This is a genomic window from Streptomyces sp. NPDC026589 (assembly GCF_040638385.1).
GTDB lineage: Bacteria > Actinomycetota > Actinomycetes > Streptomycetales > Streptomycetaceae > Streptomyces.
Window position 1 is genome coordinate 386,152 of record NZ_JBEZYG010000003.1, and the last position, 55,919, is coordinate 442,070.

Annotated in this window: 56 protein-coding genes (2 of these 56 only partly in view); 35 read left to right on the top strand and 21 right to left on the bottom strand. The window is 71.2% G+C overall.

The features are described 5' to 3' along the window. A protein-coding gene (gene holA / locus AB0F29_RS07645) for a DNA polymerase III subunit delta (RefSeq protein ID WP_361868490.1) crosses the window boundary here: on the top strand, positions 1 to 289 show its final stretch. Its footprint begins 698 nt before the window's first position; the window shows 289 of its 987 coding nt (coding positions 699-987); its start codon lies off the left edge, out of view; its stop codon occupies positions 287 to 289. A gap of 401 nt (positions 290 to 690) precedes the next feature. On the opposite strand, the gene rpsT is transcribed toward holA, so the two are convergent. Further along, entirely contained in the window at positions 691 to 957 is a 267-nt protein-coding gene (rpsT, locus tag AB0F29_RS07650; protein WP_018961227.1) for a 30S ribosomal protein S20, read from the bottom strand. Between the two features lie 216 nt (positions 958 to 1,173). On the opposite strand from rpsT, the gene lepA reads away from it, so the two are divergent. Further along, positions 1,174 to 3,048 carry a translation elongation factor 4 gene (lepA, locus tag AB0F29_RS07655; protein WP_026291097.1) on the top strand — a complete coding sequence of 625 codons (1,875 nt, stop codon included), beginning with the start codon at positions 1,174 to 1,176 and terminating at the stop codon, positions 3,046 to 3,048. 272 nt (positions 3,049 to 3,320) lie between these two features. Beyond that, on the top strand, positions 3,321 to 5,210 hold the full coding sequence (locus AB0F29_RS07660) for a long-chain fatty acid--CoA ligase (RefSeq protein ID WP_361868493.1): 1,890 nt from the start codon (positions 3,321 to 3,323) through the stop codon (positions 5,208 to 5,210). 233 nt (positions 5,211 to 5,443) lie between these two features. Here AB0F29_RS07660 and AB0F29_RS07665 read toward each other — a convergent pair whose 3' ends face one another. After that, a complete protein-coding gene (locus AB0F29_RS07665) occupies positions 5,444 to 6,646 on the bottom strand; it encodes an MFS transporter (protein WP_361868495.1) in 1,203 nt (400 codons plus the stop codon). A 204-nt stretch (positions 6,647 to 6,850) separates the two neighbouring features. Between AB0F29_RS07665 and AB0F29_RS07670 the strand changes: the two genes are divergently transcribed. The 3 genes from AB0F29_RS07670 to hemW all read left to right on the top strand — a co-directional run bounded on the left by AB0F29_RS07670 (position 6,851) and on the right by hemW (position 10,897). Next, positions 6,851 to 7,333 carry a VTT domain-containing protein gene (locus AB0F29_RS07670; protein ID WP_361868497.1) on the top strand — a complete coding sequence of 161 codons (483 nt, stop codon included), beginning with the start codon at positions 6,851 to 6,853 and terminating at the stop codon, positions 7,331 to 7,333. A 176-nt stretch (positions 7,334 to 7,509) separates the two neighbouring features. Then, positions 7,510 to 9,513 (top strand): ATP-binding SpoIIE family protein phosphatase, encoded by a 2,004-nt coding sequence (locus AB0F29_RS07675; RefSeq protein ID WP_361868500.1) that lies wholly within the window; start codon positions 7,510 to 7,512, stop codon positions 9,511 to 9,513. Between the two features lie 142 nt (positions 9,514 to 9,655). After that, positions 9,656 to 10,897, top strand: a complete 1,242-nt coding sequence (gene hemW / locus AB0F29_RS07680) for a radical SAM family heme chaperone HemW (RefSeq protein WP_361868502.1) — start codon at positions 9,656 to 9,658, stop codon at positions 10,895 to 10,897. Positions 10,898 to 10,912: 15 nt separating this feature from the next. Here the strand turns inward: hemW and AB0F29_RS07685 are convergent, their stop codons facing one another. The 3 genes from AB0F29_RS07685 to AB0F29_RS07695 all read right to left on the bottom strand — a co-directional run bounded on the left by AB0F29_RS07685 (position 10,913) and on the right by AB0F29_RS07695 (position 15,582). After that, the gene (locus tag AB0F29_RS07685; RefSeq protein ID WP_361868505.1) at positions 10,913 to 13,789 is read right to left on the bottom strand and encodes an ABC transporter substrate-binding protein; all 2,877 of its coding nucleotides are present in this window, start codon (positions 13,787 to 13,789) and stop codon (positions 10,913 to 10,915) included. Between the two features lie 160 nt (positions 13,790 to 13,949). Beyond that, a complete protein-coding gene (locus AB0F29_RS07690; RefSeq protein WP_018961219.1) occupies positions 13,950 to 14,768 on the bottom strand; it encodes a DUF3097 domain-containing protein in 819 nt (272 codons plus the stop codon). 34 nt (positions 14,769 to 14,802) lie between these two features. Continuing rightward, entirely contained in the window at positions 14,803 to 15,582 is a 780-nt protein-coding gene (locus AB0F29_RS07695) for an MBL fold metallo-hydrolase (protein WP_361868508.1), read from the bottom strand. A gap of 164 nt (positions 15,583 to 15,746) precedes the next feature. On the opposite strand from AB0F29_RS07695, the gene hrcA reads away from it, so the two are divergent. From hrcA to AB0F29_RS07730, 7 genes are all read left to right on the top strand, one after another. Then, positions 15,747 to 16,763 carry a heat-inducible transcriptional repressor HrcA gene (gene hrcA / locus AB0F29_RS07700; protein WP_361868511.1) on the top strand — a complete coding sequence of 339 codons (1,017 nt, stop codon included), beginning with the start codon at positions 15,747 to 15,749 and terminating at the stop codon, positions 16,761 to 16,763. Beyond that, positions 16,764 to 17,903 carry a molecular chaperone DnaJ gene (gene dnaJ, locus AB0F29_RS07705; protein WP_069754761.1) on the top strand — a complete coding sequence of 380 codons (1,140 nt, stop codon included), beginning with the start codon at positions 16,764 to 16,766 and terminating at the stop codon, positions 17,901 to 17,903. 132 nt (positions 17,904 to 18,035) lie between these two features. Then, complete coding sequence (locus AB0F29_RS07710) at positions 18,036 to 19,109, top strand: nitronate monooxygenase (protein ID WP_361868514.1); 1,074 nt, start codon at positions 18,036 to 18,038, stop codon at positions 19,107 to 19,109. Further along, complete coding sequence (locus AB0F29_RS07715; RefSeq protein ID WP_361868516.1) at positions 19,106 to 19,852, top strand: 16S rRNA (uracil(1498)-N(3))-methyltransferase; 747 nt, start codon at positions 19,106 to 19,108, stop codon at positions 19,850 to 19,852. The genes AB0F29_RS07710 and AB0F29_RS07715 overlap by 4 nt, the downstream gene beginning before the upstream one ends. A 115-nt stretch (positions 19,853 to 19,967) precedes the next feature. Next, positions 19,968 to 20,327 carry a histidine triad nucleotide-binding protein gene (locus tag AB0F29_RS07720; protein WP_361868519.1) on the top strand — a complete coding sequence of 120 codons (360 nt, stop codon included), beginning with the start codon at positions 19,968 to 19,970 and terminating at the stop codon, positions 20,325 to 20,327. A gap of 15 nt (positions 20,328 to 20,342) precedes the next feature. Then, the gene (locus tag AB0F29_RS07725; protein WP_361868522.1) at positions 20,343 to 21,257 is read left to right on the top strand and encodes a ribonuclease Z; all 915 of its coding nucleotides are present in this window, start codon (positions 20,343 to 20,345) and stop codon (positions 21,255 to 21,257) included. A gap of 63 nt (positions 21,258 to 21,320) precedes the next feature. After that, positions 21,321 to 22,313 (top strand): adenosine deaminase, encoded by a 993-nt coding sequence (locus AB0F29_RS07730; RefSeq protein WP_361868731.1) that lies wholly within the window; start codon positions 21,321 to 21,323, stop codon positions 22,311 to 22,313. On the opposite strand, the gene AB0F29_RS07735 is transcribed toward AB0F29_RS07730, so the two are convergent. Beyond that, positions 22,277 to 23,638: an MFS transporter gene (locus AB0F29_RS07735; protein WP_361868525.1), complete on the bottom strand. Its 1,362-nt coding sequence runs from the start codon at positions 23,636 to 23,638 to the stop codon at positions 22,277 to 22,279. The two genes, AB0F29_RS07730 and AB0F29_RS07735, sit on opposite strands and share 37 nt — an antisense overlap. A gap of 411 nt (positions 23,639 to 24,049) precedes the next feature. Here AB0F29_RS07735 and AB0F29_RS07740 point away from each other — a divergent pair, with 411 nt between their 5' ends. From AB0F29_RS07740 to era, 9 genes are all read left to right on the top strand, one after another. Further along, positions 24,050 to 25,309, top strand: a complete 1,260-nt coding sequence (locus AB0F29_RS07740) for a PfkB family carbohydrate kinase (RefSeq protein ID WP_361868527.1) — start codon at positions 24,050 to 24,052, stop codon at positions 25,307 to 25,309. Positions 25,310 to 25,451: 142 nt separating this feature from the next. Next, positions 25,452 to 27,590, top strand: a complete 2,139-nt coding sequence (locus AB0F29_RS07745; protein WP_361868530.1) for a PhoH family protein — start codon at positions 25,452 to 25,454, stop codon at positions 27,588 to 27,590. A 12-nt stretch (positions 27,591 to 27,602) separates the two neighbouring features. Continuing rightward, the gene (gene ybeY, locus AB0F29_RS07750) at positions 27,603 to 28,100 is read left to right on the top strand and encodes an rRNA maturation RNase YbeY (protein ID WP_003969265.1); all 498 of its coding nucleotides are present in this window, start codon (positions 27,603 to 27,605) and stop codon (positions 28,098 to 28,100) included. Continuing rightward, the gene (locus tag AB0F29_RS07755; protein WP_361868532.1) at positions 28,097 to 29,395 is read left to right on the top strand and encodes a hemolysin family protein; all 1,299 of its coding nucleotides are present in this window, start codon (positions 28,097 to 28,099) and stop codon (positions 29,393 to 29,395) included. The genes ybeY and AB0F29_RS07755 overlap by 4 nt, the downstream gene beginning before the upstream one ends. Then, positions 29,392 to 29,745, top strand: coding sequence for an MmcQ/YjbR family DNA-binding protein (locus AB0F29_RS07760; RefSeq protein WP_361868535.1), 354 nt, complete (start codon positions 29,392 to 29,394; stop codon positions 29,743 to 29,745). Before AB0F29_RS07755 ends, AB0F29_RS07760 begins: the two co-directional genes overlap by 4 nt. Positions 29,746 to 29,902: 157 nt before the next feature. After that, positions 29,903 to 30,256 (top strand): cytidine deaminase, encoded by a 354-nt coding sequence (locus tag AB0F29_RS07765; protein WP_018961205.1) that lies wholly within the window; start codon positions 29,903 to 29,905, stop codon positions 30,254 to 30,256. A 308-nt stretch (positions 30,257 to 30,564) separates the two neighbouring features. Then, positions 30,565 to 31,899 (top strand): beta-xylosidase, encoded by a 1,335-nt coding sequence (locus AB0F29_RS07770; RefSeq protein WP_361868539.1) that lies wholly within the window; start codon positions 30,565 to 30,567, stop codon positions 31,897 to 31,899. A gap of 167 nt (positions 31,900 to 32,066) precedes the next feature. Then, complete coding sequence (locus AB0F29_RS07775; RefSeq protein WP_361868542.1) at positions 32,067 to 33,011, top strand: DUF916 domain-containing protein; 945 nt, start codon at positions 32,067 to 32,069, stop codon at positions 33,009 to 33,011. A gap of 69 nt (positions 33,012 to 33,080) precedes the next feature. Beyond that, positions 33,081 to 34,046, top strand: a complete 966-nt coding sequence (gene era / locus AB0F29_RS07780; protein WP_032753421.1) for a GTPase Era — start codon at positions 33,081 to 33,083, stop codon at positions 34,044 to 34,046. Positions 34,047 to 34,097: 51 nt separating this feature from the next. Here the strand turns inward: era and AB0F29_RS07785 are convergent, their stop codons facing one another. Next, on the bottom strand, positions 34,098 to 34,364 hold the full coding sequence (locus tag AB0F29_RS07785; RefSeq protein ID WP_361868545.1) for a protealysin inhibitor emfourin: 267 nt from the start codon (positions 34,362 to 34,364) through the stop codon (positions 34,098 to 34,100). A 95-nt stretch (positions 34,365 to 34,459) separates the two neighbouring features. Further along, complete coding sequence (locus tag AB0F29_RS07790) at positions 34,460 to 35,536, bottom strand: M4 family metallopeptidase (RefSeq protein WP_361868547.1); 1,077 nt, start codon at positions 35,534 to 35,536, stop codon at positions 34,460 to 34,462. A gap of 289 nt (positions 35,537 to 35,825) precedes the next feature. Between AB0F29_RS07790 and leuA the strand changes: the two genes are divergently transcribed. From leuA to AB0F29_RS07810, 4 genes are all read left to right on the top strand, one after another. Next, positions 35,826 to 37,622, top strand: coding sequence for a 2-isopropylmalate synthase (gene leuA / locus AB0F29_RS07795; protein ID WP_361868550.1), 1,797 nt, complete (start codon positions 35,826 to 35,828; stop codon positions 37,620 to 37,622). 215 nt (positions 37,623 to 37,837) lie between these two features. Next, on the top strand, positions 37,838 to 38,542 hold the full coding sequence (locus tag AB0F29_RS07800) for a TerB family tellurite resistance protein (protein ID WP_361868552.1): 705 nt from the start codon (positions 37,838 to 37,840) through the stop codon (positions 38,540 to 38,542). A 67-nt stretch (positions 38,543 to 38,609) separates the two neighbouring features. Continuing rightward, a complete protein-coding gene (gene recO, locus AB0F29_RS07805; protein ID WP_265601715.1) occupies positions 38,610 to 39,356 on the top strand; it encodes a DNA repair protein RecO in 747 nt (248 codons plus the stop codon). Between the two features lie 123 nt (positions 39,357 to 39,479). Next, positions 39,480 to 40,325, top strand: a complete 846-nt coding sequence (locus AB0F29_RS07810) for an isoprenyl transferase (protein ID WP_361868555.1) — start codon at positions 39,480 to 39,482, stop codon at positions 40,323 to 40,325. 102 nt (positions 40,326 to 40,427) lie between these two features. Here AB0F29_RS07810 and AB0F29_RS07815 read toward each other — a convergent pair whose 3' ends face one another. From AB0F29_RS07815 to AB0F29_RS07830, 4 genes are all read right to left on the bottom strand, one after another. Continuing rightward, positions 40,428 to 40,862 (bottom strand): transcriptional repressor, encoded by a 435-nt coding sequence (locus AB0F29_RS07815; RefSeq protein ID WP_003969280.1) that lies wholly within the window; start codon positions 40,860 to 40,862, stop codon positions 40,428 to 40,430. Positions 40,863 to 40,981: 119 nt separating this feature from the next. Beyond that, the gene (locus AB0F29_RS07820; RefSeq protein WP_361868559.1) at positions 40,982 to 41,881 is read right to left on the bottom strand and encodes a metal ABC transporter permease; all 900 of its coding nucleotides are present in this window, start codon (positions 41,879 to 41,881) and stop codon (positions 40,982 to 40,984) included. After that, on the bottom strand, positions 41,881 to 42,687 hold the full coding sequence (locus AB0F29_RS07825; RefSeq protein ID WP_361868734.1) for a metal ABC transporter ATP-binding protein: 807 nt from the start codon (positions 42,685 to 42,687) through the stop codon (positions 41,881 to 41,883). The genes AB0F29_RS07820 and AB0F29_RS07825 overlap by 1 nt, the downstream gene beginning before the upstream one ends. A gap of 38 nt (positions 42,688 to 42,725) precedes the next feature. After that, positions 42,726 to 43,778: a zinc ABC transporter substrate-binding protein gene (locus tag AB0F29_RS07830; RefSeq protein ID WP_361868562.1), complete on the bottom strand. Its 1,053-nt coding sequence runs from the start codon at positions 43,776 to 43,778 to the stop codon at positions 42,726 to 42,728. A 188-nt stretch (positions 43,779 to 43,966) separates the two neighbouring features. On the opposite strand from AB0F29_RS07830, the gene AB0F29_RS07835 reads away from it, so the two are divergent. The 4 genes from AB0F29_RS07835 (at position 43,967) to AB0F29_RS07850 (ending at position 47,237) form a co-directional block, all read left to right on the top strand. Then, positions 43,967 to 45,349, top strand: coding sequence for a glycine--tRNA ligase (locus tag AB0F29_RS07835; RefSeq protein WP_018961192.1), 1,383 nt, complete (start codon positions 43,967 to 43,969; stop codon positions 45,347 to 45,349). Positions 45,350 to 45,449: 100 nt separating this feature from the next. Continuing rightward, positions 45,450 to 45,653: a hypothetical protein gene (locus tag AB0F29_RS07840; RefSeq protein ID WP_361868565.1), complete on the top strand. Its 204-nt coding sequence runs from the start codon at positions 45,450 to 45,452 to the stop codon at positions 45,651 to 45,653. Positions 45,654 to 45,878: 225 nt separating this feature from the next. Beyond that, entirely contained in the window at positions 45,879 to 46,100 is a 222-nt protein-coding gene (locus tag AB0F29_RS07845) for a DUF6243 family protein (protein ID WP_361868568.1), read from the top strand. A 255-nt stretch (positions 46,101 to 46,355) separates the two neighbouring features. Then, positions 46,356 to 47,237, top strand: coding sequence for an NAD(P)-binding domain-containing protein (locus AB0F29_RS07850; protein WP_361868571.1), 882 nt, complete (start codon positions 46,356 to 46,358; stop codon positions 47,235 to 47,237). A 21-nt stretch (positions 47,238 to 47,258) separates the two neighbouring features. Here AB0F29_RS07850 and AB0F29_RS07855 read toward each other — a convergent pair whose 3' ends face one another. Genes AB0F29_RS07855 through AB0F29_RS07875 form a run of 5 tightly spaced genes read right to left on the bottom strand, consistent with a single transcriptional unit; the run spans position 47,259 to position 48,946 of the window. Further along, positions 47,259 to 47,633: a hypothetical protein gene (locus tag AB0F29_RS07855; RefSeq protein WP_361868574.1), complete on the bottom strand. Its 375-nt coding sequence runs from the start codon at positions 47,631 to 47,633 to the stop codon at positions 47,259 to 47,261. Next, on the bottom strand, positions 47,630 to 48,040 hold the full coding sequence (locus AB0F29_RS07860; RefSeq protein WP_361868577.1) for a hypothetical protein: 411 nt from the start codon (positions 48,038 to 48,040) through the stop codon (positions 47,630 to 47,632). Before AB0F29_RS07860 ends, AB0F29_RS07855 begins: the two co-directional genes overlap by 4 nt. A 29-nt stretch (positions 48,041 to 48,069) precedes the next feature. Then, positions 48,070 to 48,450: a hypothetical protein gene (locus tag AB0F29_RS07865; RefSeq protein ID WP_361868580.1), complete on the bottom strand. Its 381-nt coding sequence runs from the start codon at positions 48,448 to 48,450 to the stop codon at positions 48,070 to 48,072. Continuing rightward, positions 48,447 to 48,695 carry a hypothetical protein gene (locus AB0F29_RS07870; protein WP_361868582.1) on the bottom strand — a complete coding sequence of 83 codons (249 nt, stop codon included), beginning with the start codon at positions 48,693 to 48,695 and terminating at the stop codon, positions 48,447 to 48,449. Before AB0F29_RS07870 ends, AB0F29_RS07865 begins: the two co-directional genes overlap by 4 nt. Next, positions 48,692 to 48,946: a hypothetical protein gene (locus AB0F29_RS07875; protein WP_361868584.1), complete on the bottom strand. Its 255-nt coding sequence runs from the start codon at positions 48,944 to 48,946 to the stop codon at positions 48,692 to 48,694. The genes AB0F29_RS07870 and AB0F29_RS07875 overlap by 4 nt, the downstream gene beginning before the upstream one ends. 284 nt (positions 48,947 to 49,230) lie before the next feature. On the opposite strand from AB0F29_RS07875, the gene AB0F29_RS07880 reads away from it, so the two are divergent. Next, complete coding sequence (locus tag AB0F29_RS07880) at positions 49,231 to 49,986, top strand: GntR family transcriptional regulator (protein ID WP_361868587.1); 756 nt, start codon at positions 49,231 to 49,233, stop codon at positions 49,984 to 49,986. Between the two features lie 73 nt (positions 49,987 to 50,059). After that, on the top strand, positions 50,060 to 50,269 hold the full coding sequence (locus AB0F29_RS07885; RefSeq protein ID WP_361868589.1) for a DUF397 domain-containing protein: 210 nt from the start codon (positions 50,060 to 50,062) through the stop codon (positions 50,267 to 50,269). A 68-nt stretch (positions 50,270 to 50,337) separates the two neighbouring features. On the opposite strand, the gene tgmC is transcribed toward AB0F29_RS07885, so the two are convergent. Genes tgmC through tgmA form a run of 3 tightly spaced genes read right to left on the bottom strand, consistent with a single transcriptional unit; the run spans position 50,338 to position 52,721 of the window. Continuing rightward, a complete protein-coding gene (gene tgmC / locus AB0F29_RS07890; protein WP_361868591.1) occupies positions 50,338 to 51,507 on the bottom strand; it encodes an ATP-grasp peptide maturase system methyltransferase in 1,170 nt (389 codons plus the stop codon). Continuing rightward, on the bottom strand, positions 51,504 to 52,463 hold the full coding sequence (tgmB, locus tag AB0F29_RS07895) for an ATP-grasp ribosomal peptide maturase (RefSeq protein WP_361868594.1): 960 nt from the start codon (positions 52,461 to 52,463) through the stop codon (positions 51,504 to 51,506). Before tgmB ends, tgmC begins: the two co-directional genes overlap by 4 nt. Before the next feature lie 3 nt (positions 52,464 to 52,466). Further along, complete coding sequence (gene tgmA / locus AB0F29_RS07900; protein ID WP_361868597.1) at positions 52,467 to 52,721, bottom strand: putative ATP-grasp-modified RiPP; 255 nt, start codon at positions 52,719 to 52,721, stop codon at positions 52,467 to 52,469. Between the two features lie 220 nt (positions 52,722 to 52,941). On the opposite strand from tgmA, the gene AB0F29_RS07905 reads away from it, so the two are divergent. Both AB0F29_RS07905 and AB0F29_RS07910 read left to right on the top strand, forming a co-directional pair. After that, positions 52,942 to 53,940 (top strand): XRE family transcriptional regulator, encoded by a 999-nt coding sequence (locus AB0F29_RS07905; protein ID WP_361868600.1) that lies wholly within the window; start codon positions 52,942 to 52,944, stop codon positions 53,938 to 53,940. Positions 53,941 to 53,960: 20 nt separating this feature from the next. After that, positions 53,961 to 54,542 carry an HD domain-containing protein gene (locus AB0F29_RS07910; protein ID WP_097867776.1) on the top strand — a complete coding sequence of 194 codons (582 nt, stop codon included), beginning with the start codon at positions 53,961 to 53,963 and terminating at the stop codon, positions 54,540 to 54,542. A 144-nt stretch (positions 54,543 to 54,686) separates the two neighbouring features. Here AB0F29_RS07910 and AB0F29_RS07915 read toward each other — a convergent pair whose 3' ends face one another. Continuing rightward, on the bottom strand, positions 54,687 to 55,553 hold the full coding sequence (locus AB0F29_RS07915) for a sigma-70 family RNA polymerase sigma factor (RefSeq protein ID WP_361868603.1): 867 nt from the start codon (positions 55,551 to 55,553) through the stop codon (positions 54,687 to 54,689). Between the two features lie 107 nt (positions 55,554 to 55,660). Here AB0F29_RS07915 and AB0F29_RS07920 point away from each other — a divergent pair, with 107 nt between their 5' ends. Continuing rightward, on the top strand, positions 55,661 to 55,919 hold the 5' portion of the coding sequence (locus AB0F29_RS07920) for a DoxX family protein (protein WP_361868606.1). The gene runs 95 nt beyond the window's last position; the window shows 259 of its 354 coding nt (coding positions 1-259); it begins with the start codon at positions 55,661 to 55,663; the stop codon falls past the right edge of the window.

Consider the following 55,919-nt stretch of genomic DNA (forward strand, 5'->3'; position numbering starts at 1 on the left):
GCCCGTCCTGATCACCAGTGCGTTGGCGCAGGGGGTACGGGCGATCGGGAAGCTGTCCTCGGCCCGGGGCGGCCGGCCGGCCGATCTGGCCCGGGAGCTGGGTATGCCGCCGTGGAAGATCGACCGGGTGCGGCAACAGATGCGGGGGTGGACGCCGGACGGGGTCGCTTCGGCCCTTCGGGCCGTGGCTGCGGCGGACGCGGGGGTGAAGGGCGGGGGGGACGACCCCGAGTACGCCCTGGAGAAGGCCGTCGTCGCTGTTGCGCGGGCCGCGCGGGCTGGGCGGTAGGCCTCTCGGGTTGGGGTGGGGGCGGTTCGCCGTGGGGTTCGCCGCGGTGTGCGGGGCCTTTGTAAGTACCGGTTCCGTCCTCAAGCGCCGGACGGGCTGGGTTTGCCTCGGCACCGTGCTGGGAGCGTGCGGGGCCTCGTGCGATCGCCGGTTCCGTCCTCAAGCGCCGGACGGGCTGGATGTGCCCCCGGGCGGGCACTGGATGTCGCCTCACGTGCGGAAGCCCCGGTCCTCGATCTGGGGAGATCGGGGGCCGGGGCTTCCGGGTAACACTCTGGTGTGCGCCGCACCCGCGTGGCGAACGCAGGTTCGGTGTGCGGCGCGGGGTGCCGGTCAGGGGCGGGAGAGAGGGCCCGTCTGGTCCGTCCCGGCGGTCACATCAGTGAGCTTCGGGAAGAAGCTCAGGCCTGCAGGGCGGCAACCTTGGACGCCAGCGCCGACTTCTTGTTGGCGGCGGCGTTCTTGTGGATGACACCCTTCGAGACAGCCTTGTCGAGCTGACGGGAAGCGTCGCGGACGGCCGTGGTGGCCTTCTCGACGTCACCGGCAACGGCGGCCTCGCGGGCCTTGCGGATCGCGGTCTTGAGCGACGACTTGACGGCCTTGTTGCGCAGGCGCGCCTTCTCGTTGGTCTTGTTCCGCTTGATCTGGGACTTGATGTTCGCCACGAATAGAGCCTTTTCAGGTTCGTTGGATCTTCCAGGTGAGCCGCGCCGCTCGTGAGAGCCACGAGGCACAGCTGTCCACGGTAGCAGTCACCCTCCGACCGGCCCAAACCGGTCGCTGTCCCGCAGGCGTGGGACGATGGAGCCTACGTATCGATCCGACCGACCCGACATCGACCCGAGACACGGCGTTCGGCGTCTCAAGAATCAGGACCCTGCGTGCCCGCGACTCCTTCCAACGTGCCCGAGCCGAGCCGTACCGACCCGGCGCTGATCCGCAATTTCTGCATCATCGCGCACATCGACCACGGCAAGTCGACCCTCGCCGACCGGATGCTTCAGCTGACCGGAGTGGTCGACCAGCGGCAGATGCGTGCTCAGTACCTCGACCGGATGGACATCGAGCGCGAGCGCGGCATCACCATCAAGTCCCAGGCGGTCCGGCTGCCCTGGGCCCCCAACACGGGTGAGGACACGGGCACCACCCACGTCCTCAACATGATCGACACCCCGGGCCACGTGGACTTCACCTACGAGGTCTCCCGTTCGCTCGCGGCCTGCGAGGGCACGGTGTTGCTGGTCGACGCCGCGCAGGGCATCGAGGCCCAGACGCTGGCCAACCTCTATCTCGCGATGGAGAACGACCTCACCATCGTCCCGGTGCTCAACAAGATCGACCTCCCGGCCGCCCAGCCGGAGAAGTTCTCCGAGGAGCTGGCCAACCTCATCGGCTGCCAGCCCGAGGACGTGCTCAAGGTCTCCGCGAAGACCGGCGTCGGCGTGGACGCGCTGCTCGACCGGGTCGTGCGCGACGTGCCGGCCCCGGTCGGCGTCGCGGACGCCCCCGCCCGCGCGATGATCTTCGACTCGGTCTACGACGCGTACCGCGGTGTCGTCACCTATGTCCGTGTCATCGACGGGCAGCTCAACAAGCGCGAGCGCATCCGGATGATGTCCACCGGCGCCACCCACGAGCTGCTGGAGATCGGGGTGTCGTCCCCGGAGATGACCCCGGCCGACGGCATTGGCGTGGGCGAGGTCGGCTACATCATCACCGGGGTGAAGGACGTCCGGCAGTCCAAGGTCGGTGACACGATCACCTCGCTGCACAACGGGGCGACCGAGGCGCTGGGCGGCTACAAGGAGCCCAAGCCGATGGTGTTCTCCGGGCTGTATCCGCTGGACGGCTCGGACTACCCGGACCTGCGCGAGGCGCTGGACAAGCTCCAGCTCAACGACGCCGCCCTGGTCTACGAGCCGGAGACCTCCGCCGCGCTCGGCTTCGGCTTCCGCGTCGGCTTCCTCGGCCTGCTCCACCTGGACGTGGTCCGGGAGCGGCTGGAGCGCGAGTTCGGCCTCGACCTGATCGCCACCGCCCCCAACGTGGTCTACCGCGTCGAGATGGAGGACGGCACCGAGCACGTCGTCACCAACCCGAGCGAGTTCCCCGAGGGCAAGATCGACAAGGTGCACGAGCCGGTCGTCCGCGCCACGGTGCTGGCCCCGAGCGAGTTCATCGGCGCGATCATGGAGCTGTGCCAGAACCGGCGCGGCACCCTGCTCGGCATGGACTACCTCTCCGAGGACCGGGTCGAGATCCGCTACACCCTGCCGCTCGCGGAGATCGTCTTCGACTTCTTCGACCAGCTGAAGTCCAAGACCCGGGGTTACGCCTCCCTCGACTACGAGCCCACCGGCGAGCAGTCGGCCCAGCTCGTCAAGGTCGACATCCTGCTGCACGGCGACAAGGTGGACGCGTTCTCCGCGGTCACCCACAAGGACAAGGCGTACGCGTACGGCGTACGGCTCGTCGCCAAGCTGCAGAAGCTCATCCCCCGGCAGAACTTCGAGGTGCCGATCCAGGCGGCCATCGGCGCCCGGGTCATCGCCCGGGAAACCGTCCGCGCCATCCGCAAGGACGTCCTCGCCAAGTGCTACGGCGGTGACATCTCCCGTAAGCGGAAGCTGCTGGAGAAGCAGAAGGAGGGCAAGAAGCGGATGAAGATGGTCGGCAACGTGGAGGTTCCGCAGGACGCCTTCATCTCCGTCCTGTCGACGGACGAGTCCGCGGGTGAGAGCAAGGGCAAGAAGTAGTCCGCTCTCCAAGGGCCCTCATGCCGCAGCAGTACCGGCGTGGGGGCCCTTTCGTTATGAAAGCCGCGGTCCGTTGCCTCTTACGTGGCGGACACGCGCGCTCTACTCTGATCACGACTCGATGGTTACTGGTCAGTTAAACAAGCCCGACCAAGCAGGTTGCGCAGAAGCACGGGAGCAGTAGGCAGTAGGCGGTGGGCAGGAGCACCACGGCAGCCAGCCGCCGTATCAAAGAAGCCGGTCGTAGCAATGCCGCAGGCCCGGAGGACGTCGTGAGCGACACACAGACCTTGATCGATAACCGGCCGCCCTCCGTGGCGGCCCTCTTCATCGACCGCGTGGCGGCGACCCCGGACGGGGAGGCGTACCGCTATCCGGTGCCGTCGGCCTCGGGCGCGGGTCCCGACGACTGGAAGTCGCTGAGCTGGGGCCAGGCCTCGGAGCGGGTCTACGCGATCGCCGCCGGGCTGATCGCCCTCGGCGTGCGGCCGGAGGAGCGGGTCGCCCTCTCCTCGGCCACCCGGGTGGAATGGATCCTCATCGACCTCGGGGTGATGTGCGCGGGCGCCGCGACGACCACCGTCTACCCGTCCACGAACGCCGAGGAGTCCGCCTTCATCCTGGCCGACTCCGAGAGCCGGATCCTCATCGCGGAGAACGCCGAGCAGCTGGCCAAGGCGCGGGAGAGCCGCGCGGACCTGCCGAACCTCGCCCACGTCGTGGTCATCGACCCGGCCGGCGTCGAGCCCGCCGATGACGACCCCGAGGGCTGGATCATCACCCTCGCCGAGCTGGAGGCCCAGGGCGACGAGCTCCTCGCCAAGACCCCGGACGCGGTCACCGAGCGGGTCGCCGCGATCACCGCCGACCAGCTCGCCACCCTCATCTACACCTCGGGCACCACCGGCCGCCCCAAGGGCGTACGGCTGCCGCACGACAACTGGTCGTACATGGCCAAGGCCACCGTCTCGACCGGGCTGATCAACGCCGACGACGTGCAGTACCTCTGGCTGCCGCTGGCTCACGTCTTCGGCAAGGTCCTCACCTCCGGCCAGATCGAGGTCGGCCACGTCACCGCCGTCGACGGCCGTATCGACAAGATCATCGAGAACCTGCCGGTCGTCCAGCCGACCTACATGGCCGCCGTGCCCCGGATCTTCGAGAAGGTCTACAACGGGGTCGCCTCCAAGGCCCGTGCGGGCGGCGGAGCCAAGTACAAGATCTTCCAGTGGGCCGCCGGAGTCGCCCGCGAGTACGCCAAGGTCTCCCAGGACAACTTCCGCCGCACCGGCAAGGCGTCCGTCCCCTTCGCGCTCGGCGCCAAGCACAAGGTCGCCGACGCCCTCGTCTTCTCCAAGATCCGTGAGGCCTTCGGCGGCCGGCTGCGCGCCTGCGTCTCCGGCTCCGCCGCCCTCGCCCCGGACATCGGCTACTTCTTCGCGGGCGCCGGCGTCCACATCCTGGAGGGCTACGGCCTCACCGAGACCAGCGCCGCCTCCTTCGTCAACCCGGGCGAGGCCTACCGCACCGGCACCGTCGGCAAGCCGCTCCCCGGCACCGAGGTGCGCATCGCCGAGGACGGCGAGATCCTGCTGCGCGGCCCCGGTGTCATGGAGGGCTACCACAACCTGCCCGACAAGACCGAAGAGGTCCTGGAGTCGGACGGCTGGATCCACACCGGGGACATCGGCGAGCTGTCGGTCGACGGCTACCTGCGCATCACCGACCGCAAGAAGGACCTGATCAAGACGTCCGGCGGCAAGTACGTCGCCCCGGCGGAGGTCGAGGGCCAGTTCAAGGCGGTCTGCCCCTTCGTCTCCAACATCCTGGTGCACGGCGCGGACCGTAACTTCTGCACCGCGCTCATCGCGCTCGACGGCCCCACCCTCCTGGGCTGGGCCGCCGAGAACGGCCTGGAGGGGAAGTCGTACGCGGAGGTCGTCGCCGCCCCGGGGACCGTCGAGCTGATCGACGGGTACGTCAAGCGCCTCAACGAGGGCCTCCAGCGCTGGCAGACCATCAAGAAGTTCCGCCTCCTGCCGCGCGACCTGGACGTCGAGCACGGCGAGCTGACCCCCAGCCTCAAGCTGAAGCGGCCGGTCGTCGAGCGGGAGTACCGGGGGCTCATCGACGAGATGTACGCGGGCTCGCGCGAGGCCTGAGCCACGCGGCCGGCGCGGGGCCCCGGCCCCGGACGGGCACTGGCGGGGCGGCCGGACACCTGAGGTGTCCGGCTTCCCCGTTCCGGCCGCCCGGCCTGGCAGGAGCGGTGCGTCGCGGACGTCGACGTGGGCGCCGCGCCGGTCGTTCGCCGCGGTGGTCGAGGCCAGCCGGACCTACTTCACTGGCGCCGGCCTCGCAGGTGCTCGTAGGCGCTCGCTGGTCCGCGCCGAGTTCAGCCGCGTCGGCCTCGCAGGACCCTGGCGAGCACCACCACCAGCAGCCCGGCGCAGGGGATCACCAGCAGGCCGGTGCGCAGGCTGGTCGCGTCGGCGACGTACCCGACGACCGGCGGGGACAGCAGGAAGCCCAGGCGCATGAGCCACGAGACGATCGTCAGACCCGATCCCGGTTTGAGGCCGGGCAGGGCGTCGGCTTCGTGCATCGCCGCGGGTACCAGCGTCGCCACCCCGAATCCGGCCAGGGCGAAGCCCAGGATGGTTCCGGGCAGCGTCGGCACCGCCAGGGCGAGTCCCATGCCGACCGTGGTGATCAGGCCGCCGGTCCGGGCCACGGCGCGCTGACCGAAGCGGTCGACGAGACGGTCCCCGATGATGCGCCCGATGAACTGGGCGCCCACCAGGGCGATGAAGCCCCAGGCGGCCAGTGCCGCGGAGGCGTGCAGGGAGTCCGTCAGGTAGAGGGCGGCCCAGGAGTTTCCCGCGTCCTCGACGAGCGCGCCGGCCGTGGCGATCAGAACGAGCGCTGCCAGCACGTACCCGACGCGCGAGGCGCCGGCCGCTCCCCCGGCGCTCCGCCGTTCCGGACCGGTCTCCGTCTCCTCCGGTTCGTTGTCCGGGCCGGGCAGGCAGAAGCGCCGTGCGGTCACGGCGGCGAGAACGAGGACGATCGCCGAGATCGTGAGGTGGACGCCGAGCGACAGGCCCAGCGACATCGCTCCGGCGGCCATCAGCCCTCCGGTGACGGCGCCGATGGACCAGATCGCGTGGAACGAGTTCAGGATGGAGCGCCCGTAGAGCCGCTGCACCCGTAGACCGTGCGCGTTCTGCGCGACATCCGTCAGTGCGTCCATGGCTCCGGCCAGGAACAAGGCGCCCGCGAACAGCGCGGGCGATGGGGCGAGGCCGGCGGCCAGGATCCCCATCGCCGTCAGCAGGGTGCCGACGACCGCGACCCGCGCCGAGCCCGCGCGGCGGATGAGCACCCCTGCCGCGAGGCCGGCCGCGATGGCGCCCGCCGGGAACGCGGCGACCGCCAGTCCGTAGGCGCCGTTGCCGATCGCCAGATCGTCCTTGATCTGCGGATACCTCGGCAGCAGGTTGGCGAACACGGCCCCGTTGGTGAAGAACAGGACGGCCACGGCGGTCCGCGCGTTCCGCCCGGCGCGGAGAGGACGTGCCTCGATGTCGACGGTCATGCGGAGGACCCTAACCTCGGAGCGTACGAACGTACACTCTTGCGGGCGATAAATCCCGACCGAGTGGTAAGTATTTCACCCGGACGACGGCGGCCACCGCCCCGCGTCCGCCGGGTGCGCGTTCGGTTAGGCTGGCCTTCCTTGGTGGGCCCGGGTGGTGACGGAGAACGCGGGCTTCGGGCCCGCGCGCGAGGTGGGGGCAGTGTGGAGAGGATCGCGCTCGCGGCCGGGGCCCTGTACGTCATCGTCCTGCTCCGCGCCGGAGGGACGTTCGCCGTCGGGTGGCTCGCCGGAGCCGGCGCCCGGCGCGGCAGGTTCGCGGGGCTGACCTCTTCGGCGAAGTTCCGGCGCGCCGAGCGCGCGATCCAGCGGTGGGGGGCGCCGGTGGTCGCTGTCTCCTTCCTGACCGTCGGGTTCCAGACCGCCGTCAACTTCCTCGCGGGCAGCATGCGCATGCCGTTGCCGCGCTACCTTCCCGCGCTGTTCGTGGGCGGAGCGGCCTGGGCGCTGATCTACGCGACCGCGGGGCTCGGCGTGCTGGAGGTCCTGGGGAGGCTCTTCGCCGAGCGGACGGTCCTCGGGGTGTCCGCCGTGGCGGCGCTCCTCCTCACGGTGTGCGGGGTGGTGGTGTACCGCAGAAGGAGGGCAGCCCCGTCCTCCGGCGACACCGTTGCCGACGCATCGTGAATCCGGCCGGCGAAGGGCTTCCATGGCCCCGATCCGGCTCTGGCCCTCGGGGTGGCGCGTTTCCGAAGCGTTGCGTTCGAATCCGCTCGATTTTCTGCCCACTTCGGTAACTCGGTGCTTATGGATGCGGCCGGTCTGTCACTCTGTCGGTGTCGTCGGACCGTAGGAGCCGCATCGTGGCGCCCATTCCCTTGCAGCGGGACATCGTGCAGCGTCCCGGCACCACCCGTGCCGGGCTCGCGCACGGCCCGCGCCTGGCCAGCCGCACCAGCCTGCCCGGCATACCGCTCGCCCCGTCCGCCGCCCGCCGGTTCGTGCGGGCCGCGCTCGCGGAGTGGACCGGGATCGGGGTCCCCGCGGCCGTGGGCTTCAGCGACCGGCTGGCCGACGACGCCGTGACCGTCACCAACGAGCTGGTCACCAACGCCGTGGTGCACGCCGGGACCACCGTCGACCTGGTGCTCAGACTGGAGGAGGAGGGCGACGACGAGCCGTCCGCCGCCCTCGTCCTTGAGGTCACCGACCACCACCCGGCCCGCCCGGTGAGCGGCGACGAGCCCGGCGCGGGACCCGGACCGGCCGGGGTGAGCCCCGGGGAGCTGCCCGATCCCGCGGAGTACGGCCGTGGCCTCCAGCTCGTCGCCACCCTCGCCGACTCCTGGGGCATCACCTACCGCACCGGCCTCAAGACCGTCTGGGCCCGCCTCCCGGTCGACGACTGGAGCGCCCCGCCCGCCCCGCCCGACGGGGAGGCCCTCAGGCGCGGTCTGCGCGCCGCCGAGATCCTCGCCCCCGCCGCGAGACGCACCGAGCGCGACGACGCGGTCTGGGACAGCCGAGGCGCTCCGGCCTTCCTCGCCGAGGCCTCCGACCTGCTCGCCGGGCAGCTTGACGAGGACCTGGTGGCCGCCATAGCCGGCCAGCTTCTGGTGCCCCGGCTGGCGGACTGGTGCGCGATCTGGCTGGAGGCCGAGGGCGGAGGACCGGCCGCCGAACCCCGGCTCGCCCGCGTCTGGCACAGCGACGAGACCGGCACCGAGCCCCTGCGCGCCGTCCTGGAGCGGGAGCCCCTGCGCCTCCCGGCAGGCGTCGGCTGCGGTCCCGTCTCCGTCCCCGTGCCCTGGCCCGCCCACCTCGTCGAGAGCGACCGGGAGGAGGTCGGGGAGGGCCGCGAGGACCGGCCGGCCGCTCCAGCGCCGCCCCCGCACCCCGGCGGCCGGGACGGGGCCGCGCTCGCCTTCCGCATCACCGCCGGTGGCCGGGCGCTCGGCACCGTCCTCGTCGGCCGCGAGGGCGTCGCCCAGGTGCCGGAGGCCGTCGGCTCGCTGATCGAGGACTTCGTCCGCCGCCTCGGCCTCGCCGTAGGCGCGGCCCGGGCCTACACCCGCCAGGCCACCATCAGCCGGATCCTCCAGCGCGGCCTGCTCCCCAGCAAGGTCGCCGAGATCCCCGGCGTCACCAGCGCCCTCGTCTACGAACCGAGCGACGACGGGGTGGTCGGCGGTGACTTCTACGACATCTTCGCGTGCCCCGGCGACCGCTGGTGCTTCGTCCTCGGCGACGTCCAGGGCAGCGGCCCCGAGGCCGCCGTCGTCACCGGCCTCGCCCGCCCCTGGCTGCGGCTGCTCTCCCGGGAGGGCTTCGGCGTCGGGGAGGTCCTGGACCGGCTGAACCGGCTGCTCCTCGACGACGCCATGGAGGCCGCCGAGGCCGCCGCCCTCATGGTCGCCGCCGCCGGGGGCCAGCAGCTCCACGACGGCACCCAGTCCCGGTTCCTCTCCCTGCTGTACGGGGAGGTCGTGCCGCTCCCCGACGGCGGGGTCCGCTGCACGGTTGCCAGCGCCGGGCACCCCCTGCCGCTGCTGCTGCGCCCCGACGGCTCCGTACGCCCGGCCGCCGAGCCCCAGGTGCTGCTCGGGGTCGTCGAGGACGTGGCGTACGAGAGCCAGGGCTTCGACCTCGCGCCCGGGGACACCCTGCTCTGCGTCACGGACGGGGTGACCGAGCGCCGGTCGGGCCCGCTGATGTTCGACGACGGGGACGGGCTGGCCCGGGTGCTGGCCGGGTGCGCCGGGCTGCCCGCCGAGGCGACGGCCGAGCGCATCCGGCGGGCCGTCCACGAGTTCGCCGAGCAGCCCCCGGACGACGACGTGGCCCTGCTGGTCCTGCACGCGCACTGACCCGCCCGCGGACTGGACGGGTCGGCACGCGCACTGACCTGCCCGCGGACTGACCGGGCCGGTGCGCGAGAAGCCACCCGGCCCGGGAAGCCACCCGGTCCGGGAAGCCACCCGGTCCGGGGAACCCCCGCGGCGAGCGACAATGGTCGGTATGCCTTCCGTACTGCCCGATGGTGAGCCCGTGCCCGACGACGGGGCGCTGCCCCGCCACGCCCTGGAAGGCGCAGCCGACCGCCCGCTCGGCTTCTACCTGCACGTCCCCTACTGCGCCACCCGCTGCGGCTACTGCGACTTCAACACCTACACCGCCACCGAGCTGCGCGGCTCCGGCGGGGCCCTGGCCTCCCGCGACAACTACGCCGCCCACCTGATCGAGGAGGTCCGCCAGGCCCGCAAGGTCCTCGGCGACGACCCCCGCCCCGTGCGCACGGTCTTCGTCGGCGGCGGCACGCCCACCCTGCTGCCCGCGGCGGACCTCGTGCGCATGCTGGCGGCGATCAGGGAGGAGTTCGGGCTCGCGGACGACGCGGAGATCACCACCGAGGCCAATCCGGAGTCCGTCGACCCGGCCTACCTCGCCGCGCTCCGCGAGGGCGGCTTCAACCGGGTCTCCTTCGGCATGCAGAGCGCCAAGCAGCACGTCCTGAAGATCCTGGACCGCACGCACACCCCCGGCCGCCCCGAGGCCTGTGTCGCCGAGGCCCGGGCGGCCGGCTTCGACCACGTCAACCTCGACCTGATCTACGGCACCCCCGGTGAGTCCGACGACGACTGGCGGGCCACCCTGGACGCCGCGATCGGCGCGGGCCCCGACCACGTCTCCGCGTACGCCCTGATCGTCGAGGAGGGCACCCAGCTCGCCCGCCGCATCCGGCGCGGCGAGATCCCGATGACCGACGACGACGCGCACGCCGACCGCTACCTCATCGCGGACGAGGCCTTCGCCGCCGCCGGCTTCGACTGGTACGAGGTCTCCAACTGGGCCACCACCGAGGCGGGCCGCTGCCTGCACAACGAGCTGTACTGGCGCGGCGCCGACTGGTGGGGCGCGGGCCCCGGCGCCCACAGCCACGTCGGCGGGGTCCGCTGGTGGAACGTGAAGCACCCCGGCGCGTACGCCCAGGCGCTCTCCGAGGGCCGCTCACCCGGCGCGGGCCGCGAGGTCCTCGGCCAGGAGGACCGCCGGGTCGAGCGCATCCTGCTGGAGCTCCGGCTGCGCGAGGGCTGCCCGCTCTCCCTCCTGAAACCCGACGGCCTCGCCGCCTCCCGCCGCGCCCTGACCGACGGGCTGCTGGACCCGGAGCCGTACGGGCAGGGCCGCGCGGTCCTCACCCTGCGCGGGCGGCTCCTGGCCGACGCCGTCGTCCGCGACCTCGTCGACTGAACCGGCCGGGCCGCCTCACGGCCGGCAGTCCTTGACCGTCAGCGGGGGCGCGACCCCGGCAGGCTTGCCGCAGACCACGGTCCGATCGGCGTTCGGCTTGGGACGGACCACCTTGACGATGTTGAGGCCGTGCACGTTGTCGGAGACCGAGGACCGCGTCCGGCTGAACGAGATCGTCCCCGTCGGCATGTTGTTGAGGTCCACCGTGTGCAGGGTCGCCCAGGTCTCCGCCGCGCTCCGGCGCTTGTCGCCGCGGGCCGCCGCGTCGTACAGGGCGGCCGTCGCGCTGTAGGAGATGACGGTCTGCCCGCTGGCGAACAGGCCGTCCTCGTACGCCGCACCCCCCGACGCCAGCGCGGTGACCTCCCCCTCGGGGTGCAGCGCCCGCAGCGTGCGGTACGCGTCCCCGTAGAAACCGAGGTTCTTTCCCCGGTCCAGCGGAGCGAGCGAGCTGTGGTAGAGCGTGACGTTGGCCGCGATGGACGTGCTGGCGTCGAACGTCCCCTTCGTCAGATCGTCCCCGGTGAACACCGTCATCCGACGGTCCGAGCACCCGGTGGTCACCGACAGGCCCCGCATCAGCGTCGGTACGTCCTCGACCCGCCCCGCGAAGTACAGCGCGTCGGGGACCCGCTCGGCCCGGCAGATGGTCGTCAGCGGGGCGTTCAGGCTCGCCCCGCCCGGCAGGTCGTACGGCACGTCCTTGCCCAGATCGAAGCCCGCGTCGTGCAGCATCTGCCGGCCCGCGTCCCGCTGCTCGGCGGTGTACCGGTCCAGGTCCCCGTTGCGGTCCTCGCGCGACAGCACGAGCGCGTGCGGACGGTCGAGGTCCTTCGCGATCTGCCGGGCGACCAGCCCCAGCGTGTGCGTCTGCTCCTCGTCCGTCGCCGCGAGGCCGAAGTAGTTGGGGAACTCCCGGGGCAGGTCGCTGCTGGAGTTCGTCGTGTTCACCACCGGCAGCCCGGCCTCGCGCAGCAGCTTCACCGCGTCGTCGCTCTCGTCGGTGTTGCGGCCGAGACCGACCACCCCGACCACCGTCGGATCCCGCCGGGCCACCTCGATGATCTTCCGCACGGCGGTGAGCTGCCGCAGCATGTCCTCGCCGCCGTTCGCGGTCAGCACCCGCAGCTTCACCGACCGGCGCACGGTCTTGTTCACCTCCCGCTGGTGGAGATAGACGCCGGTCAGCTCCTCCAGGCCCTTGCGGGTCTCCTCCCGCTCCTTCCCCGTGGCGGTGAGCGGACCGGCGTACACGACCGTCACGTACGTGTCGCCCGGTTCGATGTCGTCGTTCTCGTCCCGGATCGCCTGCTCGATCCGCTCGAAGGTGATGCCCTCCCCGGCCCCGTTCAGATCCAGGTCGTTGCCCCGCGCGAAGCGCACCTCGGGGGCGGTCGCCACCCCCACGCACTCCCGGTCGTCCCCCTTCCCGGCCCAGATCGCGTCCGTGTTCCGGTCGGTCAGCGGCCCGTGGCAGTACGTGTCGCGCCAGTGCCCGGCCCACAGGAACGCCCCCAGCAGACTGCCCACGACGAGCACGGCGATGCTCGCCCGCGACATCACCCACCACGCCCAGGTCCGCCGCACCCGGTGGGTGACGAGCTGCGCGTGCGCGTGCTCGTGGGTCAGCTTCTCGGTGGACAGCGGCAGCAGCAGCACCCACGCCAGGGTCGCCGCCGCCCCCGGCGACTGGCCCAGACTCAGATCGTCGACCCAGCGCTCGTAGCGGGCCCGCGCCCCGGACGAACCGGACGGCGCACCGGACCCCGGCCGCTCCGGGGGCAGCGGCGGCGTGTGCCGCATGATCTCGGGGGCCTGGAGCGAGGCGAGCAGCAGCAGCGGATCCACCTCGCTGCGCCGCGACCGTACGCTGTTGATCGCGTTGATCAGCAGGATGCCGCCGTTGTCCTGGGTCGCCCGGGGCAAGAACACCACCGGCGGGACCGTGCGCTTGCTGCGCCGCCAGTCCAGGGAGTGCGGGCGGTAGTTGTGCCGCAGATCCTCCAGCAGCGCCTGCACCCGCAGCTCCAGATGGAACTGGCGCGCGTACTCGTCGCCCGCCCCCGCGTCCGCCACCCGCTCCGCGACCGCCGCCGCCCGCGCCCGGATCACCCGCCACGAACCGCTCGGCGACAGCCACGACCAGCCGTCCGACGGATAGCCGGTGCTGGAGGCGGCCAGGGACGAGGTGGTGGCGAACCACCGGCTGGCCCGGCGCACCCACAGCAGCGGCGGCGCGGCCCGGCTCGCCAGGCCCACCACGGCGAGCCCGATCAGCGCGACGGCCGCCACCAGGGCCGTCAGCAGCCAGCCGATCTCCCCGAGCAACACGCTGAGCAGGGCGATGAAGAGCGCGCCGACGAACGTCTCGGGCCGCACCGACTGCCGCAGCGAGGCCCACCGGGTGCCCCCGCGCGGCCGGCCGGACCGCCAGCGCAGCCGGCTCAGCTGCTCCAGGATCCGTTCCTCGCGCACCTCGGAGGTGTTCCCGTCGGACTGCTCGACCACCGTCGCGGTGGCCTGCTCGATCGCCCCGAGCAGCCGGGAGCGGGGAAAGGAGAAGGTCTTGTACTGGGTGTTCTCGCGGGTCTCCCACGGCTTCTCGGAGAGCGTGCGCACCATGGCGAGCGCCGCCTCGTACGGGGTCGCCCCCTCGCCGTCCAGCAGCCGCACCGGCACCCGGCGCAACTCGTTGGCCCGGTGCACCTGATGCACGAGCTGCTCCACCCGCGCGTCGATCTCCGGCCCGGCCCCGGCGTCCGCCGCCTGGACCACCACGAGCGGCATCACCGGCCGGTTGACCCGGTACCGGTCGATCAGCTGCTGTATCAGATGGAAGACGGCCGAGGCCGCCTCGTTGTCCGCACTGTCCCGCCAGACCTCGCGCGCCATCGGTACCCGCCCTTCCCCCGTGAGCCCTTCGGCCCGTGAACCGCCTGCCCGTTCCTCCACCTCAATAACCGATGGTGCGTGTGGGACGCAGGCATTCATAGGGATCGGCACGAGATCCTCTGCGACAGTCCTGCAACAGGTCGGAATCAGGCTCCGGACATCAGTCCGGAAGGGTGACGAAGTCGATCAATTCCTCTACCCGGCCCAGCAGTTGGGGTTCAAGATCCTTGTAGCTGCGGACCTTGGACAGGATGTGCTGCCAGGCCGCCCCGGTGTTCTGGGGCCATCCCAGCGCCCGGCACACGCCCGTCTTCCAGTCCTGCCCCCTCGGCACCACCGGCCACGCGTCGATCCCCACGGAGGACGGCTTCACCGCCTCCCACACGTCGATGTACGGGTGCCCCACCACCAGCACATGGTCCCCGGTCACCCGCTCGGCGATCCGGGACTCCTTGGAGCCGGGCACCAGGTGATCCACCAGCACCCCCAGCCGGGCGTCCGGCCCCGGAGCGAACTCCCCGACGATCGCCGGCAGGTCGTCCACCCCCTCCAGGTACTCCACGACCACGCCCTCGATGCGCAGGTCGTCACCCCACACCCGCTCCACCAGCTCCGCGTCGTGCCGGCCCTCCACATAGATCCGCCCGGCCCGCGCCACCCGGGCCCGCGCCCCGGGCACCGCCACCGAACCGGAGGCCGTACGGGTGGGACGCACCGGGCCGCCCGGGCCCGGGCGCACCAGCGTGACGACCCTGCCCTCCAGCAGGAAGCCGCGCGGCTCCATCGGGAACACCCGGTGCTTGCCGAAGCGGTCCTCCAGGGTCACCGTCGGCCCCTGGGCCGTCTTCTCGCAGCGGATCACCGCCCCGCAGAAGCCGGTGGAGACCTCCTCCACGACCAGATCGGGCTCGGCGGGCACCTCGGGCACGGGGGCGGACCTCTTCCACGGCGGGGTCAGGTCCGGCTGGTAGCTGCGCATGGCACGACGATATTCGCCGTACCCGCGTCAGGGCTCATCCCACGTCGAGTCCGGCGTTGACGTCCACGCCGGGTCCCGCGTCGAGGTCCACGTCGAAGCGCTCCGCCAGCGACGCCCGCTGCGCCCGCACGAACGCCGCGTCCACCACCGCCCCGTGCCCCGGCACGTACAGCGCACCCTCGCCGCCCAGCGCCAGCAGCCGCTCCAGCGCGGCCGGCCAGAGCGAGGTGATCGCGTCCCGGCCCGCCTGCGGCTCGCCCGATTCCTCGACCAGATCACCGCAGAACACCACCGGAGGCTCACCGCCCGTGCCCGGCACCAGCGCCGCGAGGTCATGGCCGCTGTGCCCGGGGCCCACGTTCGCCAGCAGCACCTGACGGCCGCCGCCCAGGTCCAGCGTCCAGTCGCCGCACACCTCGTGGTGCGGGACCACCAGCGTGTCCGCCGACCGGGCCGCCTCGCCCTCCGGCACCCCGTGGCGCACAGCCGAGGCGCACAGGCTCTCCGCCCCGCCGCGCAGCAGCGCCGCGACGCCCACCGCCCCGTACACCTGGGCACCGGCGAACGCGGCGGTGCCCAGCACATGATCGAAGTGCGGGTGGCTCAGTGCGATATGCGTCACCCTCCGCCCGAGCAGCGCCTCGGCCTGCCGCCGCAGCTCGACCCCCTCGCGCAGCGTGGCGCCGGTGTCGTACAGCAACGCGCCGTCCTCCCCGGCGACCAGCGCGGCGGTGGCGTCCCAGCCGGGGAGGCGCCGCCTGCCGATACCGTTGCCCAACCGCTCCCAGCCGAAGTCTTCCCAAGCGACGTCCATACCAGGACGCTATCGGCAACGACCTGCGCGGTCTCGTGGAGGCGTGGCCGGTCGCCCTTGCCCCCGCCCCACCCCACCCCCGTACACTGACCACGGGGATTGCTGGCACTCGAACGCACCGAGTGCCAGACAGACACCGAGAGACACAGCTGGAGGTGTGCGCGATGCTCAGCGAACGCAGACTCGAAGTGCTGCGCGCCATCGTCCAGGACTACGTCGGCACCGAGGAGCCCGTCGGCTCCAAGGCGCTGACCGAGCGGCACCGGCTGGGGGTCTCCCCGGCCACCGTCCGCAACGACATGGCGGTGCTGGAGGACGAGGGCTTCATCGCCCAGCCGCACACGAGCGCGGGACGCATCCCGACCGACAAGGGGTACCGCCTCTTCGTCGACCGGCTCGCGGGCGTCAAGCCGCTCTCCTCGCCCGAGCGCCGGGCCATCCAGAACTTCCTCGACGGCGCGGTCGACCTCGACGACGTGGTCGGCCGGACGGTGCGGCTGCTCGCGCAGCTGACCCGGCAGGTCGCCGTCGTGCAGTACCCCTCGCTGACCCGCTCGACGGTGCGGCACGTGGAACTGCTGGCGCTCGCCCCCGCCCGGCTGATGCTCGTCCTGATCACGGACACGGGCCGGGTCGAACAGCGTATGATCGACTGCCCTGCGCCCTTCGGCGAGGCATCGCTCGCGGATCTGCGGGCCCGGCTCAACAGCCGGGTCGTCGGACGCCGCTTCGCGGATGTCCCGCAACTGGTGCAGGAGCTGCCGGAATCCTTCGACAGCGAGGACCGCGGGACGGTTTCCACGGTCCTTTCCACCCTCCTCGAAACACTGGTCGAGGAGACGGAGGAGCGGCTGATGATCGGCGGCACCTCCAACCTCACCCGCTTCGGACACGACTTCCCGGTGATGATCCGGCCGGTGCTGGAAGCACTGGAGGAACAGGTCGTCCTGCTGAAGCTGCTCGGTGAGGCCACGGACTCCGGCATGACCGTACGGATCGGGCACGAGAACGCCCACGAGGGGCTCAACTCCACGTCCGTCGTCGCGGTCGGCTACGGTTCGGGCGACGAGGCAGTCGCCAAACTCGGCGTGGTCGGACCGACCCGCATGGACTACCCCGGAACGATGGGAGCGGTACGCGCAGTGGCACGTTACGTCGGACAGATCCTGGCGGAGTCGTAAGTGGCCACGGACTACTACGCCGTACTCGGCGTGCGCCGCGACGCATCTCAGGACGAGATCAAGAAGGCATTCCGTCGGCTCGCACGCGAGCTGCACCCGGATGTCAACCCGGACCCGAAGACCCAGGAGCGGTTCAAGGAGATCAACGCCGCTTACGAGGTGCTCTCGGACCCGCAGAAGAAGCAGGTCTACGACCTCGGCGGCGACCCCCTCTCCGCCAGTGGCGGCGGCGGTGGCGCGGGCGGTTTCGGAGCCGGCGGCTTCGGTAACTTCTCCGACATCATGGACGCGTTCTTCGGCAACGCCGCGCAGCGCGGGCCCCGTTCGCGGACCCGGCGGGGCCAGGACGCCATGATCCGGCTGGAGATCGACCTCAACGAGGCGGCCTTCGGCACCACCAAGGACATCCAGGTCGACACGGCCGTCGTCTGCAACACCTGCAGCGGCGAGGGCGCGGCCCCCGGCACTTCCGCCCAGACCTGTGACATGTGTCGCGGCCGCGGCGAGGTCTCGCAGGTCACCCGGTCCTTCCTGGGCCAGGTCATGACCTCGCGGCCCTGCCCGCAGTGCCAGGGTTTCGGCACCGTCGTGCCCACCCCGTGCCCGGAGTGCGCCGGCGACGGCCGCATCCGCTCGCGGCGCACCCTGACCGTGAAGATCCCCGCGGGCGTCGACAACGGCACCCGTATCCAGCTCGCCGGCGAGGGCGAGGTCGGCCCCGGCGGCGGCCCGCCCGGCGATCTGTACGTGGAGATCCATGAGCTGCCGCACGCCGTGTTCCAGCGGCGCGGCGACGATCTGCACTGCACGGTCACCGTCCCCATGACGGCCGCGGCCCTCGGCACCAAGTGTCCGCTGGAGACCCTGGACGGCCTGGAGGACATCGACATCAGGCCCGGCACCCAGTCCGGCCAGTCCGTGCCCCTGCACGGGCGCGGCATCACGCATCTGCGCGGCGGCGGCCGGGGCGACCTGATCGTGCACGTCGAGGTGATGACCCCGTCCAAGCTCGACGCGGAACAGGAGCGGCTGCTGCGGGAGCTGTCCAAGCTGCGCGGCGAGGAACGGCCCCTCGGCCAGTTTCAGCCAGGTCAGCAAGGGCTCTTCTCCCGGCTGAAGGACGCGTTCAACGGCCGCTGAACCGCTTTCCGCCTTTCACCGCACCGCCCGCCGGTCCCGAACCGGCGGGCGGTGCGGCGTACGGCGGCAGAACCGGTCACGCCGTCGCTGGCTGATTCGGCCCCGTTGCACAGGACATGGCACGATGCGGTCATGTCCTCCGAGTTGACCGATCTCTGCCGGTATCCGATCGTGCAGGCCCCCATGGCGGGCGGCACGTCCGGACCCCAGCTCGCCGGGGCCGTCGCCGAAGCCGGCGGGCTCGGATTCCTGGCCGCCGGGTACAAAACGGCGGACGGCATGTACAACGAGATCAAACAGCTGCGCCGGCTCACCGGCGGGCCGTTCGGCGTCAACCTCTTCATGCCGCAGCCCGCGCTCGCCGACCCCAGCGCCGTCGAGGTCTACCGCCACCAGCTCGCCGGTGAGGCCGCCTGGTACGAGACCCCGCTCGGCGACCCGGACAGCAGCGGCGACGACGGCTACGAGGCGAAGGTCGCGATCCTGCTGGAGGACCCCGTTCCGGTGGTCTCCTTCACCTTCGGCTGCCCCACCCGCGACACCCTGGACGCCTTCGCCAGGGCCGGGACGCACACCATCGTCACGGTCACCTCCGCCGAGGAGGCCCAGAGTGCCCAGTGGGCGGGCGCCGACACCGTCTGCGTCCAGGGCGTCGAGGCGGGCGGCCACCAGTCCACCCACCGCGACGACCCGCAGCTCGACCAGACCGGCACCGGTCTGCTCTCCCTCATCACCCAGGTCCGCGAGACCGTGCAGATCCCGATCATCGCCACCGGCGGCCTGATGCGCGGCGCGCAGATCGCCGCCGTCCTCGCGGCGGGCGCGGACGCCGCCCAGCTCGGCACCGCCTTCCTGGTCTGCCCCGAGTCCGGGGCGCACCCGCTGCACAAGCAGGCCCTGACCAACCCGCTGTTCGTCCGCACCGAGCTGACCCGTGCCTTCTCCGGGCGGCCCGCCCGCGGCCTGGTCAACCGCTTCGTCCGCGAACACGGCCCCTACGCCCCCGCCGCCTACCCCCAGGTCCACTACGTCACCAGCGGGCTGCGCCTGGCCGCCGCCAAGTCCGGCGACGCCCAGGGCATGGCCCTGTGGGCCGGACAGGGCCACCGGATGGCCCGGGAACTGCCCGTCGGCGAGCTCATCGAGCTGCTCGCCGCCGAACTGGAGGCCGCCCGGTCGGCCCTGAGCATGAGGAGCCCCCGGTGACCGCACCGGTCTTCGTCGTCGAACGGATGCCCACCGGGCCGGAGTTCGTCCTGGACGGACCCGAAGGACGGCACGCCGTCTCCGTGAAGCGGCTCCACCCCGGCGAGGACGTCGTCCTCACCGACGGGCTCGGCCACTGGGCGGAGGGCGTCGTCCACGCCGCCGAGGGCAAGGACCGGCTCACGGTCAACGGCCTCGACACGATCCACGAGGAGCCCGCGCCCGCCCCGCGCATCACCGTCGTCCAGGCGCTCCCCAAGGGCGACCGGGGCGAGCTGGCGGTCGAGACGATGACCGAGACCGGCGTCGACGCGATCGTGCCCTGGCAGGCGGCCCGCTGCATCACCCAGTGGAAGGGCGACCGGGGAGCCAAGGCCCTGACGAAGTGGCGCGGCACCGCACGGGAAGCGGGCAAGCAGTCCCGCCGGGTGCGCTTCCCCGAGGTGGCCGAGGCCATGACGACCAAGCAGGTCGCCGCCCTCCTCGCCGCCGCCGACTTCGCCGGGGTCCTCCACGAGGACCGCGACCACGACAGCACCCCCCTCGCCACCGCCGGACTCCCCGCCGCCGGCAGCATCGTGCTCGTCGTCGGACCGGAGGGCGGCGTCTCCCCGCAGGAGCTGACCGCCTTCGCCGAGGCGGGCGCCCGCCCCTACCGGCTCGGCCGCAGCGTCCTGCGCACCTCCACCGCCGGGACCGCCGCGACCGCGCTGCTGCTGGGGCGTACGGGGCGCTGGGGCTGAACACGGTCCCGAGGGCCGGGGATAGCATGCCCCTGTACTGATCACCTGATCACTTGTACCGACTCACCAGTGATCACCTGTACCGACTCACCAGCGAACGAGGAGGCCCGGCGCCATGGCGGGAGAGCCGCAGTCCGACTGCCTGTTCTGCAAGATCGTCTCGGGAGACATCCCGGCGACCATCGTCCGCGAGAGCGAGACCACCGTCGCCTTCCGCGACATCAACCCGCAGGCCCCGACCCACGTCCTGGTCATCCCGAAGGCCCACTACCCGGACGCCGCCTCCCTCGCCGCCGCGGAACCGCTCATCGCCGCGGACGTCCTGCGCGAGGCCGGGGAGGTCGCCGCCGAGGAGAAGGTCGACGGCAGCGGCTACCGGATCATTTTCAACACGGGCTCCGGCGCCGGCCAGACCGTCTTCCACGCCCACGCGCATGTCCTGGGCGGCCGCGGCCTCCAGTGGCCCCCCGGATAACGGAGCCCCCCGACCATGTCCGTACGCGAGCTGGTGGTGCTCGGCACCGCCAGCCAGGTCCCGACCCGGCACCGCAACCACAACGGCTATCTGCTGCGCTGGGACGGCGAGGGCATCCTCTTCGACCCGGGCGAGGGCACCCAGCGGCAGATGCTGCGGGCCGGGGTCGCCGCGCACGACATCGACCGGATCTGCGTCACCCACTTCCACGGCGACCACTCCCTCGGGCTCGCCGGGGTGATCCAGCGGATCAACCTCGACCAGGTGCCGCACCCGGTGACCGCGCACTACCCGGCGAGCGGGCAGCACTTCTTCGACCGGCTGCGGTACGCCACCGCCTACCGCGAGACCGTCGAGCTGAACCAGGCCCCGGTCGTCGGGACCGGCGGAGTCCTCGCCACCACCCCCGCGTACACCCTGGACAGCGCGAAGCTCTCGCACCCCGTCGAGTCGTACGGCTACCGCCTCACCGAGCCCGACACCCGGCGCATGCTGCCCGCCCTGCTGAAGGAACACTCCATCGCCGGACCGGACGTGGGCCGCCTCCAGCGCGACGGCGTCCTCGGCGGCGTCACGCTGGAGCAGGTCTCCGAGGAGCGGCGCGGGCAGCGGTTCGCGTTCGTTATGGACACCCGGCTCTGCGACGGGGTGTACGCGCTCGCCGAGGGCTGCGACCTGCTCGTCATCGAGTCGACCTTCCTCGACGAGGACGAGAAGCTGGCCGTCGACCACGGGCACCTGACCGCCGGACAGGCCGCCCGGGTGGCGAAGGAGTCGGGCGTCCGCCACCTCGTGCTCACCCACTTCTCCCAGCGCTACGGCGACCCGCGGCTCTTCGAGACCCAGGCCCGCGCCGCCGGGTTCGACGGCGAACTCACCGTCGCCCAGGACCTGACCCGGGTCCCGGTCCCCACCCGCCATCACTCCTGATCCGCCACCACCTCTGATCCGCCACCGCCTCTGATCCGACCCCACCCCTGTTTGCGAGACACCGTGCACCTCCCCAAGGCAGAACTCCACCTCCACATCGAAGGAACCCTCGAACCCGAGCTGGCCTTCGCCCTCGCGGAGCGCAACGAGGTGGCCCTGCCCTACGCCTCCACCGACGAACTGCGCGCCGCCTACCGGTTCGAGGACCTCCAGTCCTTCCTCGACCTGTACTACGCGCTGATGGCCGTCCTGCGCACCGAGGACGACTTCGCCGAACTCGTCGACGCCTACCTCGCCCGCGCCGCCGCCCAGGGCGTCCGGCACGCCGAGATCTTCTTCGACCCGCAGGCCCACACCGCCCGGGGCGTCCCGATCGGCACCGTCATCGAGGGGATCGGCCGGGCGCTGGAGCGCAGCGAGGAGACCCACGGGGTCTCCACCCAGCTGATCATGTGCTTCCTGCGCGACCTGTCCGCCGAATCGGCCCTCGGCACCCTGGACGCGGCCAAGCCGTACCTGCACCGGATCAGCGCGATCGGCCTGGACTCCGCCGAGGTCGGCCACCCGCCCGCCAAGTTCCGCGAGGTCTACGAGGCGGCAACCGCCCTCGGCCTGCGCAAGGTGGCCCACGCGGGCGAGGAGGGCCCGCCGGAGTACATCAGGGAGGCCCTGGACGTCCTCGGTGTCGAGCGCATCGACCACGGACTGCGCTGCCTGGAGGACCCGGAGCTGGTGGAGCGGCTGGTCGCCGACCGGGTGCCGCTCACGCTCTGCCCGCTGTCCAACGTTCGGCTGCGCACGGTCGACACGCTCGCCGACCACCCCCTGCCGGCGATGCTGGCCGCCGGACTCCACTGCACGGTGAACTCCGACGACCCCGCCTACTTCGGCGGGTACGCCGGGGACAACTTCGACGCCGTCCGCGACGCGCTCGCCCTGGAGCCGGAGCAGCTGCGCACCCTGGCACGCAACTCCTTCGAGGCGGCCTTCCTCGACCACGACGAGGAGCGCAGGGCGCGCTACCTGTCCGAGGTCGAGGCGTACGCGTTCGACTGACCGGAACCGCCGTCCGGACCGGCCGTCCGGATCGCGCTGCGCACCAGCCGCCTGCGCCGCAGGGCCGGCACCCGCAGCTCCGTGACGGCCTGCTCGGGTGAGCCGAGCTTCGGCACCGCGCCGGACAGGCTTCCGGTGGTGGCGGCGAGCAGGGCGGCCGGGGCGCCACCGCGACGACGCACCGAGCCGGGCACCAGCGGACGGCCGCCGGTGTGCAGCGCCACGGCGGTCACCGGGGCGGCGACCAGCAGGGTGGCCGCCCCCAGGATCAGCCCCATCGTCGGATAGCCGGCCTCCGCGGAGAGCACGCTGCCCAGCAGCGGACCGCAGGCCACCCCCACGGAGGAGGCGGAGCCCGCCAGCACCGCCCAGCGGCCACGCACGTCCAGGGAGGCGGCAAGACCGATGAGGTAGGAGAGGACCACCGGGTAGAAGGTGTTCCACACGATCTCCCCGGTCGCGAACGATCCGAGATCCCGGGCCGAAGAACTGAGCACGATGCTCGCCGCGATGACCAGGGTCCCCAGCCCGATCGGCACCGCCCGGCCGAGCCGCGCGCCGAGGATCCCCGCGCCCGTCACACCGAGCAGCCCCGCGCCGAGCGCGGCGGCGAACACCGCGCCGACGGTGACCTCGGACAGCCCCACCTGGACCGCGCCGATGCGGCCGCTCACACCCCAGAGCGCGTTCTGCGCCATCGACCAGACGAGCATGCCGCCCGCCAGGACGAGACCGGAGCGGCGGTGCGGGAGCCGGCCGGTGACCGGGGAGGCCGACTCCTCCGCCGTCGTCGCCCCGCCGAGCCGGGCGGTCGCGGGCCAGACGAGCAGGGCGACCAGGGCGATCGCGGCGAACGGAAGCCGGTGGCCGCCGCCCAGGTGGGGGATGGTCAGATAGAGGACGCCCGCGGTGGCGGACACGGTGAGCAGCCCCAGCGAGGACGTCCGGTGCGGGTCGCGCCGGGCGGCGATCCCGGCCGCGGCGACCGCCGTCGCCGTGCCGGAGCCGAAGCCGCCGACGACCACGCCGAGCACCACCAGCGGCACGGACGTGGCGAGTGCGGCGCCCCCGTAACCGACGGCGGCCAGCACCAGGCCGAGGCGGGCGGGGGTGCGTGCCCCGTACCGCTCGACCCGGCCCGCCAGGGAGAAGCCGGCGCTGGCCGAGCTGAGCAGCAGGGCGCTGCCGACCAGGCCGGCCTGGGCGGGGCTCAGCCCCAGCTGGGCGCTGAGCCGGCCGACGATCGTGGGGAGCAGGTAGGAGGCGAGGTAACCGGCGGTGAACACGGCCACCAGGGGCCACGCGGCACCAGGGCGCGAGGACATGGGCGTTCCTGAAGACATGCCTGAGCAGGCAGGGGGGAGGGGGAGGGGTGGAGCGGGGCACGGCGGAGCGAGCGGCGCCTGCGAAGGCAGGCGACGGCACACGGGTACGACAGGGTTTTACAGCGGAATGCTGAGATATGCGGCTCTCGTCGGAGAAGGTCCCCGAAGGTGCTCGCGGGGCAATTTGTATCAAGCGCTTCCGGTTCCCCGGAAGCCGCCTCGCTGTGATCTGGGCCACTTATGTGTTTATGTGGGCGAACCTCGGGTATTAGCGCACGTTTATGCAGGTCAGGCGTGCTGCGAACACATGGGCGTGGACACTGTGTTCGCCCGGGCGCATCGTGCAGACTGGCCGCACCGCACACGGTCCGGATCCGGCCGAGATCCGCCGCACGACACCGGGAGCGCACGGTGAGCACAGACACTCCGGGCATCGACCCGCTGCGGGCGCTGCGCGCCCCCCGGGACCCCGCCTGCGACGTCTTCCTGACGGGCCCGGTCTTCCTCGACATCATCTTCACGGGCCTGGACAGTGCCCCCGTGCGCGGCACCGAGTCCTGGGCCCGGGGGATGGGCTCCAGCCCCGGCGGCGTCGCCAACATGGCCACCGCCCTCGCCCGCCTCGGCCTGCACACCTCCCTCGCCGCCGCTTTCGGCGACGACCACTACGGGGAGTACTGCTGGGACGCCCTCGAACAGGGCGAGGGGATCGACCTGTCGATGTCGCACACCGTCCCCGGCTGGCACTCCCCGGTCACCGTCTCGATGGCGTACGAGGGCGAGCGCACGATGGTCTCGCACGGCCACGAGGCACCGACTCCGACCGGAACGTCCACCGGCGCCTCCGCGTTCACCGGAACCGGCCTTCCCGCCGGAACCGGCCTTCCCGCCGGAACCGGCCTTCCCACCGGAACCTCCGCCCCCACCGGAACCTCCGTGTCCACGGGAGCCGGCGCCCCCACCGGACCTGGCGCCCCCACCGGAACTCCCGCCCCCGCCCCGGCCTTCCCGCACTGCCCGCCGCGTGCCCGTGCCGCCATCGCCTCGCTCACGCCGGGCCGGGGCGAGCCCTGGGTGGCCACCGCCGCCCGCGACGGCGCGCTGATCTTCGCCGACGTCGGCTGGGACGAGACCGGCCGCTGGGACCTGGACGCCCTGCCCGACCTGACGCACTGCGAGGCGTTCCTGCCCAACGCCGAGGAGGCGATGCGCTACACCCGCACCGACTGCCCGCGCGCCGCCGCCCACGCGCTCGCCGAACGCGTGCCGCTCGCCGTGGTCACCCTGGGCGCCGAGGGCGCGTACGCGGTGGACGGCCGCACCGGCGTCGCCGCGGCCGTGCCCGCCATCGAGGTGGAGGCGCTCGACCCCACCGGCGCCGGGGACGTCTTCGTCGCCGGCTTCGTGACCGGCACCCTCGCCGACTGGCCGCTCGCCGACCGGCTCGCCTTCGCCGGGCTCACCGCCGCCCTCTCGGTCCAGGAGTTCGGCGGCTCGCTCTCCGCCCCCGGCTGGGCCGAGGTCGCCGCCTGGTGGCAGCTGATCCGCACCTGCGCGCGCCAGGACCCCGCCGCCTTGGAGCGCTACGCCTTCCTGGACGACCTCCTGCCCGCCACGGCCCGTGCCTGGCCGCTGCGGCGCGCGGTGCCCACGATCGGCTTCCGCCAGTGACCGGCCTCCGGCCCGAGTCGCACACACGGGCGGTAAAAGCACTCTGCGCTGTCACCGCCAGGTCGTAGGCTTGGTGGTCCAGAGGTTGTCGAGCAGCGAGAACCCTGCAACGGGAGGTATGCGCAGGCCCGAGGGCCGGCCCATGACTCAGACACCCACACAGCCGCAGGCGCGTGCCCAGATCAGGATCCCGGCCGCACACCCCATGGTGATGCTCCTGGGATCGGGTGACTCGCTGTTGCGCGTGATCGAAGAGGCTTTCCCGGCGGCCGACATCCATGTCCGGGGCAACGAGATCAGTGCCACGGGCGAGGCCGCCGACGTCGCTCTCATCCAACGCCTGTTCGACGAGATGATGCTCGTGCTCCGCACCGGAGCGCCGATGACGGAGGACGCAGTGGAACGGTCGATCGCCATGCTCAGGGCGGCCGGCGGGGGAGAGTCCGGGGGCGAGACGCCCGCCGAGGTGCTCACGCAGAACATCCTCTCCAACCGCGGTCGCACCATCCGCCCCAAGACGCTCAACCAGAAGCGGTACGTCGACGCGATCGACGAGCACACGATCGTGTTCGGCATCGGCCCCGCCGGCACGGGCAAGACCTACCTCGCCATGGCCAAGGCCGTCCAGGCACTCCAGTCCAAGCAGGTCAGCCGGATCATCCTGACCCGGCCCGCAGTCGAGGCGGGGGAGCGGCTCGGCTTCCTGCCGGGCACCCTGTTCGACAAGATCGACCCGTATCTGCGCCCGCTCTACGACGCCCTGCACGACATGCTCGACCCCGACTCGATCCCGCGGCTGATGGCGGCGGGCACGATCGAGGTCGCGCCGCTGGCGTATATGCGGGGCAGGAGCCAACCTGTCTTCACCAACGTCCTGACGCCGGATGGGTGGCGGCCCATTGGAGACCTTCAGGTCGGCGACTTGGTCATTGGCTCGAATGGTGAACCGACTCCTGTCCTCGGCGTCTACCCGCAGGGGGAGAGGGACATCTACCGCGTCAGCGCTCAGGACGGTTCCTGGACTCTGTGCTGTGGTGAGCACCTGTGGACGGTCCGTACGGCGTCGGACAAGCGCCGGGACAAGCCGTGGCGGGTCCTGGAGACCAAGGAGATGATCGGCAACCTCCGTGCGGCGCACGCCCGCCGCTACGAGCTGCCGATGCTGACCGCACCCGTCAGCTTCCCGGAGCGCGAGGTCCCGATGGACCCGTACGCACTGGGCCTGCTGCTCGGCGACGGCTGCCTCACCGGCTCCACCACACCGTCGTTCGCCACCGCCGACCAGGAGCTTGCCGAAGCCCTGCAAGGAGCGCTCACAGGCGTCACCCTGCGGCACAAGGGCGGGCCGGACTACGTGCTGAACCGCACCAAGGCGCCGGGCGATGTGGTGACCCTGGAGAACCCGGTCACCGCCATCCTGCGCCAGTTGGACCTTCTCGGGACCCGGTCCCACTCGAAGTTCGTTCCGGACGACTATCTGCGTAATTCCGCCGAAGTCCGCCTCGGGGTGCTCCAGGGTCTTCTGGATGCCGACGGCGGTCCGGTCCCCCAGTCGGACCGCACCTGCCGCGTCCAGTACTCGACCGCTTCGATCGTCCTGCGCGACGATGTGATCGCGCTGGTGCAGTCGCTCGGAGGAGTGGCGTACACCCGCCGTCGGGCGGCGGAAGGGCGGGCACCGGGCCTGGCCAAGGGGAGGCCGGTCCACCACCGCTACGACGCCCACGTCGTCGACATCCGGCTTCCCGAGGGCATCGAGCCCTTCCGTCTCGCCCGCAAGGCCGAGAAGTACCACGCGGCCGGCGGCGGCGGACGCCCGATGCGGTTCATCGACAGCATCGAGCCGGCGGGCCGGGAAGAGGCGGTCTGCATCCAGGTGGCGGCCGAGGACTCGCTCTACGTCACGCAGGACTACCTGCTGACGCACAACACGCTCAATGACGCGTTCATCATCCTCGACGAGGCGCAGAACACCAGCGCCGAGCAGATGAAAATGTTCCTCACCCGCCTCGGCTTCGACTCCAAGATCGTCATCACGGGTGACGTCACCCAGGTCGACCTGCCGAGCGGTACCAAGAGCGGGCTTCGGCAGGTCCAGGACATCCTGGAGGGCCTGGACGACGTGCACTTCTCCCGGCTCACCTCCCAGGATGTCGTCCGGCACAAGCTCGTCGGCCGTATCGTCGACGCGTACGAGAAGTACGACAGCCGAAACGGTCAGCAGGACGGTCAGGCGGAAGGCCGCGAAGACGGCCGACGCGACCGCCGTAAAGGGAAGTAGTCGCAGCGCACCATGTCGATCGACGTCAACAACGAGTCCGGAACCGAGGTCGACGAGCAGGCGATCCTCGACATCGCCCGCTACGCACTGGCCCGGATGCGGATCCACCCGCTGTCCGAGCTCTCGGTGATCGTGGTGGACACCGACGCCATGGAGCAGCTGCACATCCAGTGGATGGACCTCCCCGGTCCGACCGATGTCATGTCCTTCCCGATGGACGAGCTCCGTCCGCCGGCCAAGGACGACGAGGAGCCCCCGCAGGGGCTCCTCGGTGACATCGTGCTCTGCCCGGAGGTGGCGAAGAAACAGGGCGAAGAGGCCCCGACGCAGCACTCCATGGACGAGGAGCTCCAGCTCCTGACCGTCCACGGAGTGCTGCACCTGCTGGGGTACGACCACGAGGAGCCGGACGAGAAGGCCGAGATGTTCGGCCTCCAGGCCGCCATCGTGGACGGCTGGCGCGGGGAGCACGGGCTCACCGGCGCGTCCCCCGCCCCCACCGTCTCGTGAGCGCGCCCCTGATCATCGGGGCCGTGCTGCTGGTCGTCGGCGGCTGGCTGGCCGCCTGCGCGGAGGCCGGTATCGCCCGCACCTCCAGCTTCCGGGCGGACGAGGCGGTCCGGTCCGGCCGGCGCGGCAGCGCGAAGCTGGCGCAGATCGCGGCCGACCCGACCCGCTATCTCAACGTCGCCCTGCTGGTGCGGGTCGCCTGCGAGATGTCCGCCGGGGTCCTCGTCACCTACGCCTGCCTCCAGGAGCTGCCCGAGACCTGGGAGGCGCTGGCCGTCGCGATGGGCGTGATGGTGCTCGTCAGCTACGTCGCCATCGGCGTCTCGCCGCGCACCATCGGCCGCCAGCACCCGCTGAACACGGCCACGGCATCCGCGTACGTCCTGGTGCCGCTGGCCAGGATCATGGGGCCGGTCCCGCAGCTGCTGATCCTCGTCGGCAACGCGCTGACCCCCGGCAAGGGGTTCCGCAAGGGGCCGTTCGCCAGCGAGGCCGAGCTGCGCGCCATGGTCGACCTCGCCGAGGCGGAGTCGCTCATCGAGGACGACGAGCGTCGCATGGTGCACTCGGTCTTCGAGCTGGGCGACACCCTGGTCCGCGAGGTCATGGTGCCGCGCACCGACCTCGTCTCCATCGAGCGCTACAAGACGATCCGGCAGGCCCTCACCCTCGCCCTGCGCTCCGGCTTCTCCCGGATCCCGGTCACCGGCGAGAACGAGGACGACGTCGTCGGGATCGTCTACCTCAAGGACCTGGTGCGCAAGACGCACATCAACCGAGAGTCCGAGGCCGACCCGGTCTCCACCGCGATGCGCCCCGCCGCCTTCGTCCCCGACACCAAGAACGCCGGGGACCTGCTGCGCGAGATGCAGCAGGACCGCAGCCACGTCGCGGTCGTCATCGACGAGTACGGCGGCACCGCGGGCATCGTCACCATCGAGGACATCCTGGAGGAGATCGTCGGCGAGATCACCGACGAGTACGACCGGGAGCTGCCGCCCGTCCAGGAGCTGGGCGACGGCTGCTACCGGGTCACCGCCCGGCTCGACATCGGGGACCTCGGCGACCTCTTCGACCTCGACGAGTACGACGACGAGGACGTGGAGACCGTCGGCGGCCTGCTCGCCAAGGCGCTCGGCCGGGTCCCGATCGCCGGCGCGTCCGCGGCCGTCGAGCTGCCCGACGGCCGCAGGCTCCGGCTCACCGCGGAATCCCCCGCGGGCCGCCGGAACAAGATCGTCACGGTGCTCGTGGAGCCGGAGCACCAGGAGACCGAGGAGAAGGAAGCCGAATGACACCGGAGCGGCTGCGGGCCTTCTGCCTGGAGTTCAACGCGAGCGTGGAGGAGTTCCCGTTCGGCCCGGAGAGCTCCGTCTTCAAGGTGCTCGGCAAGATGTTCGCCCTCACCGCGCTGGACGGGCGGCCGCTCACCATCAACCTCAAGTGCGATCCCGACGAGGCGATCCGGCTGCGCGAGACGCACCCCGCGATCGTGCCCGGCTGGCACATGAACAAGCGCCACTGGAACACGGTCACCGTCTCCGGCGTCCCGGACCGGCTGCTGCGCGAGCTGGTCGAGGACTCCTACGACCTGGTGGTCGCCGGACTCCCGAAGGCGGAGCGGCTGCGGCTGGACCGGCCGTAGGGAACGCGTGTACGCGTACGGTGCCGGGGCGACCGACCGGTCCGGGCCGGCCGGACGCTCCCGGTGACCGGGGCGAGCTGCGCGGGCCCGCCGGGCCCTCCGTGACCCCGCCGGGGGTGACCCGCGTGGGGCTCCGCCCGCTTCGTATGCTCGTGCCATGACCGACACCACGGAGCTCGACGCCGAGGACCGCAAGATCGTCACCCTGGCGCGCAGCGCCCGTGCCCGCAACGGGGTGCCCGAGGGCGCGGCCGTACGCGACGAGACGGGACGTACGTATGTCGCGGGCACGGTGGCGCTGGATTCGCTGAAGCTCAGCGCCCTGCAGACCGCCGTCGCCATGGCGGTGGCCAGCGGCGCCACCTCGCTGGAGGCGGCCGCTGTCGTCTCCGCCGCCGAGACGCCCTCGGACGACGACCGGGCCGCGGTGCGGGACCTCGGCGGACCGGACACCCCGGTGCTGCTCGCGGGCCCGGACGGCACGCTGCGGATCCGGGTCACGGCGGGCTGACCCGGCCGTCCGACGGCAGCCGGCCCGGTGGGTGACGGCGGCCGGTCCGTGTGCGGCGGCGGCCGGTCCGGTGTGCGGCGGCGGCCGGTCCGGTGTGCGGCGGCGGGTCGAGCGGGCCCGTTCGGCCCGCGGGCCGAAGAGGGGCGCCCGCCCGGCAGCCGATCATGCCATCATCTGATGGGCCATCAGTCGCCGCGTTTCGTCTGCATTGACTTCTTTTTCGCCCGGGTCATCAATGGCCCCCTGCCGGTACGGAAGAGCCGCCGTACCGCTTTCCGCAGGAGGGCACCGAATTCATGCGACCGACCATGCGAAGATCCACCGAACCGCGGCGCCGCTGGGCCGCCGCCCTGGGCATCACCGCACTCGTCGTCACCGGGGGAGGGCTGCTCGGGGGCCCGGCGCAGGCCGCCGCGACGGCCTCCGTCGCGGTGGACTTCCCCACCCACTGCATCCCGCCGCCCATCGCGGGCATCCCGCCCATCGACGGCACCACGACCGCGCGGATCACCGTCGACAACGCGACCCCGCAGGTCGGCGACACCGTCGCCGTGACCTACACCGTGGTCGTGCCCGCCGCCAGCAACCCGGTCGACCTGGCCCTGCCCGCCGACATCATGACGCCGACCGGGAAGGTCACCCTCGGCGGTGCGCAGAGCGGCGGCGTCACCGTCGCGGGGCCCAAGAAGAACCCCCCGGTCCCCGGTAAGGGCGCCTTCCCGTCGTTCTCCATGACGGGCACGTTCACCGTCACCGCACCCGGCGCGATCACCCTGTCGCCCGGCGACTACAACATCCACACCAGCTACATCATGGAGCTGGACACCCCCTGCACGGTGACGGGCCCGCCCGCTCCCGTGTCGGAGACCGTCGTCGCCACCGGCGGCGGCCAGGCCAACGAACGTACCGTCCAGCTCTCGGCCGCCTCCGGGGCGGCGGGCGACGAGGTCACCGTCACCGGAACGGAGTTCACCCCGGGCGCGGGCATCACCGTGGCGGGCCGCGACGGCGACGCGCAGACCGGGGACACCGCCACGGCCACCGCCGACGGATCCGGGGCCTTCACCGCCCGGCTCGCCGTCAGCGACCCGGCCACCACCGGCGTCGTCGCCTACGAGGGCGGTGCCTGGGACGCGGCGAAGGGCGCCGGCCCGCTGGCGTACACCGTCACCGGGGGCGGCGAGATCCCCGACGGCAGCCAGCAGCTCACCACGACCGTCCGGGCGGGCACCCTCTCCATGACCCAGGCCGGCGACAGCGTCCAGCTGTCCGGGGTCGACTTCGGCCGGGGCGGCGCCTCCACCGGCGCCCTGCGCACGGTGACCGTCGAGGACTTCCGCGGCGGCCCCGCCGGCTGGTCCCTCACCGGTAAGGTCACCGACTTCAAGGGTCCGGGCGGGGCGCGGATCAGCGCCGACGCCCTCGACTGGACCCCGTCCTGCGCCACGAAGCCCGGCAGCCCGAGCACCTGCGCGGCCGGCAGCGCCGGATCGGTCGGCAGCGCCGGGGCCACCCTGGCGTCCACGCCCGACGGGGCGGCCACCGGAGGGGAGTTCGCCGTCGACGCGGGGCTCTCCCTGGACGTGCCCGCCTTCACCGGGGCCGGTTCCTACGCGGGAGTGCTGACCCTCACGCTCACCTGAGGTCCCGCTGCTCCACGCAGTGCCGTCCTCGCCCCCGGACGAGGTCCCGCTCCCGCCCGGGAGTGCCGGTCCTCGCCCGACGTGAGGTCCGCTCCTGATCCACCGTGGGCCGGGCGCGCACCCGGCCGGCCCACTCCACCCGGACGCGACCTTGGGGGTCCCGTACCGTGCGCAAGCTCCCCGTGCTCCTCCTGACGGCCGCCCTGCTGCTCCTCGGCACGCCCGCCGCCCACCCGGCGGACAACGGCAGCTGGTCCGTCCGGCCGGCCTCCGGCCCGTCCGGCGAACGGCCCTCCCTCTACCTCTTCGCCGCCCCGGGCACGACGCTCACCGACCGGGTCACCGTCACCAACAAGACCGCGAAGCCGCTGACCCTGCGGCTGTACGCGGCCGACGCCTACAACACCCCGCGCGACGGCGGCTTCGCGGTCCGCGACCGGAGCGAGAAGCAGCGCTCCGTCGGCGCCTGGGCCCGTACCGACCGGGACACCGTCACCGTGGGCCCCAAGGCCTCGGTCACCGTGCCCCTGACCATCACCGTTCCGGAGAACGCCGAGCCGGGCGACCACCCCGGCGCCCTGATCGCCCTGGACGAACGTGTCGAGGCCACCCGCCGCGGCGCCCTGGCCGTCGGGGTCCGCAGAGCCGTCGGCGCCCGGATCCACCTGCGGGTGAACGGGCCCACCGTCCCCGCGCTCTCCGTCGAGGACATCCGGATCGAGCAGGACCGCCCCCTGGTCCCGGGCACCGGCACGAGCCGCGCCGTCATCTCGTACACCCTGCACAACCGGGGCAACGTCACCCTCGCCCCCGCCGTCGCCCTGCGCGCCGAGGGTCTCTTCGGCCGGACCCTGCTGCAACGCGGCCTGACGAAGCTGCCCGCCGAGCTGCTGCCCCGCCAGCGGGTCCGGCTGACCGAGACCTGGGACGGGGCGCCGCAGCTGGACCGTGCCGAGGTCGTACTCACCGCCACCGCGAAGGGCACCCGGGAGTCGGCGGCCGTCACGTTCGTGGCCGTGCCGTGGCTCGTCGCCGGGGTGCTCGCCGTGCTCGTCGCCGCCGGAGGGGCCCTGTGGGAACGGGCCCGCCGACGCCGTACCCGTACGGACTGAGGCGGCCGTGACCGGTCTCGCGCGGCCCACTGTGCTCCGGCGCCGCCGGGATCGGGGAGAATGGTCGCCATGAGCGCTCGACCGAACCAAGAATCCGCTGCCGCGCAAGCGGAGACCACCTCCCCCCACCGGGCCGGCTTCGCCTGCTTCGTGGGCCGCCCCAACGCGGGCAAGTCCACCCTCACGAACGCTCTCGTCGGTCAGAAGGTGGCGATCACCTCCAACCGCCCCCAGACCACGCGGCACACGGTGCGCGGCATCGTTCACCGTGACGACGCGCAGCTGATCCTGGTCGACACCCCCGGCCTCCACAAGCCGCGCACCCTCCTGGGCGAGCGGCTCAACGACGTCGTGCGGACCACCTGGGCCGAGGTCGACGTCATCGGCTTCTGCCTGCCCGCCGACCAGAAGCTCGGCCCCGGCGACAAGTACATCGTCAAGGAGCTCGCGGGGATCAAGAAGACCCCCAAGATCGCCATCATCACCAAGACCGACCTGGTCGAGTCGAAGGCGCTGGCCGAACAGCTCCTCGCGATCTCCGCGCTCGCCGACGAGCTGGGCTTCGAGTGGGCCGAGATCATCCCGGTCTCGGCGGTCAAGGACCAGCAGGTGAGCCTGCTCGCCGACCTCATCGCCCCGCTGCTCCCCGTGAGCCCGCCGCTCTACCCGGAGGGCGACCTCACCGACGAGCCGGAGATGGTCATGGTCGCGGAGCTGATCCGCGAGGCGGCGCTGGAGGGCGTACGCGACGAGCTGCCGCACTCCATCGCGGTCGTCGTCGAGGAGATGCTGCCGCGCACGGACCGTCCGGCGGACAAGCCGCTGCTGGACATCCACGCCAACGTCTACATCGAGCGCCCCAGCCAGAAGGGCATCATCATCGGCCCGAAGGGCCAGCGGCTGAAGGACGTCGGCACCAAGTCCCGCAAGCACATCGAGGCACTGCTCGGCACGCCGGTCTTCCTGGACCTGCACGTGAAGGTCGCCAAGGACTGGCAGCGCGATCCCAAGCAGCTGCGGAAGCTGGGGTTCTAGGCCCTGATCCGCCCGACATGTCCTGGGCGGGTCCGGCAGAAGGTGCCGATCTCACGCGCCCTCCTTGAGGACGCGTGAGATCAGCGTGCGCTGTGCCCCGGTCAGATCGGGGTCAGCGCAGTACATGGTGCGGTCGCCGACGGTGATCTCGTACCGGAAGCCGTCCGGTACGCCGGTCGGCGGGGTGTCCCGCGCGGAGTCGAGCGCCTCCTCGGCGAGCGCGTGCCACTCCGCGGCGTCCGCCCGGCCCTCGGTGTCGACCTCATGGCGGCGGGCGATGCCGGCGAAGCCGCCGGTCCGGCTGACCTGAATACGCATGGGGTCCTGTCTATCGGGGGCCGCGCGGGCGCTCAACCCCGCCTGCCGGAGCGGCGGCTGTCCGCCGCCTCGTGGCCGTCTCCTCGGCGGCCGGGTCAGGCCCGGGTCGGAACGCCCACCTCCGACCAGGCCTTCAGGACCGCCTCCCGCTCCTCCGCCGCGCCGAAGCGGTCGCCCGCCGCCGCGACCGTCAGCCGGGCGAACTCCGCGAAGTCCGCGTTCGCCGTCAGCTCGCCGCCGGTCAGTACGTCGAACCAGATCTGCCCGGCACGCTCCCAGGAGTTGCCGCCGAGCGCGGTGGCCAGGAGGTGGAACGCCCGGTTGGGGATGCCGGAGTTGAGGTGGACCCCGCCGTTGTCCTCCTCCGTCTCGATGTAGTCCGCCATGGAGCCCGGCTGCGGGTCCTTGCCGAGGACGTCGTCGTCGTACGCCGTGCCCGGGGCCTTCATCGAGCGCAGCGCGTCCCCGCTGACCCGGGGCGCCAACAGGCCGGCCCCGATCAGCCAGTCGGCCTGCTCCGCGCTCTGGCCCAGCGAGTACTGCTTCACCAGCGAGCCGAAGACGTCGGACACCGACTCGTTGAGCGCGCCCGACTGGCCCTCGTAGCGAAGATTGGCGGTGTGCTGGGTCAGGCCGTGGGCCAGCTCGTGGGCGATCACGTCGACCGCGACGGTGAAGTCGAGGAAGATCTCGCCGTCGCCGTCCCCGAAGACCATCTGCTCGCCGTCGAAGAACGCGTTGTTGTACTCCTCGCCGTAGTGCACGGAGCCGATCAGCGGCAGTCCCTTGCCGTCGATCGAGCTGCGCCCGTACGCCGAGAGCAGCAGCTCGAAGGTGGCGCCGAGGCCGGCGTACGCGCGGTTGACGCTGGCGTCCGAGGTGGGCTTGTCGCCCTCGTCGCGGACCAGGCGGCCGGGCAGGGTGGTGCCGTTCCGGCAGTCGTACAGGGTGCGGTGGGGCTTGGTGGGGACCGCGCTCACGCCGGGGGTGCTCGGGACCGAGGCGAGGGCCGTCGTGCGGCGGCGGTCGCGGCGGAGGCCGTCGGCCGCCAGGGTGCGGCGGGCCGGATCGGCGAGCCGGGCGTCGGCGGACCGGGACAGGTGGTCGAGGACGTGGGGCGGAACGATGGTGCAGAAGACGGGGTGGAGATCGCCGTCGGTTCGAAGGTGCATAAAACGACTGTGGCACTCCGTCACGACTCTGTCACCGGTTGCGACGATGATTGACGAAATGGAGTGATGAGTCACTGTTTACCCGTCATCGATGCCCGGTCCCGCATACTGATACGGACCGACACCACGGGCCACACTCGGTTACGCTCGTCGCATCATGCGTTTCGGGCTGCTTCTCCTTAGCTGCCGCGGCGAGGGCCTGTAGTCGTAGGCCGACCCCCTCCCCGCGGAGTCTGGTGCTGCAGCGACACAGTCGGCCGACCCCCGCTGGACCGAGGAGCCCTACGCCATGACCACCGTGATCCCTGCCGGTAATCCCGTGAATCCCGACCGTGATTCCGTCGGCCGCCCCACCCCGATCACCAACGCGACGCAGCTCCAGAAGCCGTCCGGAATGCCGGTCCACAAGTACCGCGGCTACGAGGCCGTGGACATCGCCGACCGCACCTGGCCCGACAACCGGATCACCGTCGCGCCCCGTTGGCTGTCCACCGATCTGCGCGACGGCAACCAGGCGCTGATCGACCCGATGTCCCCGGCGCGCAAGCGCGAGATGTTCGACCTGCTGGTCGCGATGGGCTACAAGGAGATCGAGGTCGGCTTCCCGTCCTCCGGCGAGACCGACTTCAACTTCGTACGCTCCATCATCGAAGAGGGCGCGATCCCCGAGGACGTGACGATCTCCGTCCTGACGCAGGCCCGCGAGGAGCTGATCGAGCGCACCGTGGAGTCGCTGGTCGGCGCCCACCGGGCCACCGTCCACCTGTACAACGCCACCGCCCCCACCTTCCGCCGCGTCGTCTTCCGCGGCTCGCGCGACGAGGTCAAGCAGATCGCGGTGGACGGCACCCGGCTGGTCATGGAGTACGCCGAGAAGATCCTGGGCCCGGAGACGACCTTCGGCTACCAGTACAGCCCGGAGATCTTCACCGACACCGAGCTGGACTTCGCCCTGGAGGTCTGCGAGGCCGTCTGTGACGTCTGGCAGCCGGATGAGGGCCGCGAGATCATCCTCAACCTGCCCGCCACCGTGGAGCGTTCGACGCCCTCGACCCACGCGGACCGCTTCGAGTGGATGTCCCGCAACCTGACCCGCCGCGAGTTCGTCTGCCTGTCGGTCCACCCGCACAACGACCGGGGCACCGCCGTCGCCGCCGCCGAGCTGGCCATCATGGCCGGCGCCGACCGCATCGAGGGCTGCCTGTTCGGCCAGGGCGAGCGCACCGGCAACGTCGACCTGGTCACCCTGGGCATGAACCTCTTCTCCCAGGGTGTCGACCCGCAGATCGACTTCTCGCAGATCGACGAGATCCGCCGCACCAGCGAGTACTGCAACCAGATGGAGATCCACCCGCGCCACCCCTACGCGGGCGATCTGGTCTACACCGCCTTCTCCGGCTCCCACCAGGACGCCATCAAGAAGGGCTTCGACGCCATGGAGCGGGACGCCGCCGCCCAGGGGAAGACCGTCGACGACATCGAGTGGGCCGTGCCGTACCTGCCGATCGACCCGAAGGACGTCGGCCGTTCCTACGAGGCCGTCATCCGGGTCAACTCGCAGTCCGGCAAGGGCGGTATCGCCTACGTCCTGAAGAACGACCACAAGCTGGACCTGCCGCGCCGGATGCAGATCGAGTTCTCCCGGATCATTCAGGCCAAGACCGACGCCGAGGGCGGCGAGGTCACCCCGGGGCAGATCTGGACCACCTTCCAGGACGAGTACCTGCCGAACGCGGAGAACGCCTGGGGGCGCGTCCAGCTCCGCTCCGGCCAGACGACCACCGACACCGACGGCCGGGACACCCTGACCGTCGAGGCCACCGTCGACGGCACGGACACCGTGCTGAGCGGTACGGGCAACGGCCCGATCTCCGCGTTCTTCGAAGCGCTGCAGGCCATCGGCATCGACGCCCGGCTGCTGGACTACACCGAGCACACGATGAGCGAGGGCGCCAGCGCCCAGGCCGCCTCGTACATCGAGTGCGCGATCGACGGCAAGGTCCTGTGGGGCATCGGCATCGACGCCAACACCACCCGTGCCTCGCTCAAGGCGGTCGTCTCGGCGGTCAACCGCGCGGCCCGCTGACCCGACCGGCCCCTTCGCCCACCCCACGTCGTACCGACGTCCGGTTCGACCCCGTACGACGGCATTGACGGACCCCGACCGCCCGCTCCGGGTGGTCGGGGTTCGGCCATATCCGGGGGTTGTGACGTCCCAGAGGCTGACGCCGCCTCGCGTGTGTGGCTAACATCACGTCCAACACACGGCAATGTTGCCGGAGCGTTACGGAGGTGTGCGACGTGCGGTCAGCCAAAGGACAACGCGCTCTGAGGCCGGTCCTCTGCGGCGTTCGCACCATCTGGGACGCCGTCGGCGACGGCGCCTTCTTCTGCCCCGGCTGCGGGGGAGACCGCAACTACCGCCGGCTCACCGGCCGCCGCCGCCTCACCGTCCTCGGCGTCCCGCTGGTCGGCAGGGGCGAGACCGAGCCCGTCGTCGAGTGCGCCGCCTGCCTCGCCCACTACGCCCCCGAGGCGCTGGACCACCCCACCACGACCCGGTTCTCGGCGATGCTCCGCGAGGCCGTCCACACCGTCACCCTGGCCGTCCTCGCCGCCGGGGGCACCACCTCCCGCACGGTTCTGGAGGCCGCCGTCGCCACCGTGCGCGACGCCGGGCTCGACGACTGCACCCAGGAGCAGCTGTTCACCGTCGTCGAGGTGCTGGCCGCCGACACCGGGCAGGGCTCCGGTTCCGACCCGGCCGCCGAGGCCTGCGGCCCGACCCTCGCCATCGAGCTGCACGAGGTACTGGCCCCGCTCGCCCCGCACCTGGTCACCGCCGGCCGCGAGTCCGTCCTCCTCCAGGGCGCCAGGATCGCGCTGGCCGACGGGCCTTACCGCGCCGCCGAGCGCCAGGTCCTGACCACGGTAGGCAGCGCTCTCCAGCTCCCCGCCGACGACACCGCCCGCCTGCTCGCGGCGGCCGCCCGCACGCCGTCGTAGAGCCTCCCGGCCTCCCTCTGCCGCCGGCCCGCCACGGGCCCGCCCCCGGGTGGGCGACAATGGGCCCATGAGCTTGTTCCGGGACGACGGCGTCGTGCTGCGTACGCAGAAACTGGGCGAGGCCGACCGGATCATCACGATCCTGACCCGCGGCCACGGCCGGGTGCGGGCCGTAGCCCGAGGGGTGCGCCGCACCAAATCCAAGTTCGGCGCCCGCCTGGAGCCCTTCTCCCACGTCGACGTGCAGTTCTTCGCGCGCGGCAGCGAGCTGGTCGGCCGCGGACTGCCGCTCTGCACCCAGAGCGAGACGATCGCCCCCTACGGCGGCGGGATCGTCGCCGACTACGCCCGGTACACGGCGGGCACCGCGATGCTGGAGACCGCCGAGCGGTTCACCGACCACGAGGGCGAACCGGCCGTCCAGCAGTACCTGCTGCTCGTCGGCGGCCTGCGCACCCTCGCCCGGGGCGAGCACGCCCCCCACCTGATCCTGGACGCGTTCCTGCTGCGCTCGCTCGCGGTCAACGGGTACGCGCCCAGCTTCGAGGACTGCGCCAAGTGCGGAATGCCCGGTCCGAACCGGTTCTTCTCCGTCGCGGCGGGGGGCGTCATCTGCGGTGACTGCCGGGTCCCCGGCAGCGTCGTACCCTCGGCACAGGCCCTGGCCCTGCTGAGCGCGCTGCTCAGCGGCGACTGGGCGACGGCGGACGCGTGCGAGGCGCGTCATGTCAGGGAGGGGAGCGGGCTGGTGTCCGCCTACCTGCACTGGCATCTGGAGCGCGGCCTGCGCTCGCTGCGGTACGTGGAGAAGTGACGCGGTGCGTCGGGCAGACGGCGCGGTGCGTCGAGAAGTGAAGCGGTACGTGGAGAAGTGACGCGGTGCGTCGGGCAGACGGCGCGGTGCGTGGAGAAGTGACACAGGGAGACTGAGAAGCTCATGGCAGTACGCGGGATCCTCGGCGGCCGTAACCGGCGCACGTACAAGACCCCCGAGCCGCACCCCACGGGCGCGACGCCTCCGAAGATCCCCGGCGAGCTGGTGCCCCAGCACGTCGCCGTCGTGATGGACGGCAACGGCCGCTGGGCGAAGGAGCGGGGTCTCCCGCGCACCGAGGGCCACAAGGTCGGTGAGGGCGTCGTCATGGACGTTCTCAAGGGCTGTATCGAGATGGGCGTGAAGAACCTCTCGCTGTACGCCTTCTCCACGGAGAACTGGAAGCGCTCGCCGGACGAGGTGAAGTTCCTGATGAACTTCAACCGCGACGTGATCCGCCGCCGCCGCGACGAGATGGACGAGCTCGGCATCCGCATCCGCTGGGTGGGCCGCATGCCCAAGCTGTGGAAGTCCGTCGTCCAGGAGCTCCAGGTCGCCCAGGAGCAGACCAAGGACAACGACAAGATGACGTTGTACTTCTGCGTCAACTACGGTGGCCGCGCCGAGATCGCGGACGCCGCGCAGCGCATCGCCCAGGACGTCGCGGCCGGGAAGCTCGACCCGTCCAAGGTCAACGAGAAGACGTTCGCGAAGTACACGTACTACCCGGACATGCCGGACGTGGACCTCTTCGTGCGCCCCAGCGGCGAGCAGCGCACCTCGAACTACCTGATCTGGCAGAGCGCGTACGCCGAGATGGTCTTCCAGGACGTTCTCTGGCCGGATTTCGACCGTCGGGACCTGTGGCGGGCCTGCCTGGAGTACGCCCAGCGCGACCGCCGCTTCGGCGGGGCGGAGGCGGTGGAGGCGGCGAAGGCGGCGAAGGCCGCTGAGGCCGCCAAGAAGTGACACCGTCCCGAAGCGGAAATCGGCGCGAAAAGTGACGTGAAAGAGGCGGGCCCCGGACGTGTACAACGTCCGGGGCCCGCCTCTTCTCGTTCGTTTCGCCCGTTACGCCTTGCTCGCGGCGCACTCCGCGCACGTGCCGAACACCTCGACGGTGTGGGCGACGTTCACATAGCCGTGCTGGGCGGCGATCATCTCGGCCCACTGCTCGACGGCCGGGCCCTCGACCTCCACCGCCTTGCCGCAGAGCCGGCAGACCAGGTGGTGGTGATGGTCGCCGGTCGAGCACCGCCGGTAGACGGACTCGCCCTCGGCGGTGCGCAGGACGTCGACCTCACCCGCGTCGGCGAGGGACTGCAAGGTCCGGTAGACCGTCGTCAGGCCCACGGAGTCGCCGCGGTGCTTGAGGACGTCGTGCAGCTCCTGGGCGCTGCGGAACTCGTCGACCTCGTCGAGCGCCGCCGCCACCGCCGCCCGCTGCCGGGTGGACCGGCCGCGTACCGGCGCTGCGTTCGTGCCACTGATCGGCGCCGTGGCCACAGCTGCCTCCTCGTGTCGCCCGTACATGTGTCGGGCCATTGTGCCAGCCCGGCCGGGCGCCGCCGGCGAACACGTACGGTGCGACTCGGTCACACGCGCCGCTGTCACACGCACCGCTGTCACACCCGTACGTCGTCCCTGTCCCGGCGGGCCCCCGGTACCTCAAGGGTGCACTCGGCGCCCTTCGCCTCGCTCGCCCGGGCCCGGCGTCTCGCGAGCGGTGCGGCGAGCGCGGTCAGCGCCACGAACACCGCGATGGCCAGCAGCACGATCGTCGCGCCGGGCGGAACGTCCTGGTAGTACGAGGTCACGGTGCCGGTGAGGGTCACGGCCGTGCCGATCACCACGGCCAGCACGAAGGTGACCTTGAAGGACTTGGTGATCTGCTGCGCCGCCGCCACGGGCACCACCATCAGCGCGCTGACCAGCAGCAGGCCGACGACCCGCATCGCGACGGTCACGGTCACGGCGGCGGTCACCGCGATCAGCAGGTTCAGCACCCGCACCGGCAGCCCGGACACCCGGGCGAACTCCTCGTCCTGGCTGACGGCGAACAACTGCCGCCGCAGCCCCACCGTGACCAGCACCACGAAGGCGGCCAGTACGCAGATCGCGATGACGTCCGACTCGGAGACGGTGGCCAGCGAGCCGAAGAGGTACGAGGTCAGGTTGGCGTTGGAGCCCGTGTCGGACAGGTTGATCAGCATGACGCCGCCCGCCATGCCGCCGTAGAACAGCATCGCCAGGGCGAGGTCGCCGCGCGTGTGTCCGTACCAGCGGATCAGCTCCATCACGACCGCGCCGGCCACGGCGACGGCGGTGGCCATCCAGACGGGGCTGGTGGAGAGCAGGAAGCCGAGGCCGACGCCGGTCATCGCGATGTGCCCGATGCCGTCGCCCATCAGGGCCTGCCGGCGCTGCACCAGGTAGATGCCGATGGCGGGCGCGGTGATGCCGACCAGGACGGCCGCGATGAGCGCCCGCTGCATGAAGGGAGGGTTCAGGAATTCGAAGAGCATCAGGTCAGCAGTCCCGTCCGGACGGGCTCGGCGGCCGCGTGGGGGTGTACGTGGTCGTGGCCGGGCAGCGCGTGCTGGCCGAGCGCCTCGGGCGGCGGCCCGTCGTGGGTCACGCAGCCGTCGCGCAGGACGACGGCCCGGTCGATCAGGGGCTCCAGCGGGCCCAGCTCGTGCAGCACGAGCAGCACGGAGGTGCCCACCGCCACCTGCTCGCGCAGGGTCGAGGCGAGGATCTCCTGGCTGGCCAGGTCCACCCCGGCCATCGGCTCGTCCATGATCAGCAGCTCCGGCTCGGCGGCCAGGGCGCGGGCGATCAGGACCCGCTGGTGCTGGCCCCCGGAGAGCGCGCTCACGGAGTCCTTGGCGCGGTCGGCGAGGCCCACCAGCGCGATGGCCCGGTCCACGGCCGCCCGGTCGGCCTTCCCCGGCCACCGCAGCCCCGTACGGGACAGCCGGCCGGAGGCGACGACCTCGCGGATCGTGGCGGGCACGCCGCCCGCGGCCGTGGTGCGCTGCGGGACGTAGCCGATCCGGCCCCACCGGCGGAAGCGGCGCAGCTCGGTGCCGAACAGCTCGACGGTGCCGCCGGTCAGCGGGACCTGCCCGATGGCGGACCGTACGGCGGTGGACTTGCCGGAGCCGTTGGCGCCCAGCAGCGCGACGACCTCGCCGCGGTGCACGGTCAGGTCCACCCCGCGCAGCACGGGGCGTGCGCCGAGGGTGGCCGTGGCGCCGCGCAGGGCGATCACGGGCTGCGCGTGGCCGGTGGCCACGGGCTCGCGGGTGGTGCTCTCACGCTCCGGCATGAGCGCCTCCGATCCGATGGCTGTACGGGTGGTGCGGGTCACTTCGCGCCGAGTGCCTTCTGCAGCGCGGAGAGGTTGGACTCCATGACCTCGATGTAGTCAGCGCCCTGGGACTTGTCCGTGATTCCCTCCAGCGGGTCCAGGACGCCGGTCCTGAGGCCGGTGTCCTTCGCGAGGGTCTTGGCGGTCCTGTCGCTGGCGAGCGTCTCGAAGAAGACCGTGGTGGCCTTCTCCTTCTCCGCGATGGTGTGGATCTCCTGGATCCGGGCGGGGCTCGGCTCGGCCTCGGGGTCGATGCCCGCGATGCCCTGCTGGGTGAGCCCGTAGCGCTCGGCGAGGTAGCCGAAGGCGGAGTGGGTGGTGATGAACGTCTTGGTGGAGGTGTTCTTCAGCCCGGTCTCGTACGCCGTGTTCAGCTCGCCCAGCTCGGCGACGAGGGCGTCGGTGTTCTTCTTGTAGTCGGCGGCGTGGTCGGGGTCGGCCTTCTCCAGCGACTTGCCGACGCCCTTGGCGACCTCGGCGTACTTCACCGGGTCCAGCCAGATGTGCGGGTCGGCGCCGCCCTCCTCGCCGTGGTTGTGGCCGTCGCCCTCGGAGTGCTCCTCGGGGGCCTCTTCCTCGTGGCCGTGCTCGTCCGCGTGTTCGTCGGCGTGCTCGTCGGCGTGCTTCTCTTCGCCTTCGTGACCGTGGTCGTGGCCGCTGACCTCGGAGCCGTGGTTCTCCAGGGTGGTGAGGGTCGCGGCGTCGACGGTGTTCTTCACACCGGACTGCTTGATCGCGTCGTCCACGGCGGGCTGGATGCCCTTGAGGTACAGCACGTAGTCGGACTCGCTGATGGAGCCGATCTGGCGGGGGTTGAGCTCCAGGTCGTGCGGCTCGACGCCCGGCTTGGTGAGGCTGGTGACCGCGACGTGCTCGCCGCCGATCTTCTCGGCCAGGAACTGCATCGGGTAGAACGACGCCGTCACCTTCAGCTTGTCGCCGTTGCCCCCGTCCGCTGCGTCGGAGGTGGAGCAGGCCGAGAGGGCGGTCAGGCCGAGGGCGACTGCTCCGGCGGCGGCGGTGGTGGGTATGAGGCGGCGTACGTTCATGACAGTCATTTTCAACTAAAGTGGAAACGATTGTCAACAAGGCTGATGAGATGCCCGGAAGGTCACATAGGGGCACCGAGAAGATCACCGGGAAGATCCTTCGCGTCCCACCGATTTGATCCCAGGGGTGCGCCCGCCGGTAATCTGAGGCATTCGCCGTTCGTCACCGTCGTAATGAAGAGAGCACCGTGGCCGCCGACAAGATCGACACCATCGTCAGCCTGAGCAAGCGCCGTGGCTTCGTCTACCCCTGCAGTGAGATCTACGGTGGTCAGCGAGCCGCCTGGGACTACGGGCCGCTGGGCGTCGAGATGAAGGAGAACCTGAAGCGTCAGTGGTGGCGCTACATGGTCACCGCGCGCGAGGATGTGGTCGGTCTCGACTCGTCGGTCATCCTGGCCCCGGACGTCTGGGTCGCCTCGGGCCACGTCGCCACCTTCTCGGACCCGCTCACCGAGTGCACCTCCTGTCACAAGCGCTACCGCGCCGACCACCTGGAGGAGGCGTACGAGGAGAAGCACGGCAAGCCGCCGGTCAACGGCCTCGCCGACCTCAACTGCCCCAACTGCGGCAACAAGGGCACCTTCACCGAGCCCAAGCAGTTCTCGGGCCTGCTCTCCACCCACCTCGGCCCGACCCAGGACTCCGGCTCGGTCGCCTACCTGCGCCCCGAGACCGCCCAGGGCATCTTCACCAACTTCGGCCAGGTGCAGCAGACCTCGCGCAAGAAGCCGCCGTTCGGCATCGCGCAGATGGGCAAGTCCTTCCGGAACGAGATCACTCCGGGCAACTTCATCTTCCGGACCCGCGAGTTCGAGCAGATGGAGATGGAGTTCTTCGTCAAGCCGGGCGAGGACGAGGAGTGGCAGCAGTACTGGATGGACCAGCGCTGGAACTGGTACACGGACCTCGGCATGCGCGAGGAGAACATGCGCTGGTTCGAGCACCCGAAGGAGAAGCTCTCCCACTACTCGAAGCGCACCGCCGACATCGAGTACCGCTTCCGCTTCGGCGGCAGCGAATGGGGCGAGCTGGAGGGTGTGGCCAACCGCACCGACTACGACCTCAAGGCGCACTCCGAGGCGTCGGGCACCGACCTCCAGTACTACGACCAGGAGGCCAACGAGCGCTGGACGCCGTACGTCATCGAGCCCGCGGCCGGTGTCGGCCGCGCGATGCTGGCGTTCCTCCTGGACGCCTACGTCGAGGACGAGGCCCCCAACGCCAAGGGCGTCATGGAGAAGCGCACCGTCATGCGCCTCGACCACCGCCTGGCCCCGGTCAAGGCCGCGGTCCTGCCGCTCTCCCGCAACCCGCAGCTCTCGCCGAAGGCCAAGGGCCTGGCCGCCGACCTGCGCAAGAACTGGAACATCGAGTTCGACGACGCCGGCGCCATCGGCCGCCGCTACCGCCGTCAGGACGAGATCGGCACCCCGTTCTGCGTCACCGTCGACTTCGACACCCTCGACGACAACGCGGTGACCGTGCGCGAGCGCGACACCATGAAGCAGGAGCGCGTCTCCCTGGACCAGATCCAGGCGTACCTCGGCTCGCGCCTGCTCGGCTGCTGACACCCGCACATGGGCGTGAGGCCCCCGGTTCCGGGTACGGAACCGGGGGCTTCGTCGTAGAGTCCACCGGAGCCCCCGCCGCCGTTCCGGGAGGTACGCGATGCCGTCCAACACCACCAGCAAGGTCAGCAGATGGGACCAGCACGGCCGTGAACACGTCGTGCGGGTGAGGAAGTCGAGCGTGACGCGCCAGCTGACGTGCTCCACCTGCGCGTGGCAACGCCCGGCGCAGTTCCTGCCCTGGCTGAAAGCCGAGGAGCACCTGGCCGAGGCCCATCAGGCGACGGTCGACCCCACGGCCTGAGACCTGGGCCGCCCGTTCGGGTCGGGTCGGGTCGGATCAGGGAACGGCCCCGGGCGGCCGGAAAACCTGGTGCGGGGTGTTCGTGGGGCGGGGTACGGTTTCGGCATGTCTTCGTTCTTCCAGATCTACGAGTGAGAGCGCGACGGGTCGCAGCACCCGTCGCCCACCGGATCGATCTCGATCGTCCGATTACTCCGACCTCACCTTCACGAATGGGAGAACGCCGTGGCCAAGAGCCGCAACAACCTCCTCGGCGTCGGCGGACAGCGCAAGAAGCTGTCCCGCGCCGAACAGCAGGGCGCGGGTTCCGCGCGAGGCGCCGACCGCAAGACCGCCGAGGACAAGAAGCAGGAGCTGGTGCGCAAGATGCGCGAGCGCGCCGAGGCCCAGGCGGCCACCACCGCCGCCGAGCCCGGCGAGCAGGGCGCGTCGCCCGCACAGAGCTGACGGCCGAGCGCTACCTGAGCGCCGGCTGAGCACGTCCCGTACGACCGTGGGCCCGGATCATCCGTGATCCGGGCCCACGCGCGTACCGAAGAGCGTGCGAAGCGGGAGGAAGAACCCGCGAAGCCGCTGATCCGCTGATCTGCGTGCAGCCCCACCGTGGCGATCTATTGAGTAGAGCGTTCGTTTTAGAACGTGCTACCTTCTCGCTGCGCACTAAATAGAGCGCTCGTTTTAGTAAGGGGTGGAGATCTCATCATGAGCAGCACCAAGCAGTCGGTCACCGTCATCGGCCTCGGCCCCATGGGGCAGGCCATGGTCGCCGCCTTTCTCGACCGCGGATACGACGTCACCGTCTGGAACCGCACCGCGTCGCGCGCGGACGCCCTGGTCGCCCGTGGGGCGGTGCTCGCGCCGAACGTGAAGGAGGCCCTCGCCTCCAACGAGCTGGTGATCCTCAGCCTCACGGACTACGACGCCATGTACGCCACGCTGGAGCCCGCCTCGGCCGCACTGGCCGGACGGACCCTGGTGAACCTCAGCTCGGACACACCGGAGAAGGCCCGGACCGCGGCCCGTTGGGCATCCGAGCGGGGCGCTGTCCAGCTGACCGGCGGCGTGACCGTGCCGCCCTCCGGGATCGGGCAGGCCGAGTCCTCGACGTTCTACAGCGGCCCGCGTCAGGTCTTCGAGCAGCACAGGCCCGCGCTCGAAGTCATCACGGGGCGGACCGATCACCGGGGAGAGGACCCCGGGCTTGCCGCGCTCATGTACCAGATCGGCATGGTCATGTTCTGGACGTCCATGCTGAGCTACTGGCAGGCCATCGCCCTCGCCAACGCCAACGGCCTGACTTCGGCGGACATCCTGCCGCACGCCGTGGAGACCGCGAACTCGCTGCCGGGGTTCTTCTCCTTCTACTCCGAACGCATCGACGCCGGCCTGCACATGGGCGATGTGGACCGCCTGGCCATGGGGATGGCCAGCGTCGAACACGTCCTGCACACCAACGCCGACGCGGGCGTCGACACCGCCCTTCCGGCCGCGGTCGCCGACCTCTTCCGGCGCGGCATGGACGCCGACCACGCCGCGGACAGCTTCTCCACCCTCGTGCAGCTGATGACGAATACCGAGGCGTAACCGCCCCGGTCATCGACGTCCTCATGACCGGGGGAACAGGTGAGGGTGCCGTTTCGCGAGGTCCCGTGCGACGGCCTCGTCGGTGGGGTCGGAGACCTCCCAGCCGTGGCCTGCCGGGTGGCCGACGAACAGCCCGCATGCCTCGTCCACGTCGTGGGGGCGCAGGGCGGGACACCAGAGGAGCGGAGCCAGGCGCGCACGCTCCGCGTTCCACCGGACCCAGACGGCGCTTCCTGGCCGTCCGCCCTCGTCCCACAGCATTGCCGCGTGGTCGTCGTCGTGTTCCTCACTCAGCTCGCAGAGCACGTGTCCGGCTTCTGGGCGGTGCCCGGGGACCGACAGGGCGACCACGTGCTCCGGGGGCGGCAGTAACGCGACGGCGGTGCACTGGTTCATGGGTACGGGTCACCTTCGGGTGAGTCGCCTGGCACGAGCCGCTCCGCGAGCAGGTCGCCGAGCGGATCGTCCACGTCCCAGGAGTGGGGCGCGGTGTGGTGGTCGAAGAAGGAGCACTGCCGCACGACGTCCGTGTCGAGCCGGCGGAGGCGGGCGGGGCACCAGGGCGCGCGGTCCGTCCGGTGGCTGCGCTCGGGCCCGTCGCCGGTCCAGAAGAACCACTGGGCCGGAGAGTCGGGCGTCCGGCCCGGCCGGAGGTAGGCGGCGTGTTCGGCCCGCGGGGCGTCGTGCTCGCCGAGTTCGCACAGGACGTACGGCTCCGGACCGTCCGGCTCCTCCACCCCGGGGGTGAGGAGCCGCAGTACGGCTTCGGGAGGGAGAAGGGTGACGGCGGTGCACTGGAGCACGGCGTTCAACTCCGTTTCGGGCGGCGGGACTACCGGTCGGCCGGGCGGCCTCGCCACCCGGCGAGCGTCAGGCTCAGCCCGACGGCGGGGTCGAGCACGGTGAACAGTGCGGGGAACCCGGCCTCCAGGGCCCGTATGGCGTGGTCCTGATGCGCACTGCCGGCGGCCCAGCGACGCAACTCCTCGGGTGCGTCGGAGCCGTGGAAGCGGACCGGGCTCACGTCGCCGGTCGGCAGTCGTACGGATTCGGGAGCGAGGGCGAGCCCGTGGCCGTTGGCCAGGCGCAGCGCCTGCCGCCGGAGCCAGACAAGCGCGAGCCGCCGGTTCCGTACGACGACCCCGCCGAGCGAGGCGAACCGCTGCCCGTCGGACAGGGTGACCTCGACCGTGTAGACCGCCGCGCGCGTCACGCGGGCCGCCCGGGTCCGCCGAGCCGGATCAGCTCCCGCAGCCGTTCGGCCGCTGCCTCGACGTCGGCCACGACGGCGGCGCGGCTCGCGAAGCGTTCCTGGACGGCCACGTCCAACTCTGCCCAGAACAGAGCCCGGTAGGCGGGGTCCGACTCGATGCGTACGAGCTCGGCGAGCGGCGGGGCGTACCGGTGACGGCGTTGGGCGAGCCGGGCCCGTAACCGGGAAAGGGGGCGCGGGCTCACAGGACCTCACCCCGGCTACGGGCGTTGAGGCGCGCGGTACGGGCGCGGAGCTGCTCTATCAGGACTGCGGGCCGCACATGGCGGGGCTCGACCTCCCACTCCGCGCCGCCCCCTACGGGCCGCAGCGACCAGTAGGGGCCGGCGACCCCTCGGAACTCCCCCACGCGGTCGGCGCGGCTGGTGTCGACCAGGAGGGTTCCGAGGGCGGGGGTGGGGTCCGAGGCGTTCAGGCGCACATTCTCGCTGCACATGTATTGCTCCTCGTGTCGTCGCAGCGCGCGGCCTGGCAAGGGCGCCTGGGTGCGACCACTTCGATTGACATCTCTAGAGAACTAGACATCTCTAGAGATGTCAATTCTCCGATTGAGGGTCATTCGACCCCGCATGCTCCGCGAGAGGAGGCAGGTCACGTGAGTCGACTCGCGAATGACTAACAACGCACAGGTCAGGGGCGTGAATCGACTCGCGCGGCCTCCCGGATGTCGCGTGAGTGCCTGACGCGGCTAGGCTGCCTAGAGAGGAGAGGAACCCGTAGATGGCTACCGATGCCACTGGCCGTGAGCCCAAGTACCAGCGGATCGCGAAAGCCTTGAAAGCAGAGATCCAGTCAGGGGCGCTGGAGCCTGGGGCGCGCCTTCCCGGTGAGAACGACCTCATGTCTCAGTACGGCGTTGCACGCATGACGGCTCGGCAGGCTTTGGGAGTGCTTCAGAGCGAAGGCCTGACGGAAGCCCGTAAAGGCGTTGGAGTCTTCGTGCGGGCGTTCCAGCCGCTGAGGCGTCGTGGAATCCCGAGGTTGGTGCGAGATCAGTGGGGATCTGGACGTTCTGTCTGGGATACAGACCTCGGTGATCGAGACCTGGTGGTTGACCAGGTGGAAGTTGGCGAGGGCGCTGCCTCCGAGAACGCGGCGCGCGTGCTCGGTCTCGAGGGTGCGAGGGTCTGGATCAGGAACCGCCGGTTCGTCCTGGACGGGAAGCCGGTGCTGCTCTCGACGTCGTACCTCCCGGCGTCGCTGGTCGAGGGCTCGGCCATCACCGAGCCGGACACGGGGCCCGGTGGGATCTACGCTCGGCTCGCCGAACTGGGCCATGGCCCAGTCCACTTCCGGGAGGAGGTCCGCTCACGCATGCCGCTGCCCGAGGAGGCCGCGAAGCTCAGGCTTCCGGCCGGGACGCCCGTCATGCTCATCTGCCGGACCGCTTTCGCGGAGGAGGGGCGTGTGGTGGAGGTCAACGAGATGGTGCTCGATGCCGCCGCCTACGTCCTGGAGTACGACTTCGACGCGTGACTGCCCCAAGTCCTTCTGGTGCCCGCCCGGCCGCATCGTGCATGGTGGTGCTTCCTGCGGCGAAGGGACACCTGTGATGCCCGAATCCCCCCGATGGTTGAAGTCCTCGTACAGCAGTAACGGTGGTCAGTGCGTTGAGGTCGCCGCCAACTTCGCCGCCTCGGGCGGCATCGTCCCGGTCCGTGACTCCAAGGTCGTGGACGGTCCCGTGATCGCCGTTCCCGTCGCCGCCTTCGCGGCATTCGTCACGGGAGCCCGGGGCGGGGCGTTCGACGCCGTCTGACGCCGAACCGAGCAACCGGATGCCCCACCGCGCCGCGCACGGTGGGGCATCCTGCCAGCGCGACCCGATCAGACGAGGCCGTGCCGCCAGCGGAGCGTGGGGTGGCCGTCGACCCAGTAGACGTGGGCCTCCTTCGTGACGCGGAGCCGTACATCGGTGATGTCGGGGCGGTCCGCGTCCTGCCAGGCGGTGAGGGCCTGCTCGATCGTGTCCCACAGGGCGATGGGGCCGCCCTGGCGGACCATCCAGGTGCCGTCGTTCTCCGTGAACGAGGCGAAGGACTCGCGCTCCGGGTCGAAGAGGTACAGCAGCCGGTTGCCCTGCGACGATGTCGCGCGGGTGAAGCGTGCCCCTGGAGCCGCGAGCTGAGCCAGGAACGCGGGCATCCAGTCCTCCAGCAGGAGCGGCGACACCTTGGTCTCGCGCTGACTGTCGGCGTAGGCAGTGCGGGCCGACAGGTCGCCATCGACGGGTGCCTCCGCCTGGGACCGGGCCTGCATGAACGAGCTGCGGCCGATGATCGCGCCCTCGGCGGTGCCGTCCTCCGCGACGGTGACCTTCGCCAGGCCGGTGCCGTAGTGCCAGGAGCCGCCGACCGTGGTGAGGACGATGCCGCCCGGTCTGGTCTGCCTGATCCAGGCGTAGGGGATGCGGCGCACCGCGCAGGTAGCGATGACGCGGTCGTACGGGGCGCGGCGAGGGTGACCGAGGAGCCCGTCACCCGTGACGGTCCAGGTCGAGTATCCGGCCGTTTCCAGGGCGTCGTCCGCCCGGGCCGAGACGCCGGGGTCCACTTCGACCGTGGTGACGGAATCCTCTCCGAGGCGGAAGCACATGAGGGCGGAGGAGTAGCCGGTTCCTGTGCCGATCTCCAGGACCTGATGTCCGTCCGCCACCTCCAGCCTCTCCAGCATGTCCACAACGGTGACCGGGGTGGTGGACGAGGAAGTCGGGGAGCCGGCCACAGGGCTGCTGACCTGGTCGGCGGTGAGGTGTCCGTCGAGCTGGGTGGTCAGGGACTCGTCGCGGTAGGCGATCCGTACCCACGCTGCCGGGTCGCTCCCGGCAGCGGTCACCGGTTGCCACCGGCCACCATCTGCGGGCAGGAACACACCGGGGTTCAGGAACAGCTCGCGGGGAACGGCCTCCACCGCCGCCCGCCACGGGGAGCTGATGAGGACGCCCGCCTGCATCAGGCGCCCGGCGAGGGCACGCCGCTCCTGGGCGGTGTCGGTCATGGGGCGACTCCTTGCGTCAGCAGTTCAGCGAATGCGGTGGACATCGGGAGGCCGGTGGACTCCTCCAGCCACCCCCACTGTCCGTTCGGGTTCAGCTCCAGCCACCAGAGGCCACCGGTCTCGTCGACGGCGAAATCGAAACTTCCCGAAGCCAGCTCGAAGTGGTCCAGGTATGTCAGGAGCGCCTTCTCCACGCGGTCGGGCAAGTCCACCACTCGGTAGGACAAGGCCGAGTAATCCTTGCGCCAGTCCAGCATCCCGGACTCGATCCGTACGGCGAACACCTGGCGGCCGACGACCAGCACGCGAAGATCGGCCGCCTTGTTCACCACGGCCTGGAAGAGATGCGGGGCCACAGCCACGCGCTCGTCGATCTCTGTTGCCAGGACCGGGTCGGCCCACCCGGTGAGGGGAACACCACCTCGCTGGTAGGGCGTCCACCGGAGCGTCTTGAAAATCGCCTGATCGTGGCTATCGACGAAGGACCTCGCCTCGTCCGGGTCGTTCGTGACAAGCGTCGGCGGCACCGTCAACCCGAGGCGCTGGGCAACCGCGAGTTGGGCCGGCTTGTAGTCGGCGGCGGCATTGCGCAGGGGATGGTTGACCCACAGCGGTCCGTCGAGGGCGTACAGGGTCCCGCCGAGCCCGTAGCGGGTGTGGGCCGCCGCGAACCGTGCGTCGTCCGCACCGAGATGGTCGAAGGCCGGCCACACGGGGCGGCGCCAGTACACCGACCGGACCTCGGCCAGCTCCACGGTCCGTGACGGGGTGCGGAGCTGCCCGGTCGCAGGGACCGAACAGCTCCCGAACCGAGCGGAGACCGTCAGGGCCACCCCGATGTCGGCGGGGTTGAACCTGGTGACCGGCACGTTGCGCCGATTCAGCTCGCTGATCACCATGTCGGCGGTCAGGTCGTCCGCCTCGGTGGCCACCAGCACCGGCCTGTTGTCGGTCATCGGTCAGTCCTGCTCGGAGTCCTGGTCGTGCCCCTGGTCGGGGGCGGAGTCCGAGTTCGTGATGGTGCTTGTCTCGGTGCCCTTGGCGGTGCCGTGCTTGCCCATCTCGACCACCGTGCCGACGCGGTCGGCGAAGATGCCCAGTTGGGTGTCGGGGTCGAGCGCGACGGACGTGTGGGGGCGATGTGTGGCGGTCGGGTACGGGGCAAGCCGATCGGCTCCCCAGGGACGCACGCCGTGCTCGATTGCGGTAGCCATTCCGGCCTCCTTGACAGGGGTGGTTGTTGTCGAATCAGAAGCTACGGTCACCGACGATGGAGTAGGACTGACCGGAGGTACGGGTTTGGGCGACCGAGGACATCGGGGGTGCGGCATGAACGCGAAGGGGGCCGCTCACGGACGCGCGACCGCGGGCGTGGTCGCCGGGTTCGTACTCCGCATGGCCCGGGAGAGTACGAGCATCCGTACGCAGGCCGGTATGGCCGAAGCGATGGCGGTTGATCTTGCCACCTGGCAGGGCTGGGAGACCGGACGACGACCGATTGCCCATGTCAAGGCCGGTGTCCTGCTCGACATCCGGCGCCGATTACTTGAGTTGGGCGCAGACCCCGATGTACTTCACCTTCTCGACCCGGCGATGGATGCAGACCGCGTCATCACGTCCACGATCTATCCAGAGGTCAACTCTCGTCACCCCCTTGCGGCCTGGGTGCACACCCGCGACACGGCCCACATGATCGCCTGGGCTCTCAACGGAACCGTTCCCCCCGCTCTGGCCCGTAGAGCGGCTACGAGACGTCGCGGCCCCGTGGCCAAGGCCCCGCTCCTGTCGGCGCCCGACCGAAGCGTGTTCTTCGCGCACCTTCGTGAGACCGCAGAATCCGCGTTGCGCGCCGGAGAGGACGGACTACTGCTCCACCGCCAGTGCCTCTACCTCTGCTCCTACGACCAAGGCCCCGAGGCGACATCGTGGATGGTGCATGCTCTGCACCGCAACCGTGACCTGATCTCCGTGCGAGGCTGGACTCCGCACTGGGCCACCGCCCGATCAACTGCCGCCGCACTGGTGCGGCTTGGCGACCATCAGCCTCTGCTGGCCTTCATTGAAAGGGGTTTGGCGGGCGACGACTCCGCTGAGATCGCGAACCTCAACTACTGGGCCTACTGGTTCGGTTCGATCCGGGAGGCGCAGCCGGACGACGGCTTCATGCGACACGTTCCGGCCAACTGGGAGCCTGTACGGCTCCTTCGCGGATTGGCCGTCGGCCTCCAACAGGCTCCGGCCTACATGGACCTCTACGTCCACTCGCTATGGGCCCTGCTGACCACCAACCGGTGGCTGCCCCTGGCAGACCCGGTTCTCGCGGATGGTCTGGCCACACAGACCGCCCAACTCCTTGACCACGAGGGGATCTCTCTGAGAGCGAGGCGGGAACTCAGCGCGGTGCATTACGTTCTACGCGAGAACCGCACATGACATATCGGAGGTCGCACTTCATGGCGGACACAGAGCAGGAGCAGGCAAAGGGCACTACGGGCTTCCTGCTGGAAATGGGGATGCTCAAGCGCGCCAAGCGGTCCGGGTGGTGGATCGCAGGGGTGAAGGACCCCGAGACCATCGCGGAGCACAGCTTCAGAGTCGCGCTGATCGGCTCCGTACTCGCCATGATGGAGGGCGCAGACCCGGCGAAGGCTGCTCTCCTCGGCCTGTGGCACGACACCCAGGAGACTCGCGTCGGCGACATCCCGCACATCGGCCGCCGCTACCTCGAAGCCGCCGGGAACGAGAAAGTCACCGCCGACCAAGTATCGGCCGCGCATCCGGCGGTCAAGGCCGGTGCCCAGCGGATCGTGGAGGAGTACGAGAACGGCGACTCCCTCGAAGTCGTCTGCGCGCACGACGCCGACAAGCTTGAATGCCTCCTCCAAGCCGTCGAATACCGCGAACAGGGCTGCTCCAACGTCCAGCCCTGGATCGACAGCAGCATCGCCAAGCTCAAAACGCCTTCCGCCCAGGCCCTCGCCGAGGCCGCGCTCACCATGACATCGATCGAGTGGCAGCGGACGTACCTCCGTTGAGCCCGGTTCCTCGGCCTCCTCCTGTGGGCTGAGGCCGAGGCATCGATGCGGGTCAGAAGTACCCGAGCCGTACGGTCGCCGCGCTCGGGCACGGTGGCGCCCGTCTGACCAAGGCCGACCACGACCGATCGGCAGGAGGCCTGTTCAGAGGGTCGTCAGCGGCTCCAAGGCCTCGAAACGGTCGTCGGCCCGTGCCGGCCTCAGGGTGATGCGGGTGACCTGGCCGCCCGCCGTGTCGATCTCGATCGTGGCGAAGGGGCGCCCGCCCGGGGCGATGACGTACATCGGCCGGCCGTTGACGGTGAGGCGGCACGCCGCCCGGATGCGGTCGCGGAACCGCGCGGTCTCGGCGGCGATGTCGGAGGCGCCGATCACTGTGGTGGGGCTGCCGTGCGGCAGGAGCGCCGCCTCGGCGTCGCGAACGCTGTCGGGCGCGAGCAGGTGGATCATCCCGCGCGTGTCCCCGGTCCGGGCTGCCGCCATGAAGGCGTCCACGATCCGCTGATCCGTTCGGCCGGTCTCCGCCGCGTCCTGCCGTGCCGGGGCGAGGCGTCGTCGTGCTCGGCTGGCGTGCTGCTTGGCGCTGGGTACGGTCGTGCCCAGCACCTCCGCGATCCGGTCGAACGGGGTGGAGAACAGGTCGTGCAGGACGTACGCGACCCGCTGCGGCGGGGTCAGCCGGTCCAGCAGGACCATCAGCGCCCGGGAGACGTCCTCGGCACGGAGGACCGCCTCGTCCGCGGCCAGGTCCGCCGCCGGGACGGCGTCCGCGAGCAGCGGCGTTTCGGCGCGTCGGCGTCGGGCGCGGAGCTCGTCCAGGCAGACCCGGGCGGTGACGGTCGTGAGCCAGGCCGACGGGTTCTCGACCTGCGATGACGAGCGGGCGGTGGCGGCCCGTACCCACGCGGTCTGGACGGCGTCCTGGGCGTCCTGGGCCGAGCCCAGCATGCGGTGGGCGACGGACAGGAGACGCGGTCGTGCGGTCTCGAACTCTTCGACCGTGATCGGCATGGGTGTCACCTTCCGGGGCGGACGGACGTCAGGACGGGTGGTTGGGAAACCGTTCCTGTCCGCCTCCCGAGAGATGAGAACGCCATGAGCCTACAGCTGGTGATCACATGAGTTCCGTACTGTTCATCGCCACGGTGGGATGCGTCGTCGTGAACGTGCTGATCGCGGTCGCGGACCTCGCGCGCGCGCCCTTCGTCCTGGCGAACTCCGCGGAGGTCCGGCTCCCGCCGACCGCGGTGCCGTATCTGGCGACGCTCAAGCTCGCGGGCGCCGTCGGCCTCCTCATCGGCCTGTTCGGGGTCCCCTGGCTGGGCCTGGCGGCGGGGGTCGGCCTGATCGCGTTCTTCGTCGGCGCGGTCCTGGCCC

Bases quoted from the DNA above. Each gene is read 5' to 3' on its own strand.
- AB0F29_RS07665 (WP_361868495.1), bottom strand. From the start codon at position 6,646: ATGACCGTCGACATCGAGGCACGTCCTCTCCGCGCCGGGCGGAACGCG.
- hemW (WP_361868502.1), top strand. From the start codon at position 9,656: ATGGTCGGTATGCCTTCCGTACTGCCCGATGGTGAGCCCGTGCCCGAC.
- AB0F29_RS07685 (WP_361868505.1), bottom strand. From the start codon at position 13,789: ATGGCGCGCGAGGTCTGGCGGGACAGTGCGGACAACGAGGCGGCCTCG.
- AB0F29_RS07690 (WP_018961219.1), bottom strand. From the start codon at position 14,768: ATGCGCAGCTACCAGCCGGACCTGACCCCGCCGTGGAAGAGGTCCGCC.
- AB0F29_RS07695 (WP_361868508.1), bottom strand. From the start codon at position 15,582: ATGGACGTCGCTTGGGAAGACTTCGGCTGGGAGCGGTTGGGCAACGGT.
- hrcA (WP_361868511.1), top strand. From the start codon at position 15,747: ATGCTCAGCGAACGCAGACTCGAAGTGCTGCGCGCCATCGTCCAGGAC.
- AB0F29_RS07710 (WP_361868514.1), top strand. From the start codon at position 18,036: ATGTCCTCCGAGTTGACCGATCTCTGCCGGTATCCGATCGTGCAGGCC.
- AB0F29_RS07720 (WP_361868519.1), top strand. From the start codon at position 19,968: ATGGCGGGAGAGCCGCAGTCCGACTGCCTGTTCTGCAAGATCGTCTCG.
- AB0F29_RS07725 (WP_361868522.1), top strand. From the start codon at position 20,343: ATGTCCGTACGCGAGCTGGTGGTGCTCGGCACCGCCAGCCAGGTCCCG.
- AB0F29_RS07735 (WP_361868525.1), bottom strand. From the start codon at position 23,638: ATGTCCTCGCGCCCTGGTGCCGCGTGGCCCCTGGTGGCCGTGTTCACC.
- AB0F29_RS07745 (WP_361868530.1), top strand. From the start codon at position 25,452: ATGACTCAGACACCCACACAGCCGCAGGCGCGTGCCCAGATCAGGATC.
- ybeY (WP_003969265.1), top strand. From the start codon at position 27,603: ATGTCGATCGACGTCAACAACGAGTCCGGAACCGAGGTCGACGAGCAG.
- AB0F29_RS07760 (WP_361868535.1), top strand. From the start codon at position 29,392: ATGACACCGGAGCGGCTGCGGGCCTTCTGCCTGGAGTTCAACGCGAGC.
- AB0F29_RS07765 (WP_018961205.1), top strand. From the start codon at position 29,903: ATGACCGACACCACGGAGCTCGACGCCGAGGACCGCAAGATCGTCACC.
- AB0F29_RS07770 (WP_361868539.1), top strand. From the start codon at position 30,565: ATGCGAAGATCCACCGAACCGCGGCGCCGCTGGGCCGCCGCCCTGGGC.
- era (WP_032753421.1), top strand. From the start codon at position 33,081: ATGAGCGCTCGACCGAACCAAGAATCCGCTGCCGCGCAAGCGGAGACC.
- AB0F29_RS07785 (WP_361868545.1), bottom strand. From the start codon at position 34,364: ATGCGTATTCAGGTCAGCCGGACCGGCGGCTTCGCCGGCATCGCCCGC.
- AB0F29_RS07790 (WP_361868547.1), bottom strand. From the start codon at position 35,536: ATGCACCTTCGAACCGACGGCGATCTCCACCCCGTCTTCTGCACCATC.
- leuA (WP_361868550.1), top strand. From the start codon at position 35,826: ATGACCACCGTGATCCCTGCCGGTAATCCCGTGAATCCCGACCGTGAT.
- recO (WP_265601715.1), top strand. From the start codon at position 38,610: ATGAGCTTGTTCCGGGACGACGGCGTCGTGCTGCGTACGCAGAAACTG.
- AB0F29_RS07810 (WP_361868555.1), top strand. From the start codon at position 39,480: ATGGCAGTACGCGGGATCCTCGGCGGCCGTAACCGGCGCACGTACAAG.
- AB0F29_RS07820 (WP_361868559.1), bottom strand. From the start codon at position 41,881: ATGCTCTTCGAATTCCTGAACCCTCCCTTCATGCAGCGGGCGCTCATC.
- AB0F29_RS07825 (WP_361868734.1), bottom strand. From the start codon at position 42,687: ATGCCGGAGCGTGAGAGCACCACCCGCGAGCCCGTGGCCACCGGCCAC.
- AB0F29_RS07830 (WP_361868562.1), bottom strand. From the start codon at position 43,778: ATGAACGTACGCCGCCTCATACCCACCACCGCCGCCGCCGGAGCAGTC.
- AB0F29_RS07840 (WP_361868565.1), top strand. From the start codon at position 45,450: ATGCCGTCCAACACCACCAGCAAGGTCAGCAGATGGGACCAGCACGGC.
- AB0F29_RS07850 (WP_361868571.1), top strand. From the start codon at position 46,356: ATGAGCAGCACCAAGCAGTCGGTCACCGTCATCGGCCTCGGCCCCATG.
- AB0F29_RS07855 (WP_361868574.1), bottom strand. From the start codon at position 47,633: ATGAACCAGTGCACCGCCGTCGCGTTACTGCCGCCCCCGGAGCACGTG.
- AB0F29_RS07875 (WP_361868584.1), bottom strand. From the start codon at position 48,946: ATGTGCAGCGAGAATGTGCGCCTGAACGCCTCGGACCCCACCCCCGCC.
- AB0F29_RS07880 (WP_361868587.1), top strand. From the start codon at position 49,231: ATGGCTACCGATGCCACTGGCCGTGAGCCCAAGTACCAGCGGATCGCG.
- tgmC (WP_361868591.1), bottom strand. From the start codon at position 51,507: ATGACCGACACCGCCCAGGAGCGGCGTGCCCTCGCCGGGCGCCTGATG.
- tgmB (WP_361868594.1), bottom strand. From the start codon at position 52,463: ATGACCGACAACAGGCCGGTGCTGGTGGCCACCGAGGCGGACGACCTG.
- tgmA (WP_361868597.1), bottom strand. From the start codon at position 52,721: ATGGCTACCGCAATCGAGCACGGCGTGCGTCCCTGGGGAGCCGATCGG.
- AB0F29_RS07905 (WP_361868600.1), top strand. From the start codon at position 52,942: ATGGCCGAAGCGATGGCGGTTGATCTTGCCACCTGGCAGGGCTGGGAG.
- AB0F29_RS07910 (WP_097867776.1), top strand. From the start codon at position 53,961: ATGGCGGACACAGAGCAGGAGCAGGCAAAGGGCACTACGGGCTTCCTG.
- AB0F29_RS07915 (WP_361868603.1), bottom strand. From the start codon at position 55,553: ATGCCGATCACGGTCGAAGAGTTCGAGACCGCACGACCGCGTCTCCTG.